This is a genomic window from Sphingobacterium sp. 1.A.5 (genome assembly GCF_002734235.1).
Classification (GTDB): Bacteria; Bacteroidota; Bacteroidia; order Sphingobacteriales; family Sphingobacteriaceae; genus Sphingobacterium; species Sphingobacterium daejeonense.
The window spans coordinates 1-57671 of sequence record NZ_PEBA01000004.1 but is presented as its reverse complement, the minus strand read 5'-3'; the positions used below and the strand labels follow the sequence as shown (position 1 = coordinate 57671).

The 57671-nt window shown below is 32.9% G+C and carries 64 protein-coding genes and 1 tRNA gene (1 of these 65 running past the window's edge); 43 read left to right on the top strand and 22 right to left on the bottom strand.

Features of this window, described 5'->3' with window-relative positions:
- Positions 1-96, top strand: partial view of a hypothetical protein gene (locus CRT24_RS03590; protein WP_144034499.1) — the 3' portion only. Its footprint begins 123 nt before the window's first position; the window shows 96 of its 219 coding nt (coding positions 124-219); its start codon lies off the left edge, out of view; the stop codon is at positions 94-96.
- A 65-nt stretch (positions 97-161) separates the two neighbouring features.
- On the opposite strand, the gene CRT24_RS03585 is transcribed toward CRT24_RS03590, so the two are convergent.
- Complete coding sequence (locus CRT24_RS03585) at positions 162-1619, bottom strand: P-loop NTPase fold protein (RefSeq protein ID WP_099369877.1); 1458 nt, start codon at positions 1617-1619, stop codon at positions 162-164.
- A 205-nt stretch (positions 1620-1824) separates the two neighbouring features.
- Between CRT24_RS03585 and CRT24_RS03580 the strand changes: the two genes are divergently transcribed.
- The 15 genes from CRT24_RS03580 to CRT24_RS03510 all read left to right on the top strand — a co-directional run bounded on the left by CRT24_RS03580 (position 1825) and on the right by CRT24_RS03510 (position 13844).
- Positions 1825-2004: a hypothetical protein gene (locus tag CRT24_RS03580; protein ID WP_099369876.1), complete on the top strand. Its 180-nt coding sequence runs from the start codon at positions 1825-1827 to the stop codon at positions 2002-2004.
- An 86-nt stretch (positions 2005-2090) separates the two neighbouring features.
- Entirely contained in the window at positions 2091-2609 is a 519-nt protein-coding gene (locus CRT24_RS03575; protein ID WP_099369875.1) for a hypothetical protein, read from the top strand.
- Positions 2610-2686: 77 nt separating this feature from the next.
- Entirely contained in the window at positions 2687-3262 is a 576-nt protein-coding gene (locus CRT24_RS03570; protein ID WP_099369874.1) for a hypothetical protein, read from the top strand.
- The gene (locus tag CRT24_RS03565) at positions 3262-3492 is read left to right on the top strand and encodes a hypothetical protein (RefSeq protein WP_099369873.1); all 231 of its coding nucleotides are present in this window, start codon (positions 3262-3264) and stop codon (positions 3490-3492) included. The genes CRT24_RS03570 and CRT24_RS03565 overlap by 1 nt, the downstream gene beginning before the upstream one ends.
- 98 nt (positions 3493-3590) lie before the next feature.
- Entirely contained in the window at positions 3591-6509 is a 2919-nt protein-coding gene (locus CRT24_RS03560; protein WP_099369872.1) for a hypothetical protein, read from the top strand.
- Positions 6510-6577: 68 nt separating this feature from the next.
- Entirely contained in the window at positions 6578-7255 is a 678-nt protein-coding gene (locus CRT24_RS03555) for an XkdF-like putative serine protease domain-containing protein (RefSeq protein WP_099369871.1), read from the top strand.
- 35 nt (positions 7256-7290) lie between these two features.
- Positions 7291-7887, top strand: coding sequence for a hypothetical protein (locus CRT24_RS03550; protein WP_099369870.1), 597 nt, complete (start codon positions 7291-7293; stop codon positions 7885-7887).
- A 21-nt stretch (positions 7888-7908) separates the two neighbouring features.
- Positions 7909-8799 carry a hypothetical protein gene (locus CRT24_RS03545; protein ID WP_099369869.1) on the top strand — a complete coding sequence of 297 codons (891 nt, stop codon included), beginning with the start codon at positions 7909-7911 and terminating at the stop codon, positions 8797-8799.
- Between the two features lie 92 nt (positions 8800-8891).
- Positions 8892-9437, top strand: a complete 546-nt coding sequence (locus tag CRT24_RS03540; protein WP_099369868.1) for a hypothetical protein — start codon at positions 8892-8894, stop codon at positions 9435-9437.
- Positions 9438-9543: 106 nt separating this feature from the next.
- Entirely contained in the window at positions 9544-9891 is a 348-nt protein-coding gene (locus CRT24_RS03535; RefSeq protein ID WP_099369867.1) for a hypothetical protein, read from the top strand.
- A gap of 8 nt (positions 9892-9899) precedes the next feature.
- Positions 9900-11771 carry a hypothetical protein gene (locus tag CRT24_RS03530; RefSeq protein ID WP_099369866.1) on the top strand — a complete coding sequence of 624 codons (1872 nt, stop codon included), beginning with the start codon at positions 9900-9902 and terminating at the stop codon, positions 11769-11771.
- A gap of 7 nt (positions 11772-11778) precedes the next feature.
- Positions 11779-12342, top strand: a complete 564-nt coding sequence (locus tag CRT24_RS03525; RefSeq protein ID WP_099369865.1) for a hypothetical protein — start codon at positions 11779-11781, stop codon at positions 12340-12342.
- Positions 12330-12815, top strand: a complete 486-nt coding sequence (locus tag CRT24_RS03520) for a hypothetical protein (protein WP_099369864.1) — start codon at positions 12330-12332, stop codon at positions 12813-12815. The genes CRT24_RS03525 and CRT24_RS03520 overlap by 13 nt, the downstream gene beginning before the upstream one ends.
- Before the next feature lie 135 nt (positions 12816-12950).
- The gene (locus CRT24_RS03515; RefSeq protein ID WP_099369863.1) at positions 12951-13391 is read left to right on the top strand and encodes a D-Ala-D-Ala carboxypeptidase family metallohydrolase; all 441 of its coding nucleotides are present in this window, start codon (positions 12951-12953) and stop codon (positions 13389-13391) included.
- Between the two features lie 3 nt (positions 13392-13394).
- Positions 13395-13844 (top strand): hypothetical protein, encoded by a 450-nt coding sequence (locus CRT24_RS03510; RefSeq protein ID WP_099369862.1) that lies wholly within the window; start codon positions 13395-13397, stop codon positions 13842-13844.
- Between the two features lie 334 nt (positions 13845-14178).
- Here the strand turns inward: CRT24_RS03510 and CRT24_RS03500 are convergent, their stop codons facing one another.
- The 4 genes from CRT24_RS03500 to CRT24_RS03485 form a co-directional block, all read right to left on the bottom strand.
- A complete protein-coding gene (locus tag CRT24_RS03500; protein ID WP_099369860.1) occupies positions 14179-14556 on the bottom strand; it encodes a hypothetical protein in 378 nt (125 codons plus the stop codon).
- Between the two features lie 4 nt (positions 14557-14560).
- Entirely contained in the window at positions 14561-15064 is a 504-nt protein-coding gene (locus CRT24_RS03495) for a hypothetical protein (RefSeq protein WP_099369859.1), read from the bottom strand.
- Between the two features lie 53 nt (positions 15065-15117).
- Positions 15118-15501: a hypothetical protein gene (locus tag CRT24_RS03490; RefSeq protein WP_099369858.1), complete on the bottom strand. Its 384-nt coding sequence runs from the start codon at positions 15499-15501 to the stop codon at positions 15118-15120.
- 802 nt (positions 15502-16303) lie between these two features.
- The gene (locus CRT24_RS03485; RefSeq protein ID WP_099369857.1) at positions 16304-16549 is read right to left on the bottom strand and encodes a hypothetical protein; all 246 of its coding nucleotides are present in this window, start codon (positions 16547-16549) and stop codon (positions 16304-16306) included.
- A gap of 478 nt (positions 16550-17027) precedes the next feature.
- On the opposite strand from CRT24_RS03485, the gene CRT24_RS03480 reads away from it, so the two are divergent.
- The 18 genes from CRT24_RS03480 to CRT24_RS03395 all read left to right on the top strand — a co-directional run bounded on the left by CRT24_RS03480 (position 17028) and on the right by CRT24_RS03395 (position 32803).
- Positions 17028-17945: a hypothetical protein gene (locus CRT24_RS03480; RefSeq protein ID WP_099369856.1), complete on the top strand. Its 918-nt coding sequence runs from the start codon at positions 17028-17030 to the stop codon at positions 17943-17945.
- On the top strand, positions 17945-18442 hold the full coding sequence (locus CRT24_RS03475; RefSeq protein ID WP_099369855.1) for a hypothetical protein: 498 nt from the start codon (positions 17945-17947) through the stop codon (positions 18440-18442). The genes CRT24_RS03480 and CRT24_RS03475 overlap by 1 nt, the downstream gene beginning before the upstream one ends.
- Positions 18442-18564 carry a hypothetical protein gene (locus CRT24_RS21190; protein WP_257213963.1) on the top strand — a complete coding sequence of 41 codons (123 nt, stop codon included), beginning with the start codon at positions 18442-18444 and terminating at the stop codon, positions 18562-18564. Before CRT24_RS03475 ends, CRT24_RS21190 begins: the two co-directional genes overlap by 1 nt.
- A 372-nt stretch (positions 18565-18936) precedes the next feature.
- Positions 18937-19380 carry a hypothetical protein gene (locus tag CRT24_RS03465; protein WP_099369853.1) on the top strand — a complete coding sequence of 148 codons (444 nt, stop codon included), beginning with the start codon at positions 18937-18939 and terminating at the stop codon, positions 19378-19380.
- 4 nt (positions 19381-19384) lie between these two features.
- Entirely contained in the window at positions 19385-19651 is a 267-nt protein-coding gene (locus tag CRT24_RS03460; protein ID WP_099369852.1) for a hypothetical protein, read from the top strand.
- A gap of 12 nt (positions 19652-19663) precedes the next feature.
- Complete coding sequence (locus tag CRT24_RS03455) at positions 19664-20296, top strand: hypothetical protein (protein WP_099369851.1); 633 nt, start codon at positions 19664-19666, stop codon at positions 20294-20296.
- Positions 20297-20366: 70 nt separating this feature from the next.
- Positions 20367-20921: a hypothetical protein gene (locus CRT24_RS03450; RefSeq protein WP_099369850.1), complete on the top strand. Its 555-nt coding sequence runs from the start codon at positions 20367-20369 to the stop codon at positions 20919-20921.
- Positions 20902-21363 carry a hypothetical protein gene (locus CRT24_RS03445; protein ID WP_099369849.1) on the top strand — a complete coding sequence of 154 codons (462 nt, stop codon included), beginning with the start codon at positions 20902-20904 and terminating at the stop codon, positions 21361-21363. The genes CRT24_RS03450 and CRT24_RS03445 overlap by 20 nt, the downstream gene beginning before the upstream one ends.
- Positions 21364-21365: 2 nt before the next feature.
- A complete protein-coding gene (locus CRT24_RS03440) occupies positions 21366-22571 on the top strand; it encodes a terminase large subunit domain-containing protein (protein ID WP_144034498.1) in 1206 nt (401 codons plus the stop codon).
- A gap of 14 nt (positions 22572-22585) precedes the next feature.
- Positions 22586-23101, top strand: coding sequence for a hypothetical protein (locus CRT24_RS03435; RefSeq protein ID WP_099369847.1), 516 nt, complete (start codon positions 22586-22588; stop codon positions 23099-23101).
- Positions 23077-23286 carry a hypothetical protein gene (locus CRT24_RS03430; RefSeq protein ID WP_099369846.1) on the top strand — a complete coding sequence of 70 codons (210 nt, stop codon included), beginning with the start codon at positions 23077-23079 and terminating at the stop codon, positions 23284-23286. Before CRT24_RS03435 ends, CRT24_RS03430 begins: the two co-directional genes overlap by 25 nt.
- Before the next feature lie 54 nt (positions 23287-23340).
- Positions 23341-23931 (top strand): hypothetical protein, encoded by a 591-nt coding sequence (locus tag CRT24_RS03425; protein WP_099369845.1) that lies wholly within the window; start codon positions 23341-23343, stop codon positions 23929-23931.
- Positions 23931-25127 (top strand): hypothetical protein, encoded by a 1197-nt coding sequence (locus tag CRT24_RS03420; RefSeq protein WP_099369844.1) that lies wholly within the window; start codon positions 23931-23933, stop codon positions 25125-25127. The genes CRT24_RS03425 and CRT24_RS03420 overlap by 1 nt, the downstream gene beginning before the upstream one ends.
- A 27-nt stretch (positions 25128-25154) precedes the next feature.
- Positions 25155-28190, top strand: coding sequence for a CotH kinase family protein (locus CRT24_RS03415; protein ID WP_099369843.1), 3036 nt, complete (start codon positions 25155-25157; stop codon positions 28188-28190).
- Positions 28191-28280: 90 nt separating this feature from the next.
- Positions 28281-30551 carry a hypothetical protein gene (locus CRT24_RS03410; protein ID WP_099369842.1) on the top strand — a complete coding sequence of 757 codons (2271 nt, stop codon included), beginning with the start codon at positions 28281-28283 and terminating at the stop codon, positions 30549-30551.
- A gap of 380 nt (positions 30552-30931) precedes the next feature.
- On the top strand, positions 30932-31171 hold the full coding sequence (locus CRT24_RS03405) for a hypothetical protein (RefSeq protein WP_099369841.1): 240 nt from the start codon (positions 30932-30934) through the stop codon (positions 31169-31171).
- Positions 31172-31340: 169 nt separating this feature from the next.
- On the top strand, positions 31341-32063 hold the full coding sequence (locus CRT24_RS03400; protein ID WP_099369840.1) for a hypothetical protein: 723 nt from the start codon (positions 31341-31343) through the stop codon (positions 32061-32063).
- Positions 32064-32158: 95 nt separating this feature from the next.
- The gene (locus tag CRT24_RS03395; RefSeq protein WP_099369839.1) at positions 32159-32803 is read left to right on the top strand and encodes a hypothetical protein; all 645 of its coding nucleotides are present in this window, start codon (positions 32159-32161) and stop codon (positions 32801-32803) included.
- Between the two features lie 537 nt (positions 32804-33340).
- Here the strand turns inward: CRT24_RS03395 and CRT24_RS03390 are convergent.
- A tRNA-Ser gene (locus tag CRT24_RS03390) sits at positions 33341-33428 on the bottom strand.
- A gap of 129 nt (positions 33429-33557) precedes the next feature.
- On the opposite strand from CRT24_RS03390, the gene CRT24_RS03385 reads away from it, so the two are divergent.
- The 3 genes from CRT24_RS03385 to coaA are packed head-to-tail and all read left to right on the top strand — an operon-like array spanning position 33558 to position 35344.
- Positions 33558-33935 (top strand): methylglyoxal synthase, encoded by a 378-nt coding sequence (locus CRT24_RS03385; RefSeq protein ID WP_099369838.1) that lies wholly within the window; start codon positions 33558-33560, stop codon positions 33933-33935.
- Between the two features lie 5 nt (positions 33936-33940).
- Positions 33941-34366: an OsmC family protein gene (locus CRT24_RS03380; protein ID WP_099369837.1), complete on the top strand. Its 426-nt coding sequence runs from the start codon at positions 33941-33943 to the stop codon at positions 34364-34366.
- A 33-nt stretch (positions 34367-34399) separates the two neighbouring features.
- Entirely contained in the window at positions 34400-35344 is a 945-nt protein-coding gene (gene coaA, locus CRT24_RS03375) for a type I pantothenate kinase (RefSeq protein WP_099369836.1), read from the top strand.
- Here coaA and CRT24_RS03370 read toward each other — a convergent pair.
- Positions 35331-36212 carry a mechanosensitive ion channel family protein gene (locus tag CRT24_RS03370; protein ID WP_099369956.1) on the bottom strand — a complete coding sequence of 294 codons (882 nt, stop codon included), beginning with the start codon at positions 36210-36212 and terminating at the stop codon, positions 35331-35333. The two genes, coaA and CRT24_RS03370, sit on opposite strands and share 14 nt — an antisense overlap.
- Before the next feature lie 190 nt (positions 36213-36402).
- Here CRT24_RS03370 and CRT24_RS03365 point away from each other — a divergent pair, with 190 nt between their 5' ends.
- Complete coding sequence (locus CRT24_RS03365) at positions 36403-37356, top strand: acetyl-CoA carboxylase carboxyltransferase subunit alpha (RefSeq protein ID WP_099369835.1); 954 nt, start codon at positions 36403-36405, stop codon at positions 37354-37356.
- 43 nt (positions 37357-37399) lie between these two features.
- On the opposite strand, the gene CRT24_RS03360 is transcribed toward CRT24_RS03365, so the two are convergent.
- From CRT24_RS03360 to CRT24_RS03325, 8 genes are all read right to left on the bottom strand, one after another.
- Entirely contained in the window at positions 37400-38740 is a 1341-nt protein-coding gene (locus CRT24_RS03360; RefSeq protein WP_180269054.1) for a PDZ domain-containing protein, read from the bottom strand.
- Between the two features lie 191 nt (positions 38741-38931).
- A complete protein-coding gene (locus CRT24_RS03355) occupies positions 38932-39789 on the bottom strand; it encodes a sugar phosphate isomerase/epimerase (RefSeq protein ID WP_099369833.1) in 858 nt (285 codons plus the stop codon).
- A 139-nt stretch (positions 39790-39928) separates the two neighbouring features.
- Complete coding sequence (locus CRT24_RS03350; protein WP_099369832.1) at positions 39929-42142, bottom strand: NADP-dependent isocitrate dehydrogenase; 2214 nt, start codon at positions 42140-42142, stop codon at positions 39929-39931.
- A gap of 188 nt (positions 42143-42330) precedes the next feature.
- Positions 42331-42987, bottom strand: coding sequence for an NAD(P)H-binding protein (locus tag CRT24_RS03345; protein WP_138091475.1), 657 nt, complete (start codon positions 42985-42987; stop codon positions 42331-42333).
- Positions 42988-43034: 47 nt separating this feature from the next.
- On the bottom strand, positions 43035-43316 hold the full coding sequence (locus CRT24_RS03340; RefSeq protein WP_099369831.1) for a GNAT family N-acetyltransferase: 282 nt from the start codon (positions 43314-43316) through the stop codon (positions 43035-43037).
- A gap of 8 nt (positions 43317-43324) precedes the next feature.
- A complete protein-coding gene (locus CRT24_RS03335; protein ID WP_099369830.1) occupies positions 43325-43819 on the bottom strand; it encodes a nuclear transport factor 2 family protein in 495 nt (164 codons plus the stop codon).
- A gap of 248 nt (positions 43820-44067) precedes the next feature.
- Positions 44068-45048 (bottom strand): cation diffusion facilitator family transporter, encoded by a 981-nt coding sequence (locus CRT24_RS03330; RefSeq protein ID WP_099369829.1) that lies wholly within the window; start codon positions 45046-45048, stop codon positions 44068-44070.
- Between the two features lie 66 nt (positions 45049-45114).
- Positions 45115-46086: a bile acid:sodium symporter family protein gene (locus tag CRT24_RS03325; RefSeq protein WP_099369828.1), complete on the bottom strand. Its 972-nt coding sequence runs from the start codon at positions 46084-46086 to the stop codon at positions 45115-45117.
- Between the two features lie 144 nt (positions 46087-46230).
- On the opposite strand from CRT24_RS03325, the gene CRT24_RS03320 reads away from it, so the two are divergent.
- The 4 genes from CRT24_RS03320 (at position 46231) to rplI (ending at position 49219) form a co-directional block, all read left to right on the top strand.
- Positions 46231-47436: a pyridoxal phosphate-dependent aminotransferase gene (locus CRT24_RS03320; protein WP_257213962.1), complete on the top strand. Its 1206-nt coding sequence runs from the start codon at positions 46231-46233 to the stop codon at positions 47434-47436.
- 694 nt (positions 47437-48130) lie between these two features.
- Entirely contained in the window at positions 48131-48499 is a 369-nt protein-coding gene (gene rpsF / locus CRT24_RS03315; RefSeq protein WP_099369827.1) for a 30S ribosomal protein S6, read from the top strand.
- A complete protein-coding gene (gene rpsR / locus CRT24_RS03310) occupies positions 48499-48762 on the top strand; it encodes a 30S ribosomal protein S18 (protein ID WP_099369826.1) in 264 nt (87 codons plus the stop codon). Before rpsF ends, rpsR begins: the two co-directional genes overlap by 1 nt.
- A 13-nt stretch (positions 48763-48775) precedes the next feature.
- Positions 48776-49219, top strand: coding sequence for a 50S ribosomal protein L9 (rplI, locus tag CRT24_RS03305; RefSeq protein WP_099369825.1), 444 nt, complete (start codon positions 48776-48778; stop codon positions 49217-49219).
- A gap of 330 nt (positions 49220-49549) precedes the next feature.
- Here rplI and CRT24_RS21185 read toward each other — a convergent pair whose 3' ends face one another.
- From CRT24_RS21185 to CRT24_RS03270, 7 genes are all read right to left on the bottom strand, one after another.
- Positions 49550-49783 (bottom strand): hypothetical protein, encoded by a 234-nt coding sequence (locus tag CRT24_RS21185; RefSeq protein ID WP_099369824.1) that lies wholly within the window; start codon positions 49781-49783, stop codon positions 49550-49552.
- A gap of 184 nt (positions 49784-49967) precedes the next feature.
- Entirely contained in the window at positions 49968-51278 is a 1311-nt protein-coding gene (locus CRT24_RS03295) for a hypothetical protein (protein WP_099369823.1), read from the bottom strand.
- A gap of 3 nt (positions 51279-51281) precedes the next feature.
- Positions 51282-53282 (bottom strand): hypothetical protein, encoded by a 2001-nt coding sequence (locus tag CRT24_RS03290; RefSeq protein ID WP_099369822.1) that lies wholly within the window; start codon positions 53280-53282, stop codon positions 51282-51284.
- A gap of 23 nt (positions 53283-53305) precedes the next feature.
- Positions 53306-53980: a hypothetical protein gene (locus tag CRT24_RS03285; protein WP_099369821.1), complete on the bottom strand. Its 675-nt coding sequence runs from the start codon at positions 53978-53980 to the stop codon at positions 53306-53308.
- Positions 53981-54347: 367 nt separating this feature from the next.
- Entirely contained in the window at positions 54348-54716 is a 369-nt protein-coding gene (panD, locus tag CRT24_RS03280) for an aspartate 1-decarboxylase (protein WP_099369820.1), read from the bottom strand.
- 16 nt (positions 54717-54732) lie between these two features.
- Complete coding sequence (locus CRT24_RS03275) at positions 54733-55779, bottom strand: DUF6695 family protein (RefSeq protein ID WP_099369819.1); 1047 nt, start codon at positions 55777-55779, stop codon at positions 54733-54735.
- Positions 55766-56788 (bottom strand): PLP-dependent cysteine synthase family protein, encoded by a 1023-nt coding sequence (locus CRT24_RS03270; protein WP_180269053.1) that lies wholly within the window; start codon positions 56786-56788, stop codon positions 55766-55768. The genes CRT24_RS03275 and CRT24_RS03270 overlap by 14 nt, the downstream gene beginning before the upstream one ends.
- 261 nt (positions 56789-57049) lie before the next feature.
- On the opposite strand from CRT24_RS03270, the gene CRT24_RS03265 reads away from it, so the two are divergent.
- Positions 57050-57352 carry a hypothetical protein gene (locus CRT24_RS03265; RefSeq protein WP_099369817.1) on the top strand — a complete coding sequence of 101 codons (303 nt, stop codon included), beginning with the start codon at positions 57050-57052 and terminating at the stop codon, positions 57350-57352.
- Positions 57353-57671 lie beyond the last annotated feature (319 nt).

The window sequence follows — 57671 nt, the reverse complement described above, 5'->3', positions numbered from 1 at the left end:
AACTATCTTATTGGTATCAGCGATGCATTGAATGGTAGATATTACCAATATGTATCAGATGAATTATTTGATATGATTGGAGAACTAAAGAAATAATCATTCATATTTTATTTTATCTTGGAAGGCTAGTCACTATCGGTTAGCCTTTTTTATTTCTACATCTAATTAATATTTTCATTCAAGTATTTAATTAAATCAAAAGACTCGTACCTTCCATTTTCATAACCTTGTAATTTAAAGGTATATTGATTGTTATATTCTTCAACAGTTACATAATATTCATCTTGAATTTTCCAAGAAGTATTTCCTTTGGCTATCATTTCTAAATCAAATTCAATATCATTACTTACAATAAATTTAATAATATTTATAAAAATCCCTTCAGCCTCTCTATTATCCAAACCCAAATTTATATAGTTAAATTTTAGACCTGATGAATTTAATGACTTTATAATTTCTCTAAAATTTCCTTTCCCACCGATTGCTTTATCTATAAATAATACTAATCGGTCTTTTTTACTTTTAATGGAATAAAACTCTTCTTGTTTAATAACCATATCTTCAATCTTCAAAATATCCCTTAAACTTATTCTTTCTAAATACAAAAGAATAGACAAAATGGAAGAAATTAAATTAAGGTGAGTAGATTGGTAACTTTCATTTAAAAGAAATTCATTATCTAAGTGTTGATTGTACTTAGCATTGTATAATACACTTCGAATGTTTTTTATTACCTGATTTTTACTGTCAAAATGGTAAACTCTTCTTGATATAAATTTACTAACGTAACCCCAAAAATCTACATCTCTTCCATACTTGTGTTGATATATTTTTCTTATATTATTTATATCACAAACAAAAATTATTTTATCGAACCCAAATTTATGGTTGTTCGTGGTATAATTTTTTTGCGCACTGAATACATTAAATAATCTGAATATATGCTCAGGGTCAATCCTATCTAAATCATCAATTATTAAAATATTTTTCTTGGGATTTTCTTCTTCATTATTTTTGAGTTTCATTAGAAATGACCTGATGAATTTTGTGAAATCATCATTTTCATAAATACCCTTTTTATTAGAAAAAGATTTAAAGAAATCTTCAATTATTGTTTCTTCAGTTTTGACTTGTGATTTGGTTTTAAATTTATTCCATTCCTTATTTAAGAAATTTGTTAGTTTCACAGAATGTTCTAATATTTCACTTTCATTATTGCTAAATAGATTATTAAGTTTCTCTAGTACTCCTGTTGAAAAATCAATTATATTGAACTTTTCACTTAAGAAAAATGAAAGTTTTAATGCTGAGGAAAAACCTAAAGAATCATCATTTTCAATTACATTAAAATGGTTTACTAGACATTCCTGAAGTAAATCATATTTTATTAATTCCATTATATCTTCATTAGAAGAAACTGAATAGTTTACTGGAAATAAATGAAAAACATTATAAATTTCTTTAGTATTTAAAAAAAAGTCATTCTTCAAAAAATATGTTTTTCCTGCCCCAAATGGAGCGGATAATATTATATCGACATTATCATTTGGAGAAATGAAACTCAAAAATTCTTGTAATATTTCTTTATTATCAATATTGGCTTCAAATGGATTACTCATAAAAAAAATCTATTAGGTTAATTAGTTTGTAAACCAAATATATATAAAATAAAAAAAGGTATAAGAATTCATCATAATCAATTTCTAACTTTTGATTAAATACAGTCTATTTAGGGGGTTGCATATCCTCTATCTTTTATTGGATTAATATCTAAAATTTATTATGTTTATTTAAAAATTATTAACAACTAAATATCAAGAAATTATGAGTACACATCCATTAGAACAACAGCTAGAAAATTTAAACTCAGAAGTAACAGAAATTTACAATTTGTTAGAAGAATTGGTGCAATTGTCTAGAAAACAATTAAAGATTTTAGAAGATATAAATAACAATTCAGGAAATATTGAATATAATACTTCTAGAATTGCTGACAATACTTAAAAAAACTTTAAAATTATTTAATTATAGAGGATAGCCAATAAAGCTATCCTTTTTTTATTTCCAACACTTTTTAATAAAAGATACTTATGTCACAATACCGAGCTGAACTAGCAGAACTTTATGAGTTTGCTGTCTATAACCAACCAATTAATCAAGAACTATTTGACTTGCTTGAATCCTTATACAATGAACAATCCGAACTGGATGACTATTCCTTATTGAAACAAATATATATCCTATTGTCAGATGAGGTAGATGACCCCGAATATTATGATTTGGGTTTAGATGAAGATAATGATGACCTGATTGAAATACTGCATCAATATTGTTCAACCTTCTTGGTTGATAAAACCAAACTATCAATTGAACTTGGTCGATATGTAACACAACCTGAAGAACGTCATTTTGAATCATATGATGATTTTCACCAAGCCTTAGCCAATGCTTTAAAACTATCCGTAATCATTGAAGAAAATGACAATGCATCATTCCTAGCTTGGTTGCTAAACGATATTATTGAATCTGATATCAAGCTTAAATCAGAAATGATTGAACGCAAAGAACCAAAAGAAAAGCCTTCTGAAAATTATTTTAAATTATTCTAGTTCAGTATCAATGTGTTAAGTATTCAGCCTTTACAACTTTCAGATTTTGCAGTATTTATAAGATATATAGATAAATTATGAGTAAAGAAAACAAATTAAAAGAAGGTTTTGAATTTCTTCAACCGATTTTAGATGCTAACATTGATTTCCCTTTTCAATGGAAAGAAGATTTAGAAGGGTATCTAAATTTAGATACTATGGAAGTGTTGATAAAAGATGGTATTTGGTATTGTCCTAACAAATTCAAAAGAGATTTAAGATTGAAACAGTACGAGCAAGGAGAAATTGAAAAGGATAATGATTATGAATGGTTGAAAAAATGGTATGATGAAGATGCTAAAATAACACAAGTTCCATCACATTATTCTTTTGATGTTGAGGAATTTATCAGATTGACATTAGCACCAAAAATTAGACCTGTGGATAGATGTAATATTATACCTGTTAGTTATGAAAAATTTGAAGATGGTGCAGAAATAATAGCAATTAAAGATGTTGGTTATTGGTATCAAAATACCATTACTGACTTAGCAAAAAAGAATAAACCATTATTCAATGGTGAATATAGATTTGTTGATTATGGAAATGACAACAGACTTGAAAAAGAAATACCATTTGAAGTTGTTGATGGTAAAATTAAATTAAATAAGTAATGTCCTCCGATAAATTAACCAATAGTCTTAACAAAGTATTTACTCCTGAAATTATGAACTACATTAGGGTAAAATCTGATTTCCTTGATATCATTATGAACAGGGATGAAACAGAAGAATATAGAAAGTACTTATACTTAACAGTAGTTTTGGAAGTACTTACAAGTAAAGAAGAATATGAACTTTGTCAGGTCGTAGACGAAATGATTAAAGATTACAATATAACCTAAACCAATTTAATATCTAATTTTTCCATAGGGATAGCTTTACAGTTATCCCTTTTTTAATGCCTTTCCCTTAACACTTTAATCTAAAGTGAAAACCTATTATGGAAGAAAACAAAAGGGAAATATTAATTAATGTCAAGGTCGATAATCAGAATGCAATTCAAAGTACTGAAGCATTAAAAAAGAAGTTTGGTGAATTAACCCAAGCTGTTGATAAGTACAAGGACATTGAACTAAACCAAATCAATGTAAATGAATTAGAAATTGCATTAAACCAAGCAAAGAACCTATTCAAACAACTATCTGCTTCGGGATTGGCTTCAGTCGGTGATTTAAAAAATGTTTCTGCTGAGATACAGACATTAAATCAAAAGATTGCTGAGGTCAAGAATATTGATATAAAAGTAAATGCTAATGTAGATGATATTAAAGGTAGACTTGATGACCTTAAGAATATCGATTTACCTAATGTTTCATTGGACAATCTCAACTATGAAATAGAAAAATCCCAAAGATTATTTCAGGATATATTTCAATTGAACGATAGTGATTCAGAACAGATGATGTCGGAATTGATGACCGTTATGGACAATATAAACGGTCAGATTCAAGGTATAACTGTGCCTGTAGACATCAATACATCTGAAGCCCTAGCTGATACTGATGCCTTAAAAAGACGTTTTCAGGATTTGTCAAATGTTGCTTTATCTTTTGATTCAATTGATTTTGACAATAGTTCTATTGGTGAATTACGTGACCATCTCAACCAAGCAAATAATGTTTTCAAACAGCTAAAAGCTTCAGGTTTAGCCACTGACCAACAACTTGATGATGTTGCTAAAACCATCACCAAACTAAAAGGAACGATATCAGGGATGAAGATTGAAAATGCCTTTAAAGGATTTGAGAGTTCAATTCACGGTGTTGTGGGCGTAGGACAAATCCTTGAGTCAACGATGGTTAGTTTAGGGATAGAATCAGAAACAGCTGAGAAATCAATCCAAAAGATGATGGCATTAATGACCCTTAAAGATGGTGTAGAATCATTGGGTAAGTATGTCGAAGGAATGAAGGCAATGGTTACTGGTACAAATGGTGCTACTTCTGCAACCAAGTTGTTAAAAATTTCACTAGCTTCAATAGGAATAGGTTTAGTTATTACTGCTGTCTCTTATTTAGTCGAAAATTGGGAATCATTATCTGCAACGGTTAAAGAATTTTTTCCTGCTATAGATGGTATCAGTTCTAAGTTTACCAATTTTTCTGCAATAGCTGAAGGAGTCGGAAAAGCCGTTGTTGGGTTCATAGTACGTCCTATTCAAGGTGCAATTAAAGCATTCAATATGTTCAAGGAGGGTGACTGGAAAGGTGCAGGAAAAGAAATATTAACTGCATTCAACCCAATTGAACGTGTTGGTAATGTTATAAAAGATTTCAAAAGCGGATACGGTCAGGGTATAATTAAAAAAGAAGCTACTGATAATATCAAAAAATTCAATGATGAATCTGAAAAAACAATAAAAATACTCGAAGCCACTGGTGGAAAAGAAAAGGAAATATTTGCCACCAAGAAAAAGATGTGGCAAAATGAAATTGACCAATTGAAATCTAAGAATAAAGTCCTTTCATCTGCTGACCAAAAAAGAGTGGATGAGCTTACTGATATGATGGAAATTGAAGGTATAAAACACAATAAATTTGTTAAAGACCAAGTTAAATCAACTGCATCTGCTGTTGATAATGGATTGAAAGAAATAAAAGATGCAGTTGCTGAAGCAAGTAAATACATTTCTGATTTAGCTAAAACTGAAAGACAGAAAGAAGTTGATGATATCGATGCTCACTATTCAACACTAATAGCCAAAGCAAAAAAATATGGTCAAGATGTAGCCACATTGGAAAAAGCTAAAGAATCTAAAATAGCTGAAATCAATAAAAAATATGACTTGGAAGACAATGAGAAAAAACTAACTGAAATTGAAACCAAAGGACAAACTGACTTATTGAATGCTAAAACAGGCAACGAAGGTAAAACAGTTGAAGACCTTAATAAAGTTGCAAATGTTGAACTTAAAAATGCTAAGGATAGTTATGAGCAAAAGAAAATATTGGCTAAAGATAATGCTGTTGACTTGGCTAAGATTGAAGCTGAATATGCGAATGAAGTATATAATATCAACAAAGGTTTAACAGATAGCATTAAAGCATTAAAGGATAAGGAACTTCAGGACACGGTTGATAAGGTAACCACTATTCAAGAAACTAATGTTCTCAATGTTCAGAATGAAATTAATGAATCTGAAAAAGGTTTACCATCCAACGAAGCTAAACCATTAACTGATGAAGAAATTCAACTAGTATTGGATAATGTAGACAAACTGCACAACGCTAAAATTGAACAGCTTCGTTTGAACTATGAGCAGGAAAGGTTACTGTATATCGAAAATGCTGAAAAACTTGCACAGATAGATGCAAAATTTAAAAATGATTTGGTTCAAGCAGAAAAAGATGCTAGTGACAAGAAAATTGAAATCAATCAGAACCAAACGCAAAAGAAAATGGATAGCGAAAATCTATATTTTGACGCATCCAATCAATTGCTTGAAGCTAGTAAAGTAATAAGTGAAGAAAACACACTTTGGCAAAAATCATTAGCTGTAGCACAGGCTACAATGAATGCTTATTTAGCAGGTTCACAAGTTTTAAAAGACCCATTCTTTGTGGGTAGACCTTGGGAGAGGGTAATTGCAATGAGCGGAATTATTGCAACAGGTTTAGCAAATGTTTATAAAATTGTTAACACCAAGGTAAACAATAAAACAGGCAGTACAGGTGGGAATAACATTTCTGCACCTCAAATAAATGTTACTCAACTTCAACCTAAACAAACACAGGATGTAAGGGTAATAGAGAATCAAAGTCAAACCAAACAAGAACCTGTGAAGGCTTATATTGTAAACAAAGACCTAGAGACACAAAAAGAAAAGGATGCATTCGCTGAATCCTACAGTAAGATTTAATTGAATAATTCAGGGGGTGACTATAACGGTTGCCCCTTTTTGTTTCACACTTTATCCTAAAGTAAATTATGAATAAAAACCTACCAATATATGACCTAGACATCAATGAAGCAGAAAATAAAATAGTTGATATGATTAGTCTTGTTGCATCCCCTGCTACAGGTGCTAATTGGTTTGCATTCAGTGAGCAGGTTGAAACCAAGAAACTAGCTTTCAGTGAAGATAAAAAACAATTGTATGGAATAGCTATGATTCCTGATTTACCTATTTATAGAAAAGTTGGTAACCAAGAATTATACGTAAAAGCCACCAAGGAAAAGATTGAAAAAATCGTACACACCTTTATGCGAAAAGGATTAACAACCAAATTAAATGTTGACCATAAAGCAATAGATGCTAATAGCTATGTTTTCCAAAATATTATAGTTGACAATGAGAAGGGATTCAAAGCACCTGCTCAATTGGGTGATGTGGTCGATGGTAGTTGGGTTATAGCTGTCCAAGTTTGTGATGACCAATTATGGCAGGATATAAAGGATGGTAAGAAAAATGGATTTTCAGTTGAAGGTCTTTTTGAACTCTTCGAAACCAATTACCAAGTTGTTGATAACCCTCATAATGAAGTTGCTGATGTAGTTATATCAATTGAAACTGTTGAAGAAGATACTACTGATGAAGAATTGAATGAAATCTTTTCCTTGGTAGAGAACTATTACAAGTACCTGTACAACTCCAATAATGGGTAATCACACTTTATGCTAAAGAAAACATAAACCTAATTATGAATAAAAAAGAAAATAAAAATGTATTGCAAAATGCACTTAATGACCTTAAGAAAATGGTTTTTGGTAAAGAATCTAAATCTATTACTTCTAAAGTTAGATACAAATTCGAGATTACCGAAACTAGTGAAGGTCAATCAATTTCTTACCCTGTGTTAGAAGTAGGTGCACCTGTTACCATTGGTAATGGTGAAGGCGGTGATGTAGCTCCTGATGGTTGGTATGCGATTGATGAAGCAACTGAAATCCGTGTAGAAGCAGGTGTTATTGCTGAAATCAAACAACCTGAAGTAGTTGAAGAATCTGCTGAAGATTTTGAAGATGAAAATGCTGATGCCCCTGCTGAAGATTCAAAAGTTGCTGAAAAAGTAATTGAAGTAGTAGAGCAGGCACAAGAACAGATTGAAGCATTATCTGCTGAAATTGAAACATTGAAAGCTGAATTCGCAAAGGTTTTGAAAACCAATGATGATGTAAAAGCTTTAACAGACGCTGTTGCAAAATTCAGCAAAGAACCTGTTGCTGTATCAGTAACAAAAGAGAATAACAAGGACAATAAGCTAAACCAATTAGCAGGTATCCTTGGTAAAAAATAAACCTAAAACCAATTATTAAATATGGCATTAAATTTATCAGCCCTGACAGACTATGTTAGGCAAAATTCCACTGAATTTGTGGTAAAATCTATAATGGATGCTTCTACTGTTGCATTCTTAAAATCGGAAGGTTCATTGATGGTAGGTATCAAGGGAACTGAATCAATCCCTTTGTTGGATGCAGACGTAAACCTACAAGTAAACGACAACTGTGGACGTTCACCTTTGGGTTCAACAACTATAACTGATGCAAAAATCACTGTAGTTCCATTGAAAGACGAACAAGATTATTGTCCAAAAGCTTATGAAAAGAAATGGACTGTAGAATACCTTACTCAAGGTCAGACTTATTCTGAATTGTTATTTGCTCAGGACTTTATGAAATTACGTGCTTCTAAAATTGCTGAAGCAAATGAAAAATTAATTTGGCAAGGTGATACTGCATCTGCTAATGCAAACTTGAATAAATTCGATGGTTTTAACAAATTAGCTCCTACAGCTGTTACTTTACCTGCTGGTGCAACTTTATTAGAGCGTTTGCAAAAAGCATTGTTAACGATTGACCAAGCTGTAAAAAATGCTCCTGACTTTGTTATTTTCTTATCCCAAGAGGATTACGAAGCAGTTAACATTGAATTGGCGAACAAAAACATTTACAAAGAAACTTCTGATGCTAAATTATTTGGTACGTCTGCAAGATTACAACCAACTTCAGGCTTAAACGGTACTGATAGATTCCACTTTGGACGTAGCCGTTCTTATGTTATCGGAACTGACCTTATGGGTGAAGAAGAATCTGCTGAGATGGTGTATTCAACTGAAACGAAGAAAATTTATATGGATTTTGCTTATGCGTTGGGTGTACAATTGGTATTAGCTAGTGAAGTTAAAGTATTCAAAAAATCAGCATAATCTAGTTAGCTAGATTTTTAAAAAGAGAGAATAAAAAGGTGGTGCAAATTCACCACCTTTTTTTATAAAAAATATAAACATTAATAAAAAATATGGCTTGTTTAAAAAGTTTAACATCCTATTCAAAAGGTTGTAAAAAAGTTAGTGGTGGTGTATCCAAATTATGGATGATTGCCTATTCTGATTTACAATACTTGACTGGTACAGTATCTAATTTCAAAGTTGATGCTACTGGTAATATGGTAAGTGAAATTGGTCTTAAGACTGGTAAAAAATTCGTAGAAGTCGGATTAATCAAAAATACATTCGGAGTTGTAGAAAACTATGCTTCAACCCCTGAAGCTAATTCATTTGAATTGACAACTGAAATTACTTTAGTTGTTAGTGATATCTCAATTGATTCAAGAACATTCGTAAATAACTTACTTGAAGCTTCTGAAGTAGCTTGTATCATCCAATTACGTAGCGGTAAATATATTGCTGTTGGTTTGTCAGGATATAATGAAGTATCTGCTATTGCAGGTGGTACAGGTGTTGCAGGTGCAGACTTGAACGGTTACACAATTACAATTAGTGGTTTGGATAACGAATTAATTCGTTTAGTTGACCCTACAATCTTAACTACTGTATTAGGATAATCAACCCCCGATTATTAACCTAAAACCAATTCAAAAAGGCTGTTACATCTCCTGTAACGGTCTTTTTTTATGCCGTAACACTTTAAAATAAAGAGAAAAACAGAGAATGACCAAGCTAATTAATAAGGATGAAGAAAGCATAAAACTATGGTTTACACTTGACAGAAAATTGTCGGGATTGGTATTGTTCAATATTATTTCTGATTACGATTTATCAACTAATACTATCCAATTACCACCTGCAAGACAAGAAAATGAAAGGTTTGTCTTGTTTGAAATTACTGATGAATTAGCGGAACTAAATGATGGATTATATACCTATCAGCTTGAAGATTCTAACGGTGAATTGGAATCGGGTAATATGAAAATCCAATCATCAAACCTTGGTCAAAACACTGAGACAAACGAATTCAATTTTGACGGTGACGATGAGTTTGCCGTATACGAAGATTAACCTTAATTATGAGTAATAACCGAAAACCAAAAGTAAATAATAACAAAAACCCATTTACATCTAGTCAACCTAGTCAACCAAAAAAGTTTACAGGGGATATAATGAATTTGATGTTCAATCAAAACGTAGTTCCATTACCTGTAGAGAAAGCAAAAGGTAATAGAAAAGGAAATGATGTGATGTGGTTTTATGGTGATAATAACCTTTACCCTAACCACCTTTTAAAATTATATAATAATAACCCTATTCACCGTGGAATTATTGAAGGTAAGATTAACCATATTATGGGTAACGGATTGAAGTTTGCTAATTCTGATGAAAAGGCTGATTTCAATGTTAATGAAGATGATTCTATAACTGATTTACTTCGCAAAGTAGTAGAAGATTATTTAATATTCAGTTATTACGCTATTGAGGTAATTTTTAATGGTGTTGGTGAACCTGTCCAATGGAATTACATTCCTGCATCTACAATTAGAACTAATAAAAGTAGAGATAAATTTTTCTATTGTGACGATTGGGAATTGAACAGCAATCAAGTTATTGAATTTGGTAAATGGAATAGAAATAATAATGGTGATTACACTAGTAAAATTTATTTCTACGGTGGTCATAGTCCAAGCAATAAAGTCTATCCTGAACCTGAATATTCAGGTGCTTTGAAATCCTTACAAACTTATATTGATATTATAGATTTCCATTCTCATAACATCAACAATAACTTTTCTCCATCATCAATTATAACATTTCACAACGGTGAACCTACACCTGAAATGAAAGAAACTATTGAAAGGTCAATTACCAATTCCTATACTGGTAGTCAAGGTAAAAAGATAATTATAAACTTTGCAAATGAAGATTCTAAACCTGCTGAAGTAACTAATATTAGTCCTTCAGAATGGAATGAAGCTTATTTATCTCTAAATGAGCAAACATTGCAGAATATTATATCTGCACATTCACTTACTTCACCCTTACTTTGTGGTGTTTCAGTTGCAGGGCAATTGGGTGCAAATAGCGAGTATAAAAACTCTTATAAATCATTCAGGAAAGACTACGTATTTAATCGTAGACGTGAAATAGTAGATTCTTTGAATAAGCTTTTCAAAGGCGTTTTCAACCCTATTGAGATTGAAGATTATGATATTTTCGGTGATGAAATTGACCCTGCTGTTTCTGCTGTGATGACAATAGATGAAATTAGAGCAAAATCAGGGTTGCCCCCATTACCCAACGGACAAGGTAATAGATTGAGCAAGGAAGTTGGTACACCTACACCTGCTACACCTACTCCACCTGCTAATTTTCATAAATTCTCAAAAGAGGAAATTGAAGAAGATGAATTGAAATTTAATTCAATTGCACATTTTGGAAGTGAAGCAGGTGAATATATGGTATTGCGCAGATATGCATTTAATGAAGAATTGAAATTTGAATCCGACACCAAACTAACTGATTACTTAATCAAGTCTGCACCATTCGCAGGACAATCATTATCATCAATTCAATCTAAACTTGATGATGAATTCACTTTGCAAGAAATACGTGAAGAAATGGCAAAATTGGTCAATGCAAGGTTAATTCCAATGAGCCAATTAATCAATTCTGATGATTTGAGAAAAGCAATTAAGAACAGTGGAGTTAATAATAACAACACATCAAATCTTAACAGGATTGAAATTAGATACAGCTATGAAGGTCATCCAATAGATGAAAAGACACGTCCATTCTGCAAAAAAATCCAACAGGCTAACCGACTTTATTCAAGGGAGGACATAGAAAAGATGAGTGAAGTCCTTGGATTCAACATATTCAGTGAACGGGGTGGACTTAATTGCAGACACCACTGGGTAAAGCAATCTGTGGTTAGAATTAAATAATATAAAAATGGCAAAATTTACACTATTTATAAGTGAACGTACAATTAAGGATAATTCAATTATCGAGGAAAATATTGAATCTAAATTATTAAGAATCGTTACCAAAGAAATACAGCAATTGGAACTCTTACCTATCCTTGGTCAAGACCTTTATACTGAGGTTGAAAATGAAGTATTGGCTAAGATTGAAGATAAGGATTATATAATTAAGGATGATATCAATATTCTTTTAAAAACATATATCCAAGACTTTTTGATTTATGGTGTATTGTTGAATATTACTACAAGTCTTAATTATAAATACACCAATAAAGGAACTTTGAATATAACTGATGCTAATGCAGACAATATTGTCCTTGGTGAGATTGAATCTATCAAAAAATACTACAGAAGCAAATATGATTCCTACCGTATGCGTTTGGTGGAATATGTCAATAAATCCTGCTCAACAACAGGTGATATTGTTGCTCCATTTTCAACAGGTTGGTATATCAAAGATGAACCTAATTATGTTAAAATATACGAAGATAGAGCCAATAAAACAGGAAATTGGAAAGGATGGAAACTGTAATGATGAACTTAAACCAAATCAAAAAATACCTCAAGGATTGGTTTAGTAAATCGCCTTTTGTTAATACCGTTATTGTTAGTAATAAGGATGATTTTGCATCAATTAGAGATGTTAATTACCCTGTTTGTCATATAGAATATCTGAATAATTCAATCAATTCTAATTATAACAATTACAATTTCATTATCTCCATAGCTGACATTCAGAACAACAAATTGGATAACAGAAATGTAGATGATATTCATAATGATACAATGTTAATTGCTCAAGATTTCATTGATTTTCATTATGATGAAATTGAGAAATTTGAAATGGATGAAAATATCCACATAAATCCATTCGATGATGAAAATCCTGACAGGACAGCAGGAATAACATTTGCAATTAGGCTATCTGTTTTTCGTGAAAAGGACAAATGTATATTACCCAAAATAAAGCCTTCTGACGCATTTGACATTGTTTTGGAACAATGATATTAAAAGAAAAAGATAATTGATTCTAGACGAGATATGAAGGTCAAATTTAGACCTAAATAGCAATTATTTGTTAATCTGCAAATAAATCCGTTAAAGTTAATAATTATAAGCAAAAATTAACCAAACCAATTAATGACGCTAAAAGAATTAAAAGATTTATGTCTTAAGAACAATATTAAAGTAGATGGTGACCACATTGAGTTCAATGCATCCACACCAAATTTTCAATTGACCAAGAATTTCAGACTTCAGGAATTCCTAACCAAAAACAAGAAAGACACCACTACAAAAATCAACTTGAAAATTATTTTGGAACTTCAAAATTTGAGAACATTATTCGGTTCACCGATTGGAATTAGTTCATCATATAGGTCACCAAGCTATAACAGGTCAGTAAATGGAGCAACGAATTCACAACATCTGTACGGTAATGCCTTGGACACTTATCCAATTAATGGAGATATTAAAGGTTGGTTATCTACTGTTGTGAAAAATAAAAAAGAGGGCGGTTGTGGTCAATATAAGACTTTTGTGCACATTGACTGTGGTGCAACTCGATTTTGGAGGGGTTAAAAAATGGATGTTATTAAAGAACTATTCAACAACTTTGTGACATCTAGTATTGTAACCAAGCTACTATTATTTATTTCCGCATTTTTTGCCCCTGTATGGGAGCTTTATATTTTACTTATTTTCCTTGTCACGGTAGATTATATAATGGATTTGGCTGTTTGGTTTTTTGGAAAATGTAAAGAATGTAAACATTGGGATATTACCCAACCATTCATTATTAAATTGATAATGTACTCAATATTGGTAATTGTTGTGAATGCGGTTCAGTTGCATTTGATTAAAGAAGCATTCGAGATTTTTAAATTGATTATGGCTATACCAATCGGTGCTGAATTACTTGGCATTCTAAGTACTATTGAAAAGCATACAGGCGTTGCTATAGTGGATAAGGTCAGGCAATACTTAGGGAATTGGGTAAGTTCTAAAGAACCCAAAAATGATGATGGAGAATAAAACAATAATTTTTTAAAATTGTTTATAAAATTAAAAATTTTAAAAAATAGTGTGATTTAAATGGATAATTTGACAATTTTAAACATCGGAAAATGTGCGTTGAAACAATTATTAAGTTTTAGTGAAAATAAAAAAATGCCTGTGCAAAAGTTTGGGAATTTTTCTTTTTTTATTGAAGGAGAAAATTATAATTATTCGTATGAATATCTTTATGGCAACATTTATCACATAGATAGTTATGATTTTTCAACAGCTATACAAAAAAAGTATCGGTAATTTTAAATAGAAAAAGCCCCCAACATGGGGGCTTTTCTTGTTTATTATATTAATTTTTTTACACTTCTATTCTAAATATTAAATCATCCAAGGACATACAGTTGCAATCAACTGAACTTTGGATATCTTCAGCTATAATTTCATAATCTAATTCGGTTAATTCATCCTTTGTTTTACCTTCTGATTCAGAATATAAATCAATTTCAGTTTCAATAAAACTTGATGAGAATCCGTGGATTTGATTGAACCAATCACTGGTGTCAAACCATTTATATTCTTCATCCTTTTCAATTTCTGTCTGCAATAGCTCAAGCGATTGAGTTGTAGCAATATCCGAAATCTTGATTAACAATGCACTTAGTTGAGGATATACATTTAACAAATTTTTGTATTCTGCTTGGTCAAGTTGCTGACACTTTTCTTTTAAATTTTCCATTTTATTAATTGTTAATATATATTACTTCAAATTCTTTTCTCTCATTGTTAAAGGTGATTACATCCTTTTTATTTATGGTTCTCTCAACTACTATTTTTTGACTATCCACAGTTGAAAAATTCCTACCATATGTATTAGCAAAAAATTCAGCTACTTCTTTTTTCAAACTCCAACTAACCCCATATTCCCCACCTTCAAATTCTTCAACTGTCATACCTCTATATATTGTTATTTGGTCAGGTAGTTGATTGAAATATTCAGCATCATCATTGTTTAGGAAATTTCCTGTCTGACCTTGGAAACGACTGAATATATCTTTGATTTCATCCCTGTATTCATACAGGTTATCACTTGAAACGTATGCATTCATTAATGCATAGAATCTGTTATCTTCAAGGTCTGTATAAATATCTAAAAATCTATCAAATCTGTTATAGCTGTCACATCCTGCACCAAATAGAACATCATCTATTTCTTTTTTGGTTAATCCGTTGTATTCTTCTTTCATCTTGTTAATATTTATTTATAATGAATCCCCCATGTAGGGGGATTCTCACAATGTTATGCGCTTATTTTGCTTTCAAACGCTTTAACCACGGATTCAACCCATTCTTGCCACACTGTTATCTTTTCTTCTTTATCCTGAAGATTTGATTTTTGGAAATACTCTAAACTAGATTTATTGAAAGTTTCAATAATTGTTTTAGTATCACTATTATCTAAATCTAAGTCGTTGTAAAGATAAGCTTGATAAGTGTCTTTAATAAGTTCGCTTGTTTTCTTAGGTAAAAAGAAATCAAAACCATCTGCTAGGGTTAATGTGTAATAGTAGAAAACGTCTTTGTTAGTTACTACACCTGTATAGTATTCTTCACTACTTTCATTTTGTTTGAATTGGTCATAAACTTTATCAACTATATTCTGCACTTTTTTCTTAATTTTCATCTTGTTTATTTTTTATTTTTTTTCTCTCTACATCTTATTTATATATAAATAGCATCGACCTAAAAAAAAACATCAAAAAAGATTAAAGTTTTTTTGCATAAATATGTTAAGTACCTGAAAATAAGCGACATTATTTTTCAAGCCGATACTAATCCACGAAGGTTCTATTTTATAAATGTTGAATGTGCATAGGTGGTTAACCTAGCTAATCTCAATCCTGAACGAATCGATAGTACAAATATACGAATAATTTCCTAAAATCCAAACTTTAATGAAAATATTTTTTGTACCGGAAAATTATATAATTTATAAGGTAAACTTTTTTTAATTTATTTTTCCTTGGTTATATTTTATATAAAACTATTACCTTAGAACCTTTGACCTAAAATAAGGCGATTTAAGACACTTTCATTCGTTTTGATGACATACACCACTTTGATATAATAATTGATTATAGCTAACCCGCTGACCTAATACAGCCATCTTTGACCCTAACCTCGCAGGCTGGCGAGCGGAACCTTTGCTATGTTGACGTTACTCAAAATACTATTCCTGTAACCTTATCCGTGAGGATATTGAGATAGTTGGAATATTGTAATTATTGGTAACCTTGTTTTACTACCTTAATCCTGTTGAAGAATTATATATTTTATAAGTTGAGATAAATAATATTACAATACTAATCTACATACCGTAGGGAAACATACTTTTATAAAGTTGAGATTTAATCTTTCTCAATTGTATTTCTTAATTACTTTATAAAATATATAAACATACCGTAGGGTAACATAATGTTTAAATCCTATTGAGAAGATATTACTTTAACATTGTATATCCAATTATTGTATCTATTTGTTTTATCCAATCCAAATACTAACCTTATTCTGTTGTTTACCTCAATAGTTAATTCTGTTGAGAATTCAATATTTTTTATTTTTTTATAAATTTTACTCATACAGTTGAGAATCTCAACCTCAACTACATTGTTAATTCTCAATTGTTGTTTTATATTTTTTATAATGTTGTAATCAATACTTAGTTTTTCCATACTGACTAATATATCTCAACAATCAATTTTCTGTTAGTTTCTTCAACATAATAACATTCCTGTCTTCTTTCACGTCATATAACGAAGTCTCTTAACCTTTTTCTGAATCTGAAACTTAAACTATTATGACGTGAAACTTCACAGGAAACAAGACTGGAAAGAAGACGTGAAACAAGACTGGAAAGAAGACGTGAAACTTATAAAATATATAATTTCTAAAAAAAAGTTAGGTTCTCAACTTGACTTCAGATAGGTCTTACATTATATTCGTTATATGTGAGTTGTAAACATCTCAATAAAAAATAAATTGTCTCAATATCAATTGGTTAAAAAATAATTAAGGGTAAAACCTATCAAGTTTGAAACATTGTGATAGTTATATATAAACAAGTAAATATCAATTATCCACTAGTTGCTATTTCAATAATACATTTTAATTAAGGTGGGAGTAGCTACCCACCTATACTTTTTAAAATGTATGGATATAGTGGAAAAGTATAAACAATTAAAAATGTCATTAAATGAAGTAACACGTAAAATGGTGGTTAGAGATTTGTCCATCCAAGTAAATCAAAAAATCGAAGAAATTTTCAAGGGTTATTCCAACATATTCAAGGAAAAAGCAAAATTCCTTGTTTGGATAATTAACAGAGAAAAAAGTTACCAATTACATTTTGATAACCATAAACATTTTTTTGGCTTATCAGGTAAGAAGGGTTATAGTTTGACAGATATGCTAAATAAGCTTATCCAAAATAATATTATCAAACAAGTGAATGAAGCTGTTATTGGTGCTACATCGAATGAATATAGCACTACTGACCAATATAAATGGAAAAAGAAAACTGGTGAAGAAAAAGAATACTATAATGATACAAGGACTTTACCCAAGTTCATAAAAAGATTTATGGTTGATTGGTATGTTGTAAAGAAAAAAGAATTGAGTGAATATGATGATGATTTGAATTTTGTGATTGAACTAGACAGTGAAAGTAAACCTGATATTTCAATTGATGATTATCAAAAAACAATTGATGAATTAAAGTCTCAATTAAACATACAAAAGCAAATAAATGAGAAACTTCAGAATAAAATAAATGAATTGGAAAATACAAATTCTAGTGCTGAAAGCCCAATTGAAGTAACCCAATCAATTATAGAAGAACCTTTCCCAATGGATGAAGAATTGGACTTTAGTGAACGGTCTACTGCCTATGATTCTGAAATTGAAAACTATATCAGCAAAAACAATGTAGATGCAAATGACATCTACCAAAAAATAAAAACAAAGAAAATAGATAAAGTACCAATGCCTATTGCAATAAAGGAAACACAGTATAAAGCCTTATGGTTAGCAATACAGTTCAAAATTAAATGTAGAAATAAAGTAGCATAATGAAAGAATTAACAAATAAAGAAAAATACCTGATAGTTAAAAACTATATACTTGAAGGTAGAATTAAAGAAAATGATTTTTTAATATCTTTTTTAAATAAAGTAGCAGGTCAAATAGCTAAAGGTTTTAGGTTATCCGATAAACAAATAACTATACTGGATAAATATATAGATGATATTCGTCACATTGAAGATGGTACTGAATCATTGAGGGTACAAATTTTAAATGAAGAAGCCAAAAATACTGATGTTAAAAATCTTTTAGGTTTTGAACCTTTCTGCTTCAGTGACATTAAAGATGTTGCATATTATTATACCCAATTTATTAGGGAAAACAGAAAATTGAAATCAGATGATTTTTTAAATATTGAGCTTACAATCTATGAAAAGGCATTTGAAAAAGTTATTGAAAATAAAAAGGTAGACAAAACCAAACTTATGTTGGAAGTTAAAAACTACCTTCAACAGATTTATTTAAAATTAAAAAAGACAGCATAATGGAAACTAGACAACTAAGCATTGGTGAGCAATTATATATTTTTTACAGCGAAATTGCAGAGCAGGAAGCATACGAGCTAACCAAAATTAGGTATGAAGAATATGAAAATTATTTTTCTTAAAAAAAATAGATACTTTTTCAAAATACATACTATTTATAGATATATGGAAAAGTTCAAAACAAATTTAAAATTTACATTGAAGGCATTACTTATTTGCCTAGCAATTGCAGTAGCAGTTCGTTGCTACAACGAAATAAAAACAAACCTGAATACCGTGGTGCAAACGCAAACAGTGAAATAGGATAAACGGTATTCTCCATTTTATTTTTTAATCTTCAATCAATTATCAGGGGTGACAATACGGTCATCCCTTTTTTTTATACCCTTTAAAAAAATCCATTCATACACTATTTTCTTAAAAGAAAAATAAATATTGGTAAAAACAGTCACTTTTCATTTTGCCTAATATTTATAATTAAACAAGATAATAATATGGATTTTACAGATTATGAGAATTTAGGGCGTAGAAGACTTTCAATGGTTTATCCTACCATTAATTGGTCATTTACAGAAGACCCCAATTGTAGTTTTGATGCTTATGCACAACATAATAATAGATTGATACTAGCAGAAGTAAAGAATAGAAACTTCAGTTCAAAGATTTATAAGACCTGCTTTTTGGAAGTTAATAAAGCTGTCAGCAACCTAAGTTATCCTGAAGTTGACACGGTACTTTATGTGGTTCATTACAGCGATAATATTACCTGCACGTGGAATTTAACAAAGATGGATTTAGGTGAAGATTTGCAGATAGTTGAAGAAGTTATGAATGAAAAAACCGTACATCAAAACGGTAAAGTTAAAAAAGAAATTTACCATCTCAATTTATCTGATGCAGACCAAAGAGTAACCTCAACAGGTTTAAAAATTAAATAAAAATATGATTGAAATAATATTATTAGCAATTGGTATAGCTATGACCGCTGTATTCTTTGCGAATTATAATGACCCCTACTTATGGGTTATCGACAAATTGAAAATGAAACCTAAACCTTGGCAATGCTCAAAATGCCTTGGATGGTGGTTGGGATTTGCTTGTACAATTTTTATGTACTCGCATTTAGCGATGCTATTGCTTGCACCTATGTCAGCATTATTGGCAATTGCAATTGAGAAGCTGATGGTGATGCTATCAGCATATTTATAATTAAAGGATTAAGTGAGTAGAAAATTAAAATTAATAGACTTTGACAAAGCAAAAAATGAAATAGTAAGAGAAATAGCGGAAACACAAGAATTTAAGAATATAATTAAATACGTGTGTTGGAAAAATGGTTATTCCAATCGTTCACAAATATTGGATGATGTCCGTAATGAGGTCATTGAAAAGATGCTGAAAAAAGATAGTGAAGAAGTCTACAATTGGTATGTAGATGACCCAAGAAGACCCGTTAAAGTTATGTTTGGAATTGCTAAAAAACAGTTCTTGAAACATCCAAAATTGATAGGATATAACAAACATTCTTTTGGTGAATATATAAGTTTCACATCCAACTTGAAATTTTTTGATGATGACGAAATGTACGGGATTGAAGAAAAAGATTTCTACATCCCTGAATGGCAAGAATCAGGTGATTCAGAACATCTAAGCGAAGAAAATGAAGGAGAACAGCACGTATTATATTATTTGATGTCCTTCCTACCTGAAGCTGATAAGAACATATTATTGTTCGAGTTAGACAAGAATGAAAAGAAGGGAAAATATACCAAACAGCACAAAGAAGAAAAAGAAAGAATATTCCAACAATTAAGGGATATAGCCAAGGAAAAAAACATAAAAATCATCTTTTAGATAGCACAGGGTAACTTAATCGGTTACCCTTTTCTTATTCGTCACACTTTAAAATAAAAAGAAAAATATTATGGAAAAATCCAAAATAATGGAAGCAATTGAGAGTATCCAAGAATACATTGACAGCTACATCAGCACAGGTAGTATAAAATTTAAAAACCCTGAAAAGGATTATGACACAATCGAAGAAATATATAACGCTATCACTGATAGAAGGTATGTAAAATTCTGCAAGTCTTGCGGAGGTGTAATTAAGGAAGCATTAACCATCATCAACAATTGGAAAAATAGAGAAGTTGAAGCGATAACTGAATTAAATAACCAATTGGTTATTGATGTTAAGAATGCTACTGAGGAAACAGTAGATGGAGTAATCGAGCAATACAATGCAGACTTAGAACATATTACTAATCCTTTCAATCCTGAAGGGTATGATAACGACCAAATAGAAAACCCGAATGTGGTTTGGAATCAGGATGGTAAAACAGGATTATTCAAGGCTACAGTTATTGAAGATGATAGTGATATAATTAAAGCTTATATTATGCAGGATGATTTAACTAAAGAAGTAGAAGAACCAAAACCAATCCAAAAAGTTAAAACCAATGGCAGAAAACGCAAATAATGACAGTGGTCGTGGCCGCGGCCGCCCAAAGGGTTCAGAAAATAAAACACTTAGCTACAAAAAATTAACTAGGTCTAGTCGTGACATAATTAACAAAGAAACAGGTAAAAAGATTGGCTTATTCGTACACCACAATATGTCAAAAATGCAGGCTATTTTCGACCAATTAAGCCCAAACCAACAGGCTCGTTTTCTTATTGAAATGGCAAAATTTACAACTTCGACCTATGCACAAGAAGTTCAACTAAAAAAAGGTTTGAAAGAGGAAAAGAAACAGATTTCGAAGATTGAAATTAGTTATGAAAAGCCTGTTGAATTATCAAAGATTGACCAACCAATTGACATAACACCACATCAAGAAATTGATGAATTAGACAGCAATGATGATGCTGATGACTTCGACATTATAAATGATGAAGAAGACGAGAATGAACCTTTCTAGAATTGAAACAAAGATTAATATTACCTAACCCACATAAAGGACAACTTAAATTTTTAAAAAGTAAAGCTAAAAGAAAAGTCTTAATGTGTGGCAGACGTTGGGGCAAAAGCCTAATCTGCAAATCATTAGCGATACAGGGGGCATTGGATAAAAAACTAATTGCATTTGTCACTCCAACATTTGCATTGGGTAAAGTATTTTATAAAGAATTACTTGATACTATTGGAAGTGAATTAATTGAAGAAAGTAATCAAACCGACCTTTACATTAAATTAATAACAGGCGGTTCAATTCGCTTTTTTACAGGTGAAGCACCTGACAATTTTAGGGGGCATAAATTTCACCTTGCCATACTCGACGAGTGCGCTTACATAAAATCGCTCAAAAATTTCTTTTTCGAATGTGTTAACCCCTGTTTAACTGATTTTAATGGGGATGCAATATTTTTAAGTACACCGAGAGGACAAGGGGAGTTTTTTCAATTTTATAACTATGGGTTAAGTAGTGAACTAAAGTATAAAAATTGGGAATCATTTCACTATAGCACATATGACAACCCACATTTAGATAGGTCTGTGATAGAAGAAGCTAAAGCTGAATTACCTGAAATGGTATTTGCGCAGGAATATTTAGCAATTCCACAAGCCAATGCATCAAACCCTTTTGGTAATCATATCGCAAAAAATATCATTCCAACATTATCAAGGAAAAAAGACAAAGCTATAGGTATTGACCTTGCATCTACGGTCGATTGGTCAGTAGTTATTGGTTTAACTGATGAAAATGGCGTTGCAACAATGTGTAGACTTCAACGTTGGCAATCGGATTGGAACGACACCAAAATGAAACTAAAAGACCTACCTAGAAGTGTTGATAAAATAGTTGATAGTACTGGCGTTGGTATGCCAATTTTTGATGAATTACGACTTGATATACCTAATTTATATGGCTTCAAATTTACAAAAGCTTCAAAACCTCAGCTTATTAAAGAATTGATACTTGCAGTAGAGCAGGGAAAAATTCGTTACTGCGAAGAAGTAAGTAATGAAATGCTAAATTTTGAGTATATCTATTCAAGTGAATCTAATACAATAAAATATCAGGCAATATCGGGACACGATGACCAAGTTATAGCTTTGGCGTTATCGTGGCATATGTACAATAAACGAACAAGAAAATCAAATTCTTGGTGCATTGGCACTGCATAATTTTTAAAAAAAAAATGAAAAACATATACGCAAGTTGGAGTGAAGTTCCAACACATAAATTTACTGAAATTGCAAACTATAAATTTGCAAAAGACGAGTTGACTAAAGAAATTCAGACCTTATCTATTCTATCAGATTATACAATTGAAGAAATTGAAAAGATGAAGCCTGCACAATTCAAATCTGCAATAAACAAGATTTCATTTTTTGAATCTGAAATTGACCATACCCAATCAAAATTTAAATGGAATTTGAAAAAACTTGAAGATATCACTATGGATGACTTTATTTCTTATGAAAAATTAAGGGGTGAAAAAGAAAACATTGCTGAAATCCTATCTTTTATGTCTGTTCTGTCAGTTGAAGAAATAAAGAATATGTCCATTGTAGATACATTGAATGGTTTTTTTTTGCTCAAGAAACATTTAAAGAGATTTATACAATCTTCGCTGATATCCTCAATGGCGAAAACAATGAAACTAATTCTAAAGGAGAAACTTCAATTTTGGAAGAAGAAAAAATTGAAATAAAAAAAGTCTTTTATCTGAATTGGGGATTTCACAGATTGGTTAAAGATGTTGCAAACTACACCAATGAATCCTTTTTTAAACTTATGGAAACACCTGCACTAGCAGTATTTAATATTGCACAAATGATGATAGATGAATCCGAACTAAATACAATACAGAGCAATAGCAACACAAGGGGTATTTAATATATCCCTTTTTTAATGTCCATTCTTTAACACTTTAATTTAAAGAAAATAACAATGGCAAAACAATCTTCAGCGAGACAGCAAAGTTTAGATTTTCTTGATAATCTAGGTGCTGATAAAGCTGATTTCAGGGAATTAAAAGGTGGGTTAGAATCCGTATGTGGTGACTTCATTTCTAGGGTAATAGATAACATCAACCAATTTGATTTAATTGACACAGGTGGAATGAGTGACCTGTCAATGCAGGTAGTAAGTAATACAGAAATCAACATTTTAGGGCGTTCATATATTAATTATGTTGACCTTGGAGTTAACGGGGTGAACGCAACCCCTGCTCCGTATTCACCTTATACCTACCGTGATAAAATGCCAAATCCAGAGATTTTCAAATCTTGGATTTTAAGAAAAAATATCAAGGTAAGAAATACTAAATATTACTTAGGTAAAGGTGAAGACGTTGTATTTGAAGGTGATGACAAAGCTATTGATAGAATGGCTTATGCTATGGCACGTGACCGTTATCTAAATGGTCAAGAAGCTAAACCAATTTTCCAAAAAGAGATTCCTCAGTTAATTGATGATGCTCAACAAGTAGTGGGTAACATCACCATTGACAATATATTTTCAAATCTAAAACTATTCTAATGATAACAATATCTAAACACCCATATAAGTATTCAGCTAATGAATCACCTATCATATTTGAATTTACTTCAGATTTACCTACAACACTATATTTTGAAGTTTTGATTAAAAAAGCCGTAAGCAATGAAATTATCCAAAAGCTAAAGGTATTCATACCACCGACTTCAAATAAGAACTTTATCGATATCAGCAGATTCTTGAATAATTATACCTTTACTCCAATAGTCAATAATAATCAAACCATAACTAATCTTGATGGTACGATTGGTTATTATTTACAAGTAAAAGGTTTAAATGCTGTTGGACTTGAAACAGACCCAACAGTTACATCATCTGTATTTTATTCATTTAAAGGTATCACCAATAAATACATTTCAGACAACGCATCTAAATATTTAGTGCAGAGTGGTCAGTTAGCATCGTTCTTAAGTGATATACCAACCGCATCAAAAATTCACCACAATATAGATACATACCTTTATTTCCTTGCGGACAGTAGCAGTCAATTGGCAAACTTTGTTATTACTACTACCTTAACCACAGGTGAAGTTATTACCAAGAATGTACCATTTACAAATCTGACCAACAAACAGCTTCATTGTTTTCGCTTATCAATTTCAAAAATTGCTGAAGAAAACGATGTCTTTACCAATATGATAAGGTCGGTTAAAATTGCAGGATTCAATCAATTGAGTGAGCAGGTAATTGATGACTATACATTCTATGTCATAGCTTATAAATGTTCTGATGATATTATCAATATCCACTGGTTAAATGAACTTGGTGGTATCGATTCCCATCCTTTTGGAAATGTCAAAAAATCAATAAGTGTTGTCAAAAACACTATGCAGAGCAATCAAATTTTATCTGTTATTAATGGTGTATACACAGAACTCACCAAAGCAATTGGAGTTGATAAGACTGTTACCTATACGGCAATATCTGCTCCCTTAGGTGATATGGAATACGATATTATAAGTAAAATAATAGCATCCAAAAAAGTATTTGTCGAAACATTGAATGGCTTTGTACCTGTAATGATTTCCAATAGTTCAATGGAAGTCCTACAGAAAAGAGCAACCAAAAGGTTTAATAGGATAAATATTTCATTCACAGTTACCAATGACATTAATATTAGTACCTATACGGATATATCAGCTAGTGGTTTTGACTATGTCCTTGACTTCGGTTTATAACACTTTAGAATAAAGTATAAACCTAATATGAAGTCAATTAATTACAATAACAAAATTGCTAACAATGGTGCAACACCTAATGGAATATTTACAGCAAAAGATGCGAATGAAATAAAACAGGTCGTTAACGACAACGCTCAGGAAGTAGAAAACGACTACGCAAAGAAAGCTGATTTAAGTAAAGTTCAAGCTGAACATATCAATGTAACAGGTACAGTTTTACCTACTCCAACAACTAGCGGATGGGCAATTTTAGCACCTAATACATATACCCAAGCAGGTAAACCCAATGTGGTCGTTCCTTTGAATAATTTAGGACTAGCAGACTATAACCATACAACCCAATTGTGGACTTTAACAGCTTTGGTAAACTTACCAAATAACAGTGCTAAAATATCTGATTGGTCAGCAGGAGCATTTCCAAAAGATTCGGTTGCAACTGTAAATAAAAAGATATATAGAGCCAATAAGGCTACTTCACAGACCCCTACTGATACCGCATCTGATTGGGATTTGATAGGTGGTGGTACTATGGATGTTGCAGGTGGTGCATTGTCTTATAATATGGCATTGAACGGTGCGGTTACTTCAGTAATTGCTACACCAAATACAGGTACATTTTGGCGTAAGGATGGTACTACAGGTAATTTTGGTTATTATACTCGTTCAGCAATCTTTGAACTCGCTAAAGGTGAAACAGTAAGATTGCGTTCAGCAACTGAAAATCTTGATACACCTGCAATAGTTATTTTTGATATGAGCAACAATGTCATTCCTGAAGAAGGAATGTCATATAATGCACTCAATACACCTCAGACTTTTACATATACCGCAACTCAACCAAGGAAAATTGCAATTAACTACAGGGATGGTGTTAATGCAGGTGACTTCAAAGAAGTTGTAAAATTCCTTTTCCTTAAACCTTCTGATGTAGATAGCACAACTAGTGTTAATGCTGTTGCATCAAAACGTTCGGTTGATGAATTAAAAGGTAATAAGGGATTAAGGGCAATCGACAACTTAACATTTGGTAATGTTGGTCAACTATTAGGTGATGGAACGTTAAAAAATGATGAAAGAATGGTAAGGTTCACCGAACCAATTGCCGTTAAACAAGGTGATGACGTAACCCTTAGAACTAGATTCGGTGATACGGTCAGTGCAGGTACTGTAATGGGGTGGTTCTTGGACACCAATTACAATTACGTATCCAACATTGGTACTCAAAGAAGGATACAACCTACAGACCCAATGATTAAGTATGAGAGTGAATATTCACCTTCAGCTGATGGTTATGTTGTAATTATGTCTTCTGTTGGTGCAAGTTGGGAGAATCCGCAATGTTGGGGTGAGGTAATTGTTGAGCAACCTATATTTTTATCACCGTCTAATATAGGTGAAAAAAGTGCTGTAGGTGTGGTAAGCCAAATTGAATTTGACCAACTAAAAAATAATGGTGGAACTAATGTTTTACCTTTTGGTATATTTTCCAACATAGGAATAATGAGACCTTTGGAAGGGGCGCACGGAGGTGTTTTTTCAATGCGTTACACCAATCCAATACCATTGGCTAGTGGTCAAACCATACACGCATTGGTTGCTCCTGAATATTACACCGAAACATTTTTACAGGCTTTGGCAATTGTTTATGCAGGCGATATGACAACTGAAATAGCTGTCATTAGAGCAAGCAAAGAAGGATTAAATTCAATAAATTATGAAGCAAAAGAGAATTGCTTTATTGTCTTCAATCACAATGTTAGCGGTTATCTTTTTGATTCTAAAGTAGAAATAGTACTACCTAAACTTTTTGCACCTTATGGTGAAGGCGGTGGTGGAGGTGGAACAGGCAAGAACATACCTGATGTTACACGATATAACCCTGTAGAGTTAATCAAGGTTGAATTGACTACTACTGACCCAATTCCATCTGCTAAAGGTACATTTATGCGTGGTAATAGTATTATCACCATTGATGGTCGTGTACATAATTTCTACACAAGATATGAAGTACAAGGAAGTTCTTCAGCAGGATATCCTGAAAAGAACTGGACAATAGAATTGTTCACAGATGCTACAATGGCTACAAGCAAGGAATTAAGATTAGCAAACCTTTTACCACATAGTGAATATGTATTTAAGGTAAATTACATCGAGCCTATGCACGTTTGTAATATCACGGCAAATAGGGTTTGGGAACAAATGATACAGACACGTGATGGATTTCCTAAAAGAGAGACTGACCAACGTTTACTTGGTGCAAATGGTTCTCTATCGATGGAAACAGGTGCATTAGGTCACGTAGATGGTTATCCTGCTGTACTATATATCAATGGTGTTTTCTATGGTATAGGGAATTTCAATATTGGAAAAAAATATCAAAACTATGACCTTACAAAAGATTTACCTGCACATACTCAATTTGAATTGGGAAATGCAGTTGACTACACTACTTTAGGTGGAATTGAATTAAGAAATCCAAAAACTAAAACACCTGAAGTACAGACTGTACTGGACACTTTTACCACATTATGTGCTACACCATTGGCATCTGCTAATACAGCATTCAGGAATGGATTCGTAACCAACAACATTGTTGATACATATTTATTCTTGGACTACTTTAAATTAGTTGACTGTATTAGTAGGAACTTCCATATTATGACATATAATAGTGGTGGTAAATGGCAATGGACACCTTATGATTTAGATACTTGGTTCAAGTCTTGGAACGGTGGTGAGATTGCAGGCACAAGTGGTCGTGTATGGGATGAATCATTGAACGTACCTGCCAATACTACTGAATTTTGGAAGGTAAAAGTATGGGGTGTATATGAGACTGAAATAAGGTCAAGATATAAACAGCTTCGTTCAATGGGTGTATTCAGTGCAGACAACATTTATAATGTTGCAAGGGATATTTCAATCAAATTTGAACGAAAATTATACGAGCAGGACAAAGCCAAATGGACAGATAAATCTGATTGGTCTATGGGATTGCTTAAGCTTGCAGAATGGATGCGAGCAAGAACAAATTATCTAGATGGTATTTATGGATACTAATACTGTTATCCATTAAAATTATTAGGCTACTGTAAAAGGTAGCCTTTTTTATTGGCTATTGCTGTAACACTTTAAACTAAAGAATAAATAATGAACAGCACATATAGCTTATACATATTAGGAGAAAATGAATATCAAATATTAGATACGGAAGAAGTACAACTTCAGACAATTTTCAGTGTTGAGAACATAAGAGACATATCAAGTCGTAAGGATAATTTTACCAAGGATTTTGTTTTAAAGGGAACAGAAAGAAACAACATTGCACTTGGTAACTTATATGATATATCCACTTATTCGAGTGATGAATATTCAACTCAACTACAGCATAACTTTGTTCGTAACAGAACCGTAAGAGCAATACTTTTAGAGAACAATATTCAGATTCTTGAAGGTTCTTTGATGGTCAAGACAACTGAAATCAAGGACAATACTATCCAATATAATTGTGTAATAATAGGTGCGTTGGTACAGTTCTTTTCTGACCTAGCAGAAAGGGAATTGTCGGATTTGGATTCCATTAATGATGTTATTCCTTACACCATTTCCAATGTAATGACAACTTGGAATGCGGATATGGTACATCAATATATATTTCCACAGATTGACTATGGTCAGGATGACCGACCTAATACAAATGATGACCAAGGAAACCCTACCATTGAACCTAACCATTGGGATTCAGCATATGACCTTCGTAATCTAAGACCTTCTGTCTTTTTAAAAAGATATATTGACAGTATTTTCAAGGGATTTAGATATGACACCATCAATGAAAAGTTTACACAATGGAATGAAGATAATACGCTATTGAATAAATTCACCTATCAATCGGATTTTATCAATTCTTCTTCTTTCAAAAAACTTTATGTACCATACACCGAGGAACAATTAACAAAAAATGTCAGTGGTGTATGGTCAGCTATTTGGTATGGTATAGGCACTATAGGCAGTGGAGACCAACTCTTTGCAAAATCAAGTTATGCATTTCCCAATAATATAATTTTGGATGATACAGACAATTTTGTCACTGGCACTAGGTCAGTAGGATTCAACGATATACAGACCAACATACCTTGGCTTGAAGCAAAGGACAAGACATTGAAGACCTCAATGACCATTAGTTATAATTTAATTATTAGGGGTAATCTTACAGGAACTTTCTTGACTGGATTGGCTGACTTAAGAGCCGAGAAATCAATCAATTCTAATAACCTTAAATATTATAAGAGAATAGAAAAGAACAATACAGGAGATGTGACATTTCCTATTGAGATTAGAGTAGATGAAGCATTGATGGATGGACAATATGTATTTGGCATTTATAAAGAGAATGGAACCTTTGATGCCAATTGCAGGATAGAAATGATTACGATGGGATTCGGTAAAGAAAACACAGTAAGTAAAATCCCTATACAACTTAATGACAATATCAACCTTTTCGATGCAATTCCCAAAGGTGTAAAGCTTCAGGAATTCCTTAAATCGGTTATGACCCTATTCAACCTGTATATGGTGCAAGACCCCAAAAATAAGAACAATTGGATTATAGAACCCTACCATACATTCTATAAAGATGTAATTAACCTAAATAGAAATAAAGCTATTGATTGGACGGATAAGATTGATTTCAAGAATTACAGCTTAATTTCAAATTCAAACCTACCAAAATCATATACTTATAAATTTGCTGAAGATAATGATATGCTGAATGACTACTACAAGAATGGTAGAACAAATGGATATGGTAACCTAAAGGTAAATGACAGTAAAGGTATTTCAGGCAATAAGGACATTGAAGTCATATTCAGTCCTACGATAAATTACAACCATTCACAGGACGCTAAGATGTTGCCCTGCATATTCAAATCGGATGGATTCCTTACAGGAAAAAAGAAACCGTTCAAGTCAAAATTGAGATTGATGTACAGTAACGGAATGAAATATTTAGCAGATAAATACCCTATACACTATAGAGGTGAAACGGTCATAGAACCTTACCATTACAATTATACTTCAATGTTTGATATACATTTAATATCAGAGGAAAATTGGCTTAGGGGTTCAATACTGTTCGACCTACCTGAAGAATACTATACTACAGAATATATAGTAAATGATGATTCGGTAACCCTATATAACAGATACCATCAACAACAACTTAAGGAACTTATCAATGACAACTTACTGATAATGGAAGCTGAAGCATATTTGACAGAATCAGATATAACCAATCTAGATATGAGCAGACCAATCTTCTTGCAGACCAAATACGGTAACAGCTATTTTAAGCTATTGGAAGTAACCTACACTAACAACAATACCAAAAGTCAAATAAAATTACAGAAGATAGTTATATAATATAGATATACATTAAACAATAACATAACAAGAAGTTAACCAATCTTTAACGAAAAACACATATATTTGACAGCGGTAATAAAATTAAATAAAACCCCATAGACGTTGTTTAAGACCACCATATCCAAAGGTGGTCTTTTTTTGTTTATCGATAAATTTAGTTATATTTGATTTAGGCATATTAAATACAAGGTGACTTGGGAAGCTGTATTTTTTTATACAGCTTTTTTAATATAAACATTTCATTATATTTGAATACTCCATTCAATAATTGTTAGAACATTATGCGAATCAAGACCACAGCTCAAATGTGGTCTTTTTTTATTCACAACTTACCAACAATACTTTGCTAATATTTTTAGTATCCCTATCTTGGTCATATGAAAAAGATAAAACAGATTTTGGAAGAATACCATCCCCTTTTCAGGAAAAAAGACTACAGCAATGACTATGTGAGGATATCTGTTTGGAGAAGGTCTATGAAGCTTATAGAATACCATATGTACAAAGATGCAATAGCAATTCTTAAAGAATATATGGACAACTATTACGACCAAGAGACATCTAACAGGGAGATAGAAAAGTTACAGGAATACATAAGGTCAGTACACGTAAAATAAGACGTTTTAAGACACTTTGCATTGTTTTGGACTACTTATATTAAAACAAAAAGATAATTGATTCTAGGTGTGTTTCTGATGGTCAGATTTGTTATATATTATATAAGTCAGTAAAAATAAATTAAAAACTATAGATTTGTATAATATACAAATCCAAACCAAAAATAGTATGAAAAAAATTATTGAGTTCGCAATTCCTGTTATCGCTTTTTTCCTAATCGCTTTGGTAATACTATCACCATTATGGGGTATTAGTATATATGAGTATTGGACAGGGTTTATCGATACAAACAACCGTTTTGAAGCAATAGGTACTGTTATAGCGTATGTAGGGGGTGTAATCAACATAGTAACAATAGCATTTCTATACATCAATTTTCACCAACAGAAAGAAGATAATTTCAAGAAAGACCAAGAATTAGAATACAACAGAGCATTGGACATAGTATATAGACAATTGGAATTTACTAATAAAAGATTTAAACCTATTAATCAGAAAGTAAATTATAACAGGTATACTAATTATATCAATTCTCCTGTAAGGGAAGAAAGAAATAACAACCTTAAGGAATCATATAATATATTCTTGTTGAATAGCCACGAGATTTTATATTTCTTTCAGTTCTTGAATAAAGAATTTTCAGCGTATAAAAAACTTTTGAATGTTAGAGGTTTGTCACACGACCACAAACTGAAATTAGTCTATATTATTTTATGGAATATAGACGTAAAATTAGAATCTAATATTGAAAGGTTTTACACATTATATGTGGATTGGAGCAGTAAATTTGACCTATCAGACAAAAGTGACAATGTCAATAATATTATCCTTGATGTAATAAAAGAGGCAAAAAAATCCCTAGCATTTTTCAAGGCAGACTTTAATGAATAATATTCAATTCTACCATTTCACCTAATCTCAAATAATCAAGTAACCTCAATAATTTCAATTTAAAGAATCTACAAAAAAACATACCAATTAAAAAGATGTCAAACAGAGAAATAAAAACCGTACTAATCGGATTTTCAATAATCCTGTTCTTTAGTCTATACTATAACATAAGTAATTCAACAAAAGAATCGACCACAGCAGACAATATACAAGCTGTAGTAAGCATAATAACCTTAATAGTATCTATAATAACAATATACTTCGTTTATAAGGCTTACCAATCGCAGAAGGAACAGATTAACATACAACAAGCAGAAATAGAAGATAATCGGAAAGATGTTGAATTTAATAGAGCATTGGACATTGTATATAGACAACTTGAAATAAGTTTACCATTAATAAAAGATAACGACTACAAAGTATTTAAAGATATTGTAATTGATGTTGAAACCCGAAATGAAGATATTATTAGAACATTGGAAGAACTTGAATTTGAATTATATGATTCATTGAGAAACATAGAAATACATATAAGTATGTTTAATATGACATTGAATAATAGCAAAGTCGGAATAAATGATAAAGAATTTCTGAGAATATTAATCTGTACAAACCTCAATTCAGATTTTTTTAATTTCCTTCATACATTAAGAGGCTTTTCTTCTGAAATCTTTAATGGAAAAAACACTTATGAATCCATAATAAATAGGATTTTATTAATTAACAAAAAAATTGAATAATATTCGGTTATATATTTTATAACCATTGAGTATAATAGATAGATAATATAGTTTGAAGGTGATTATATGCTGTTTTCAGTTGTATATGTGATGGAAAAATTATATGTTTGATATCCATAATTATTTGTTTTACAGGTATTTTAAGTTGAGTTTATGAAAGGGGATGTAAATGCCCCTTTCTTTTCTCCAACATCTATTACCTTTATCTCACCTCAACCTCAATCCCATTTTAAGTTCCCAATAAAACTTCACCTCAAACTATTCCCCTACCATCCAGTTCTTTTTATAAAATATATAAGACCTCAATCAGTGCGCTGTTAGGGGTATATACTTTCTAAATTAAAAAAGTGTGGCGAAAGTGTGGCGAGATTTATGTGAATTCACAAATAATCCTTATAAAATATATAACAAAAATGTGCGCTGTAATGGTATGAATTTTGTATCTTTATATGCGTTTAAAGCACAAAGAAAAGGGATTTAAGTGTTTTATTACCTAAATCCCTGATGCGGTTCTTACAACATATAGAATGCTAATTGCGGAGAGAGAGGGATTCGAACCCTCGATACAGTCATCCCGTATACAGACTTTCCAGGTCTGCTCATTCGACCACTCTGACATCTCTCCTGAATGTGGGTGCAAATATATAGAAATTTCTCACATATTTGACATTTTCTTAGTGTTTAAATAACCTTCCCCAATTATTTTTGTTATCTTATCCAAGCGATATCAACAACACGCAAACATTCAATTCAAATGGCAAAAACAATAGCTTTAATTGCACATGATGGGAAGAAAGCCGAAATGGTTGCCTTCGTCAAAGATCATCAAGAAGAATTAGCAAAAGCCCATATCGTGGCAACAGGAACTACAGGTTCTTATATACAACAAACAGGTTTACCAGTCGAATTAAAGCTCTCTGGACCAAAAGGCGGAGATGCACAGATTGCTGCAATGGCAGCTGAAGGAAAAATCCAAGGGATTATATTCTTTAGAGACCCATTAGGTAAGCATGCGCATGAACCTGATATTCAAATGTTGATGCGTATATGTGACCTATGGAATGTACCATTGGCAACAAACGTAGCAACAGGAACATTGATTATAAAAGGATTATTAGAGGAGGATAATTAATAAATATGGCAGAGGTATTGGTCAGTATTGGTGAAGAAAGTTATACCACTACAATTTCATACGACGATTTAGAAATATTAGCAGACGAACCCATCGAGCTCGGAGGTCAAAATAAAGGCCTTGCACCCTCACAATTATTGCTATCATCTGTTGGAGCCTGTAAGGCAATTACAATGAGAATGTATGCCAACAGAAAAAAATGGAAAGTCGACAAAATCGATATCAAAGTTTCCAGTGAGGTTCAAAAAAGCGAACAACAGCAAACAACCTTTATTAAATGCAATATATTTATCGAAGGAGACCTTGATGAGGAACAAAAAAGAAGAATCTACGCAATAGGTGAAAAATGTCCGGTACATAAGATGTTAATGAACCCTATTGTCATTGAAAGTAATCTAATTGATACAATGCAAGTAAAAAACAATTCTTGATTGTATATTTGCGACTTGAAAAAATAAATTACCATGCCATCTATAAGTGAACATACTTTTACAAGTCCGTTCCAGAATTTTACTCGCGAACAATGGAAAAGATTGAACGGTCAATTGTCCCATTCCATTCAAGAGGAAGATTTAGATCAACTGCACGCCCTCAACGAGCCGTTGACCATGGATGAAATTGAGGATATTTATATTCCTTTAGCACACTTGTTGGAAGTTCATATTCACAATTTTCAAGAATTGCATTCTAAAAGCAATGTATTTTTCAAGCGCAATGATAGAAAGTTACCCTTTATTATAGGTATCGCCGGGTCGGTGGCTGTAGGTAAAAGTACAACAGCAAGGGTATTGACTAAAGTCCTGTCCCTCCTTCCCAACAAACCTAAAGTAGAACTGGTAACTACTGATGGTTTCCTTTATCCCAATAAAGAATTAATCAAGCGCAATATCCTAAATAGAAAAGGTTTCCCAGAAAGTTATGACACGAAAAAACTCCTTCAGTTTCTTGCTGACATAAAATCTGGCAAATCTCAAGTTACTGTCCCCTTATATTCCCACTTGGAGTATGATGTATTGAGCAATGAAAAGTTGCTGATTTCTCAGCCTGACGTTCTGATCGTTGAAGGAATCAATGTCCTACAGGTAAATTCAAGAAAGAATGGGGTCTTCGTTTCAGATTTCTTTGATTTTTCAATCTACGTAGATGCAGATGAGAAAAACATCGTTTCATGGTATATTGACAGGTTTGAATCCTTAAGAGCAACAGCCTTTCAGAATTCAGCTTCATATTTCCATAAATACGCCAATCTAACTGAAGAAGAAAGTTATGCAATGGCTCGACAGATTTGGAATGAAATCAACAGGCCTAACTTACATGAAAACATCCTTCCAACAAGATACAGAGCTGATCTGATCCTGAAAAAAGGTTCTGAGCACTTTATTAAAAGAGTAAAGGTTAGGAAGATTTAAGGATTTTCCTTTCGAACTTAATAATCTCTCTTAGAATTTCGTTTTCAATATCTCGATGCATACGATTACTGTTGGTTACTGCATGTAAGTCCAATTTATAACGCACCATATCCTTTCCTATTTCCATGACCTTAATCTTAAATTCATCATCTTTTATTTTAAGGTTAGGATGAGTTACTAAACTTAACTTCAAATGCTCTTCTAGTTCTTCAAAATGAAGAGAAACTTCCAATGGTAATTCAAATCGAACAGTAAACAAACTAGATTGATGTGCCGAAAGGTTCATAAATGTCGAAGTAAATACCATATTGTTGGGCACCATCACTATATCATCTTCTTCATCCTGCAAAACTAGGTTAGCAAAAGTAATGTCGATAATCCTACCTTTATGTTCACCAACTTTTATCCGGTCACCAACTGAAAGCTGCTCTGAAAACATCACGATCAATCCGGATATCATATTGGTGATATAATCTCTGAATATAACAGCAATGGCCATGGCAACAATGGTCATACTGGTAATAAACTCTTTAGGATTGATACCAAATGCAGTCATAATGGCGATAACAAAGAATATTGTATTTAAAACTGCTGTCAGCCTATTTATGCCCAAAACAAAATTACCGCGTTCTCTCTTTTTGGAATTTCGTGCATTATAAAGCATGATCACCAAGAATCTGAACATAGAAAGGACGATACTCGGTATCAAAAATGAATATAGACCTCTCAAGAACTGAGCGAGCAGTTTTCTTTCCTCTATATCTTTTTCAAAATAGATATGGCTATAGATAATAATTATCACAAGCAATACTTTTCCTATAAAAGCCCAAGGAATTTTCGGTTTGTTTTCTTGTGTGGCTGCATTCATGGGCATCAATATATTATTTTTTTAAGTACAACACAAAACAAGTGTTGCTGCCGTTTTGTTATTATGCTTATTATCAGCTATAAAATAGTTTTTTATTGGAAATAAATTGATGTTAAGGCTAAATAACATTTTATAATTCTTAAAAAACAAGTAACTTAGCTTCCGCTTAAATGACACCAAACAGGTAAATATGGAGACGACATTTGATTTTGAAAAGCCGATTGCTGATTTACAGATGCAGATTGAAAAGGTTAAACAAGTAGAAGAAAAAACCAAAGTAGATATGAGTGCTACTGTTCGCGAATTGGAGGAGAAACTGGAGGAAACAAAAGTTGAGGTGTATAGCAACATGACTGGCTGGCAAAAAGTTCAGATGTCAAGACATCCCGATAGACCACAAACATTCGACTATATTGATTTGATTTGCGATGATTTCATCGAATTGCATGGAGATAGAAATATCAAAGATGACAAAGCAATTGTTGGTGGATTTGCTACTATCGGTGGACAATCTGTAATGGTTATTGGTCATCAAAAAGGTAAAAACACTAAAGAACGTCAATTCCGCAATTTCGGGATGGCAAATCCTGAAGGATATAGAAAAGCTCTACGCCTGATGAAAATGGCAGAGAAATTCAACAAACCAGTTGTAACACTAATCGATACCATGGGTGCTTATCCTGGTTTAGAAGCTGAAGAACGTGGACAAGGAGAAGCTATTGCTAGAAACCTTCGTGAAATGGCAGTTTTAAAAGTTCCAATTATTTGTATCGTGATTGGTGAAGGAGCATCTGGTGGAGCATTAGGAATAGGTATTGGTGATAGAGTTTACATGTTGCAGAACACATGGTATTCTGTTATTTCACCAGAATCTTGTTCTTCTATCTTATGGAGAAGCTGGGATCAAAAAGAAAGAGCTGCTGAAGCATTGAAATTAACTGCTGAAGATATGCTTGGAAATGGTTTGATCGACGGAATTATCGAAGAACCAGTTGGAGGGGCTCACCAAGATCCTGAAGCAACTGCACTTAATGTAAAAAACAGAATCTTATCAGATCTGACAATTCTAAAAGCTAAAGATACATCAACCCTAGTTACTGAAAGAATAGACAAATTCAGTAATATGGGAGTTGTAAACGAATAAAATAAAAGCCTCGATAATCTCGAGGCTTTTTTTATCCCTTTTTTTATATATCCTTTTTATAAGGTATCGGGTCAATCAATTTAAACTCAGCCTTTACCTCTTCTACTCCTCTTTTCAAAACCAATCGAATTATATCTCCTTCTTTATGCAGAAATTTACCAATAATCTGCTTCAATTTCATGTTTTGTGCAGATGAACCATTAATCTTCAATATTTCATCATCAACTTGAACCCCTGCTAAATCTGCCGGTGAACCCTCCCTAACATTCCCGACTTTATAAATTGGCCTCAATGAAAACTCATACTTGAATTCTTCTTGACTATAGACACTAATGCCACCTGATGCGCCATCCTGTCTTTTACCAATATTTGTCGGGATCCTTCGTTGTGTCCATTCCAGTCCATCATGTTTAATATCCAGCCCAGCCATATTGATTTCAAACTTTTTATTGAAATTCCGGTTTTTCTTCAAATAGATTTCATTCTGAGGATAATTAAAAATCACATGGAAATGCTGTAATACTTGGTTACCAATAGATCCTACCCTATTGACAGCTAATTTTGCAGCATGCACAGCATTAGAGTCTGGATAAGAAACGATCGGTTGATTGATATAAAAATCAGTCCAAGTAAACCCTTCGATTCTGTTTCTGAAACCGAATTTCAAACCATTGAATCCCCTTCCGATAAAATCATAAATCCTTGGCTCATGGACTTGAAATGAATCCAAAAGAAATGGAAATACTAACAGACCGTCTGAATTCCCCATATCAACCAGCATTTTTGCCTGTGTTAATTGACGATCTCCAAGATCTAGATCAATTTTAACATAGGGTCTGCTTCTTTCTAGCTCAATCGGTACTCTAGTAAAATTTTTGGTGAGTTTTTCAGGATATTCATAGGAGTCATAAATGTAAATCCTATTTTTCAAGTAATCTACCTTGATCAGGTAGTCCTCAAAAAACCGACTTCCCAATATTCCATTGATGGGTACACCAATATGACTCGAAAGATCCAATTCCTCACCATCAATCACAAAAATATTATGGGTACTATCCAATAGTGTTTCGCCAACCAAAATTTCATTTCCAACAGCCATCACTCCCTCAACACCATCTTCAATGCCAATCCCAGAAAACTTAACTTTAGATACATTTTCTAAAGGCACAGAATCCTGTGGACTAGCAAATAAAATAGTTTCCTTTACTCCGGTGTCTAATAAGAATGACAACTCTACGCCATTCACCTTCACTGGAACAATTATTAAATTTCCATTAATCTCAAATTTGAAAGAATTAATTTTGGGATTCATTAAAGTAAAACTCCTTTGTGCATAGCTATGTATGAACAGCAAGTTCAGTAGGAAAAATAAAGCTATCTTCATACACAAAGGTTTATCCATATAAATTTACTTAATTTTTAGATTCAATTAAATTAACATCCGCTTAATACAGAACATTTAATAGAAAATTAAGTTTCAGATTAAAACCTTAATAAAATGATAAGCTATAACCTAAAATCAAAAAAAGGAATGACCAAAATGTCCATTCCTTTAAAACAAAATATTTTTAATTTTTAAACTGCGCTCAATACCCCTCGGAAAAAACCTACAGATTCAGCGATTCCAGCTAATGGATCTTTCATATCTTTTTCAAATTCAATACTGCATACGCCAGGATATTTTATTTTCAATAATTCTTTTACAAATGCAGGGATATCGATCACTCCTCTTCCTAATTCGCATGTTGATCCTTTCGCATCTGCTGCCGTTACATTTTTCAAGTGGATATCAAATATTCTAGATTTATATCTTCCCAAATCTTTTATTGGATCTTGACCATCCCGCATATTATGCCCCATGTCAAAGCACATACCCAAATTTTTATCCAAATCTTTTATTTGATTCCAGATTACCGTAGCATTTGGATAAATTTTATCCTCAGGACCATGATTATGGATTCCGTATTTAATATTATATTCTTTAGCTTTTTGAGCAACATATGGTAAATCTTTGATTTCGGGTATTCCAATCATCAGATCTACACCTACTCTTTTGCAATAATCAAAAGCTCTGTCAATCTCAGCCTTAGTCTTCATATACAATGGACCTACAGCATATCCTTTAACATTAGAATCCGCCAATTTCTGATGAAATGCTGCAATTTGTTCCGCAGTACTATCTAATGGTAAATGAAAATCCTTGATGCATAAGTATCTTACATCCATTCTTTTCATCATGGCTAAAGACTGCTCCAAATTAAAATTTACAAAGCTATAACCAGCAATTCCCAATTTAATGGCATTTTGATCCGCCATCTTTTCAACTGATTCGGAAGCGCTCGAAGTCATCCAACTTGGGCTTGTCAAAACTGCTGCAGCACCCAAAGCACTACGTTGTAAAAAACTCCTTCTACTGTTTTTAGTATTACTCATTGAAATAGGTTTATGTTGTATATAATATTAAAAATAAGGAATTTCAATCTAAAAGGCAATAGAGAGTAAGATGCGAAATGTAAAAAAAAGAACCCCTGATTAAATTTAATCAGGGGTTCTTTTTTTATGGTATAGAATACTATAAAGCGTCAATTGCAGCATTTAATGTTGCTGAAGGGCGCATAGCTTTGCTAGCCAATTCATCATTAGGGAAATAATATCCACCGATTTCTTGTGCTTTACCTTGAGCAGCGATTAATTCTTCATTGATCTTAGCTTCTTGTTCTGTCAATGCTTTTGCAAGGTCAGCAAATTTAGCCGCCAATTCTGCATCCTTTGTTTGATTTGCCAACGCTTCAGCCCAGTAAGTTGCTAGGTAGAAATGAGAACCACGGTTGTCAATTTGTCCAACTTTACGAGCTGGAGATTTATCATTTGCCAAGAATTTAGCATTTGCCTCATCTAAAGCATCAGCTAATACTTGAGCTTTCTCGTTGTTTTGAGTTTGTGCTAAATGTTCCAAAGAAGCTTGCAATGCCAAGAATTCACCTAAAGAATCCCAACGCAAATAACCTTCTTCCAAAAATTGCTCAACGTGCTTAGGAGCTGAACCTCCAGCACCAGTCTCAAATAAACCACCGCCATTCATCAATGGAACAATAGACAACATCTTTGCAGATGTACCTAATTCCAAGATCGGGAACAAGTCAGTTAAATAGTCACGCAAAACGTTTCCAGTTACCGAAATCGTATCTTCACCTTTACGGATTCTATCGATCGAGAATTTTGTTGCTTCTATTGGAGAAAGGATACGGATATCTAAACCTGTTGTATCGTGGTCAGCTAAATATTTGTTTACTTTTTTGATGATTTCTCTATCATGAGCACGGTTTTCATCTAACCAGAAAACTGCAGGAGTAGAAGATAAACGAGCACGATTAACAGCTAATTTAACCCAATCCTGAATTGGAGCATCCTTAGTTTGACACATACGGAAGATATCACCTTCTTCAACTTTCTGTTCCATCAATGTTTTTCCATTGTTATCAACCACACGGATTACACCGTTTTCTGTCGCTTGGAAAGTTTTATCATGCGAACCGTATTCTTCAGCTTTCTGAGCCATTAAACCAACATTTGGAACTGAACCCATGGTTTTAGGATCATAAGCACCATTTACTTTACAGTCTTCAATTACTGCTTCGTAAATTCCAGCATATGATCTATCAGGAATAATTGCTAAAGTATCTTGTTCAGCACCGTTTTTGTCCCACATTTTTCCACCAATACGAATCATTGCTGGCATAGATGCATCAACGATAACATCTGAAGGAACATGTAGGTTTGTGATTCCTTTATCAGAATTCACCATTGCCAAATCTGGACCATTCGCAATTGCAGCGTCGATTGCTGCTTTTACTTCAGCTTCTTGTGGAGTTCCGGCAATCTTAGCATACACCTCACCTAAACCATTGTTTTTATTGATGCCCAATTCTTTGAATAATTCGCCATATTTAGCGAATACATCTTTAAAATAAACCTCAACGATAGCTCCGAAGATAATTGGGTCAGAAACTTTCATCATAGTCGCTTTCAAGTGAGCTGATAATAATACACCAGCTTCTTTAGCTTCTTGAATTGCTTGAGCAACAAATTCTTTCAATTTAGCAACGTGCATAACTGAAGAATCGATTACTTCACCCGCTTTAAGGTTTCCTAATCCTTTTAATTCTTTTGTTTCACCACTTGATCCAACAAACTCAATTTTAAATTGGCTGTCTTGGTCAAGAGTTAATGATTGTTCAGAACCGTAGAAGTCACCTTCTTTCATTGAAGTAACTTTTGTTTTGCTGTCATTAGCCCAAGTTCCCATTCTATGAGGATTTGCTTTCGCATAATTTTTCACAGCTTTTGGGGCACGGCGGTCAGAGTTACCTTCGCGTAAAACTGGGTTTACAGCAGATCCTAAAACTTTAGCATACGCAGCTTTAATTTTCTCTTCTTCTGCATTTGCAGGTGAATCTGGATAATTAGGAATATTATATCCTGCTTTTTGCAATTCAGCAATAGCAGCTTTTAATTGTGGGATAGAAGCAGAAATGTTAGGCAATTTAATAATATTAGCATCTGGAGTAGTTGCCAATTGACCTAATTCTGCTAAAGTATCAGCAGTTTTTTGTTCTGCTGATAAATATTCGTTTAGATTAGCTAGGATACGTCCTGCTAAAGAAATATCTCTTAATTCTACTTCAATATTAGCAGTTTTTGCAAATGATTGAACGATAGGTAGAAATGAATACGTTGCCAATAAAGGCGCTTCATCTGTTTTTGTGTAAATGATTTTAGATGACATAATTTTCTATTGAAATGATATTATTTTGCAATTATTAGTGAAAATTAAAAAGCGTAATGAGCTCTTTTTTTAAATTCGCCTAAAGATAATAAAATCAATTTTAAATAGCCATAAAAGCCAAAATAATGATGGAATATCAAAAATCTTTGACTTTTCTCAATAGAATAACCTGAAAATTTAGACAATCATTAACCTTCGTCACCCTCCTCACCCCAAATTTCTTTAGGGTTATAAACGTCTACCAAACCTTCTTTATCTTCAAATGAAGATTCCTTGATCGCTTTTGCCAATTCCATTGTACTGATAGGTTTATAGGTTTTAAATAATCCATAGGAATTCAAGAATTTAAGTGCTTTTACAGCAATTCTTTCACCACGCCTATCCGTATTAGGTCGGTCAATCGGTCCTGGGCGGACGATAACTAATTTTGGAAAATTTAAGGCTTTAACCGCTTCTTCGAGCAATCCTTTCATTTTGGTGTAATGAAAGCGTGAGGTCACGCTTGCTTGAGCTGAAGACAATAAAACAAAAGTTGAAATCCTGTTTAATTTACAAAGGGCAGCAAATTTCAATTGATAATCGTAATCTACTACCCATTGTGCTTCTTTACTTCCAGCAGCTTTTAAAGTAGTACCCAAAGTCGAGAATGCTGTATCGCCATCGATAAACACTCGATAATCTTCCAAGCGATCAAAATCAACGACCACTTCCTTAAGTTTCGGTTCTGATGGAAAAAACGGCCTTCTTACCAAGACTGTTACTGATTCCACTCGACGATCCTCTAATAATTGAAGGACTAATTCTCTTCCTGTTGCTCCGGTACCCCCTATAACTACTGCTTTCATATTGTTTTTTGATGTTTTTGTTTTAATAAATAAATCTTCCTTTACTATTAAAAAAGAACATCGCGAATATTGACATCACGATCAAATTGTGCTTTTGCAAATGGGCATAAAGATAATATCTTCAGATTATTATCCCTAGCAAACTCAACTGCCTTTTCAAGTAGAACAGAACCAATCCCTTTCCCTTTTTCTTCAGGATCAACCTCCGTATGATCGATTATAATCTTACCAGGACCAGCCTTTGAATATGTCATTTCGCCAATTCTCTTTCCATCTTCTTCAGCAAAAAATGCTCCCTTATTGTCTGATTGTTCGTGTTTCACTAACATAATTATCCTTATTTTAATTTATATTCTTCTATTATTTTGTCTTCTATATCTGACTTCAGTGGCACAACTTGATCTACCAAATCATTTGGAATGGTCATCGACAAAACATAATGTTTGATCAACCATTTACCATTTTCCTTAACCAATACCCCTGAACCCCTACAGATTTTCATCTGTGTATTTAACAACTCATCTATCCATGCTGTTTTGCCATCTTCAGAAAAATCTACATTTCTTTCCAAACTTGTAAAATTCCACGCCTTTCCTTTATCGAAATGTGGCTTCGCATAGTCCATAAATTCTTGCTTATTCCAACGCTCGGTAGCATCTGTACCAATGAAAATCGAGGATTCACCCATTAAATCGAAGTATTCCTTGAAATTCGCCTCCCCAGCGGCCTTATGCCATTGATCCATAACCTGGTTTACAGCATCTCTATCTGCCTGACCAAATGCAACTTGAATAAATAGCACACTGAAAAATATAATATTTAATAGTTTCATAATTGTGGATTTTAGGTTTAAAGATAGTGAAAATAGATGTGAGATGTGAGATATTACGACTGAGATATGAGATGTGGGATATTACGGTTTAGATATGAGATGTGGGATATTACGATTGAGATATGAGATGTGAGATATTACGGGTGAGATTTGAAATGTAAAATCAGATCTTAAATAATAATTTATTCATTCTTTCAACCCTTCTTTCCAATATCTCAATTCTCACATCTCATATCTCATATCTAATCCTACCTATCCCTAAAATGCTTCATATTCTTAGTAACATTGACGGTTGTCCATTCAATGTGTTTTGAATAAGGCTCGGAGCGGATAGGGCAATTTTCGACAGTGCAGTAGTGGCAACACTCAGGCATGCATGGGTCTGCATGGATAAAGAATTCTGTTTTGGAATGAAGATTTTCGTTCAATACTTGGTCAAAATCAGAAATGCAGTCGTGGACTTTATTAAGGTCGTAATAGTTTGGTAAGGTTAGGTGGCAGTCGATATGTAACTCTTGTCCATATCGTTGAACTCTTAGATTATGGACATCAATCCAAACTGGTTTTCTATTAGCATTTAGAATAGTTACCACTTCTTCGATAACCTCAGTATCAGACTCGTCCATTAACCCCGAAATGGATTTACGGAGTAATTTATAGCCATTAAAAAGAATAAATGTTCCTAAAACAAACGATAAGGCCAAGTCGATCCAAGCTAATCCTGTCAATTTCATGATCAAGAGACCTGCAATCAAACCAATTGAACTATATGCATCTACTTGTAAATGCTTGCCATCAGCCTCAATAGTTAAGGACCTTAGAGCTTTACCTCTCTTCATTAAATAAAATCCAACAGCGAAATTGATGAAAGAGGTCGCAAGTATGAGATACATACCCTCTTCAACATTCGTGATAGGCTGAGGAGAAAATACACTGTAAATAGATTTGATAAGGATAATACTACCTGCAATAAATATCATTCCGCCTTCTACGAATACGGAGAAAAACTCTACTTTTCCATGTCCATACGGGTGATTTTCATCTTTTGGCTGTGCAGCTAGGTAGATACTATAATATGCAAATCCTGATGCCACAATATTAACAATACTTTCTGCAGCATCCGAAAAGATAGCATTGGACTCCGTAATAAAATAGGCAATAAACTTGATTAGCATCAAAACGATACCTGTAATCAAGGATAATAAAACCAATCTCATTTGCCTATTCATAGCACTTGTTTTTTTGAATCGCAAAAATAATTAATTCAAGTATAGGATGTATTACTTTTTTGTTAATCAATTCTCATCTTTTTGCTTACCCAATCTTTGCGCAATAATGGTAACCACAAAAATCTGAAAAGCATGATAAATCATCAATGGCAATATAAATAACCCCATTTTTGGATTGTTGGCAAAAAGGAATTTTGAAAATACACTGCCATGTGTCAATGATTTTTTAGAACCGCAGAATAACGCTGAAATCCGATCTTCTCGATTGAATTTTAATACATAACGAACTAGTATTAAAATTATTAGATAAACCGTAAAAAACAGAGCAATCACCCCCACGAACAAGCTCAATAAATAAGTAGTTCCGATGGTATTGAATATATCATTCATAAATGATTCTGAAAAACTACCATATACAATCAATAACACCACTCCTTTGTCAAAGTTTGAAAGAGCTTTTGAGTATTTATGAGCCCATTTGCCCCAATACGGTTGAATTATCAATCCAAAAATAACTGGGAGTATTACTTCAAATAAAAGTCCTAAATACAACTCAGCAAACACATTAACTTCTTCAACTTCGAGAAAGAAATGCATCAATAAAGGCGTTACCGCTACTCCTATCAATCCAGAAATCGAAGCATTAAAGATAGCCGCAGGGACATTTCCTTTAGCTATCGATACCATGACCACTGAGGAAGTAACTGTTGAAGGCAAGGCAGCCAGAAAATAAAAGGAGAGCCAAAATTGCTCTTGTGTTTCAGTATGTACAAATGGCCTGAACAATAAAACTAACAATGGAAATAGGGCAAAAGTAAAAAGTTGAACTGACAAATGAAGTTTCCAGTTCTTCATACCATGTTTAATCTCATTAAAACTCAGCTTGAGCCCATAGAAGAAAAATACTAAAGCAACGCCTACACTTGTAATGATTTCTAAAAACCGACCATCCATATATGCTGCAATATCTGGGAAGATATAGGCTAGGATGATCATAAAGATTAGAGCAATTATAAAACCATCAAATTTTAACTTCATTTATTAACCGATTTTCATACAAAGCTATCATAAATTTAACAAACCGCTATTTAGAGCGATATATTTAGAAAGTATCATTCTAAGAGATATTTTGTTACATTTTTCTCATCAATAATAAATAGTATATAATATATTTGTAATATCATGAGTCAAACATCCATACTATCCGATAGAATCAATAATCTATCCGAATCAGCAACTTTAAAAATGACCAAATTAGGTCGTGAACTTGCGGCCAAAGGCATTAATGTTATTAGTTTAAGTGTAGGAGAACCCGATTTCAATACGCCTGAGCATGTAAAAGATGCTGCTAAGAAGGCTTTGGATGAAAACTGGACACGCTACTCTCCTGTTTCTGGTTATCCTGAACTTCGCCAAGCAATCGTAAATAAATTAAAGAATGAAAATGGCTTAGATTACGACATCTCAAATATTGTCGTTTCAACAGGTGCCAAACAATCTCTTTCAAATGTATTGTTAACCTTGGTGAATCCAGGCGATGAAGTAATCATCCCTACGCCATATTGGGTTTCTTATTCAGAAATGGTCGTCCTAGCAGAAGGAAAGTCTGTATTTATTGACACCACTATCGAATCTGATTTCAAAATCACTCCTGAACAATTGGAAGCTGCTATCACACCGAAGTCTAAGGTTTTCATGTTCTCTTCACCTTGTAACCCTACAGGTTCTGTTTATTCAAAGGAGGAATTAGAAGGTCTTGTTAAAGTTTTCGAAAAGCACCCTGAAATCTATATTATCTCAGATGAGATTTATGAACATATTAACTTCGTTGATAAACACGAATCGATAGCGCAGTTCCCTTCTATTAAGGACCGCGTTATTATCATCAACGGTTTTTCAAAAGCATTTGCAATGACTGGCTGGCGTTTAGGATATATCGCTGCTAATAAAGAAATCGCTGCTGCAAATGAAAAAATGCAAGGACAGACTACTTCAGGTACTTGTTCTATTTCACAAAGAGCAGGTATTGCAGCCTATGAACAAGGTTTAGAAAGTGTTTTGGAGATGAAAGAAGCATTTGAACGCCGTCGCCAATTGGTTTATGATCTTTTGAACGATATCCCCGGAGTAAAAACTAACCTTCCTGATGGAGCTTTCTATTTCTTCCCAGAAATCAGTTCATTCTTCGGCAAAAAAGATCCAGAAGGTAATGTAATCAATAACTCTGCTGATCTTGCACTATACTTATTAAACTACGGACACGTAGCAACAGTAGGTGGAGATTCTTTCGGAAACAACAATTATATCCGTCTTTCATACGCTGCTTCCGACGAAAACTTAAAAGAAGCCCTAAGAAGAATCAAAGAAGCATTAGGGAAGTTGGCGTAAGGTGGATATGAGATGTGAGATATGGGATTTGAGATATTAAACTTGAAATCATTTCATAATCAAGGTAGATATCAGATTTGAGATTTGAGATATGGGACATTCAACTTGAAAATAATCCTTATAATTAAGGCAGATATGAAATGTGAGATGTGGGATTTGAGATATTAAACTTAACAATCCTGCTTAAATTTGAGATATTTAATCAGATCATTATCCATTTAAATAAAATAACAAAGGCCAATAAAAGATTTTTTGGCCTTTGTTATTTTATTTATTCTTTCAATTATTCTTTCTAATATCTCACATCTCAAATCTAATATCACATATCTAGTTTAAAGCCCCAACAACCAAAAATAAATCAAGTTTGAAACTAAATATCCTATTACCAACCCTATGGTCACGGAGACCATAATCCTAGCCCAAAGAGGCATCCTACCAATGAAATTCAATATTAATTTTATTAATTCTAGTGAGCGGCAAAGATGGGGATTTATATATATTTAGGCTAATAAAGAGATGTATAGCGCAGGTTTTGTAGTTTTACAGCTACATTGATTTTTACAATTGCTTGATTACCAAAAATCGAGATAAAAAATAATAGTGTATTTATAGTAAAATTCGGGAGAAAATTCTATCTTTGCAATCCGTTAACATACTTACGGCAAAAAATTAATAAACATAATTTATTTACACAATGCAACAGTACGAATCTGTAATCATTCTTACCCCGTTGCTTTCAGAAGATGCTGCGAAAGAAACAATCGCAAAATTCAAAGACATCTTGACAGAAGGCGGAGCCGAAATTATCGCAGAAGATAATTGGGGTTTGAGAAAATTAGCGTATCCGATCCAGAAAAAAACAACTGGGTTCTATCACTTAACTGAATTCAAGGCTCCAGGTGAATTAATCAAAAAATTAGAGGTTGAATACAAACGTGATGAGCGCGTGATGCGTTTCTTAACAATCTCTCTTGACAAGCACGCAGTTGCTTACAACGAGAAAAAACGTAGCGGTGCATTCAACAAAAAGGCAGAAACTAAAACTGAGGAGGTAGCAAACTAATGGCAAACGAAAACATCCAATACGTGACTGCTCCTAAAGTAGAGGACAACCGTAAAAAATACTGTCGCTTCAAAAAGAACGGTATTAAGTACATCGACTACAAAGACGCTAACTTCTTATTGAAGTTTGTAAATGATCAAGGTAAAATCTTACCTCGTCGATTAACTGGAACATCATTGAAATTTCAACGTAAAGTTGCTCAAGCCGTGAAACGTTCTCGTATCATCGGATTAATGCCTTACGTAACTGATTCATTAAAATAAGGAGGATACGATAATGGAAGTTATATTAAAACAAGATGTTAAACACCTTGGTGAGAAAGACGATATCGTAGTAGTAAAACCAGGTTTCGGCCGTAACTACTTAATTCCTCAAGGATTTGCAATTATGGCTACGCCATCTGCAAAGAAAGTATTGGCTGAGAATATCAAACAAGCTCAGTTCAAACAAGACAAAATCAAGAAAGATGCTACTGAATTAGCAGCTAAATTAGAATCAGTAAAATTATCTATTGGTGCTAAAGCTGGTGAATCTGGCAAGATCTTCGGAAAAGTTAACAGCATTCAAATCGCTGAAGCTCTTAAAGCTCAAGGTTATGATGTTGACCGCCGTCGTATCACTTTCGAAACTGAACCTAAGCAATTAGGTGAGTACGTAGCTAACTTGAACTTACACAAGGAAGTTAAAGTACAAATCCCTTTCGAAGTTGTTGCTGAATAAGCAGTCTACGATAAAATTAAAAAAGGCCGGATTCATATTGAATCTGGCCTTTTTTAATTTTATCGGGATTTGAGATGTGAGATATAAGATTTGCGATATTAAACACCCCTAACTGCCCCGAATGAACTATAATAGTTTCATCCCGATGGAATTGTGCCATTATCTAAAATAATATTTACGCCATGCCGCCCCATTCGGGTAGAACTATAATAGGAATGAATGTATCATGTCTTTCAACCAATTTAAATCTGAAAAACGGTTCTTTCACCCTTTCTATCTCAAATCTCACATCCCATATCTCATATCTCACATCCCATATCTCATATCTCCCTACGGATATACAACGTCATATCTATGTCCGGGATGATTATGTCTTCCTTTAGCTTTATTTCCTTTGTATTTTTTCTTTTGTTGGCCAGGTGCATAGTGCTTTGCGGATTTGCCACCATATCTTTTCTTTGCTTGTCCTGGAGGCATTCCATGTGGATGATGTCTATGGCTGTAACATGATGCTACACTAAACGCCATGATAGCTATTAATATTAATCCAAATAATCGTTTCATAAGTAATATTTAATTGTTCTACCTCTTTGACCAAATACTAAGCCAAACGTTTAAAAAAACGATTACAAATTAAATTAAATGTTAAAACGCATATAAGACACAAGATGAAGAGAGAGGATAATTGAGATTCGAGAAATTTAAGACACAAGAAATGGTCTTGTGTCTTATGTCTAATGTCTAATGTCTATTTAACCAGCATCTGATAAAAACTATTCAAATCTGGATTCTCCAATACAAACTCCCCTTTCAACCCCATTTCATTATCACTGATTGCTTTGCCATAAATAGTCCCAAGGACTACCCTATCATAATTCGGTAACCACCCAAGATATTTGGCAGCTGAAGAATTTTTACTGTATACCAATGACAAAACATTTTGTGATGGGATCAAGTTAAATGTTTCAATGGAAGTATTATTTGTTGTTAAATAAATCCTTCCATCGGAATAGTTTTTAGAGAATTTATAAAACATTTTCTCTGGCAGATATCCCAATAGATGTGGCGATGCCATCACATTGAAAGTTAGATCGGGAACCTCAATCTGCTGAATTTCCTTTTTCTCTATCATTTCAAAATTATCATCATAATCATAAGTGATGACTGTATCAGATTCCATTACTTGGTTATCCTTTAATTGAATGGAGGCAAAATTCCCTACATATTTGTATACACTATCGATTGGTAATTTTAATTTTTCTAATTCCTGTTCTTTATCTTTTAATATCAAGGATAGATCAGAGTTAAATGCTAGACTTAGAACATTGTTATCAGAATGATCCAAACCCTTTGGATTCGAAGGGAATTTGAACAAGGCTGATTTATAATATCCATTAAGAGCAAACTTTCCATTCATAAAATCCAATTTTGCCCAGTTCTTTTTATTGTCTACATAACTTATCCTTGCATTATTTATCTGGGCTATTCCATTTCCAAAGCTGTTGGCAAGCTGCCAATCCTTCTGGTCTGATTTCAAAAGCGAAGTCATTTCATCCAAATTAGCTTTGGGACCAACCGAGAGAATCATACTATTTCCTCCCAACAATACTTTGAAATGTCTCTTGGAATACAGCCCTGCATTGCCAGATTCAATAGCAGAAGAATCAGCAACCAATTCTAAATCGTTGGTTAAAAACTTCTGAACTTTATCTTTATTATTTACCCCAATAACTGCATAAAATGTACTTGAAGTATCACTTAAACTAAAAAGATATAACTTAGCTGGTATTTCTGCACCTATATTCCAAATTTTTGTTCTTTTAAGGGTATCAGTACTATCTTTTTTTGTGGTATAATATTCCGAATAATTGGAGAGTGAATTCTTAAAAATATCAGTGATCAATCCATCAACATCTATTTTAATAACTGAATAAACATCTTTGGGAATATGAATTTTATCTGCTTTTGATGCTCTAAAATATTTAAAAGCAAAAAGACTTATAGCCAATACAGCTATAAGTCCTATTATAAATATGAATATTTTTTTAATCCAACCCATAGGTTAATCCTTTAATGACTTACTAATATTATCAAAGGTATTAATTAAATAATCAACGGCATTCTTTCCATCATTAGGAAATTCAACACCGGCCTCCCAAAGAAACTTATCCCCTTTCATACCATTACTGATCATGTAAAGATCACCATATTGGCTCAAATTCTTTATCTCAGCATCCATAGAGCGGTGAACCGGCAGATCTAGGTCATCTATCATATCTGGTATTTTCTTGGTATTGAATACCATGGCAAATTTATTCTTCTTCAAAATGGAAGCATATTTACTTTTTGTGGATTTATCTGAATTAGATTTTATCTGTTTTAATTGTTCCATATTATTTCCCAAGAATACAATGCCCTTATCAATCATGATGTATGGAGCGATTTCATCAATTTTTGCTGATTTTACTTCATAAATACCATCATGTTCCATTATATTATCTTCAGTAATCAAAATAGCTAGAATCTTTTCGAATACCCTAGTGTCATCCGATGAGAACATCCATAAGTAATCTGGAATCTTCTCCATCTTTGTTTTTTCAATTTCTGTATAGTTGTAATCCTCATCATATTCATAGTCGATGTATTTGACCTCTTTTTGAGAAACTCCATTTAAGACAAAAAGGTTATCTCCTTTGAATACTTTGGCAACAGCTTTCTCATCTACAACTATATCAAATGCAGTGGTAAATAAGTCAATAATTTGACCTACTTTTCCGTCCATTCCACCATAAACTCTTTTTACGATAGCAGGCATATGTTTGATATATGCTTCAGAATTTACATTGAAAGATAAAAAGCCCAGAGCATCATCGTTTACAAAGCTCAAAAATTTTGGATTAATCTTCTTTTGGTATATCTCTTTATAGTATTTAGCCATCTCCTTGTCAAAGGTGACATCTCCCAACCATTTCATTTTATTTCCATCAACCAACAAGGTGCTATTGATATGTTCGTAACCATAGTCAAATGAAGGCCTTCCCATATATCCATATAAGATATCAGTAGGATAATAATATTCAAACAAATTAGATAATTTCCCCATTTCAAAATGCATGAGTTCATTTTCCTTCATTGTTGCCATTTTCTTGGACTTATAAGAGCCTAATTCTCCAGCCAAGAGCCTAGCCATTTCAGCATCAAGTTGTTGATGGACAAACAAATCCTGAATAGAATCATTATGAGCCGTTACTCTACTATACTCGGTATAATAATCATCCTGATATTCATCTCTTGCCAAAACAGAATCTACCGATTCAAAATCATCAGGTAAAGCTGGCGGAGGCGGAATTGTGACAATTTCTGCTTCTTCAATTGCAGCTTCAGCTGCTTTCTCTACCGCTGTTTCAATTTCCTCAACAGATTCATTCCCTGGATCTGCCAATACGATAGTATCTACTGTATTTTCCTCATCAAAGTCATAGGCTTCCCAATCTAATGTATCCGGAACGGCAGCAGCATCCTCAGCATAATCGTATTCTGGTTTCTCAAGCATTCCATATTTCTGTCTTATATCTTCTCGAGAGAAATAATTTTCCATGGCTACTCCACCCAGGATATACAGAGTTTGTTGATCCCAAGAAATCCTAAGCGTTCTATCATCTGTTTCGATCGAGCTTAACCCATTTATCACTTTAATTTCAGATTCCTCAGGTAAAATAGATTCAAACTGCGCCTTATCTTTCAATGGAATAAGTGCACCGAAAAATTGCAAACTATCATTTACATTAAAATGAATGTAAGATTTGGCATTCAGGTCGATTCCAAACTCTTCAATATTCTCAGATTGAAATGATCCATTATCATCCATTATCTTTTCAAAAACTCCAGCTCTTTTGAATATTCCATTGAGCTGTTCCATATTTGCATGTTTGAAAAATCCTTTCCCATTCAAAGCAATTACAAATTTCGACTCTTCAGGAACTTTATGAAGTAAATCCTGAGAAAATAGATTCCCACTTATACTAACTGCCAGTACAGTGATGGCAAGTTTCAAGTTATTCATATATGATAGATTAATTTTATATATTATTTAATAACAATGGTATTAGCTAAGTTAGCTTTACCGTTAATTAATGTCGGTATAGGAACTTTTATCATGACGGCCTGTTTATTTGTAGATACTTTCCCCGATGCATTTGATTGCTTTAAAACAGCTTGTTGAAATCGATAAATGCTGGTATAAAATGCTTGGTCAAATGACTTCTGATTTTCAGGTTTAAGTTTATCAAATTCTTTTTTAGCTTCCGGATTGTGCTTATAACTACGCACAAAAGTCTTGTTACTTGAATTATAACTATAACTAGAATAGGTATTCAAGTTGGATTTAAAATGTTTAGCTAAAGTCGCAGTGTAAGCATTCAAAGCATTAACATCTTGGAAATCACAGGAAATACTGGCTATATAATTTGTAAAATCCAGTTTGTATTTAACATTACTTATTCCCTTTGTATTTTTCAGTAATTGAACGAGCGTAGTTACCTGCTTTCTGATCTCAGCTTGGTTAGGGATTTTAAAACCATCAATCTTATCCAATTTCATCAACGATGAAACTTTAGTACGGCTTTTACTCATGTTCAATGTCCCGACTATTGCCCCACTACCATCACTCTTCATATTGATCTCTTCCACAATGTCAAAACATGAACTAAGGAACACTGAAATAAATATTCCGATAAATAATAAATATACTTTTTTAATCATTTTCAATATGTTAACATGATCTGTAAAGGCTCAATTTCAGTTGATGAAGTTAAGCACAAAATTCAATTCAAACCTCACTGTTTTCAGTGATTTTTAAACATAAGCAAATATCTATTCAAAAATCAAAATAGATATGCCAAAATTATATAATATAACAAGCAAAACCACCATTCCAACCCTCAAATGAATCTTATTTGCCCCTATCAACAAAAAAGGTCCGCAATCCTGCGAACCAATTTTCTAAAACTTTAAAACAATTACAAAGTCTTATGTCTTATGTCTTATGTCTTATGTCTTATGTCAAATGTTACCCGTCTATGCTCCCTTTCCCCTATCTCACATCTCACATCTCATATCTCATATCCGACTAGTAATCATACTTCTCAACCGACTTAATCTGGTTGTTTCCTTCAGTAAATACCAAAGTAGGTTGGTATGTTTCAGCTTCTTCAGGAGTTAAGTTTACAAAAGAAAGGATGTGAACGGTATCTCCTACTTTTGCGTGCAATGCAGCTCCACCATTCATACACACTTCACCACTTCCACGTTTTCCTGGCAATACATAAGTCATGATACGACTTCCGCTAACCGCATTATTAATATAAACCTGTTCATATTTCACAATACCTGCAGCATCCAACAAATCAGCGTCAATAGTAATTGACCCATTGTATTCTACATTCGCTTCTGTCACTTTAACCGTATGAATCTTGGCTTTTAAAATTTTTAATTCCATTTTGTATTTTATTTTTTTAGATAGATTGTTTTAAATTTAAATTATTTATTTCTAGAGTTTTAAATATTATTTCTTGATCATTTTGTTTAACAACATGTCTTTTGTGGTGGATGTGGTAACTAAATTTAGCATTGGAATAATTGCTGATTTTATCTTCCGTATTTGCCAATACAGTGTAGTCCACTTCCCCCTTATGGTTAAATCGCGTAATTTCAACTTCGTTTGCTAAATTACCAAGATAGAACCAACAGCCCTCTCCCAATCCACCTAACCATTGCGCCTCATTAGGCAGGTGTACCGGGCGTTCAGGCTCTTCCATAAATCCTAAAACCAAATCATCTGGAAGATCCAATGATTTTGATCGAATAAAGTTGGGATGTAAGAGTTCTATTTGAAATTTCAGAGAATCCCAGCGTCCCATATTCCAGGTTTCCAACTTAGAATCTTTAAAACAATATAACTCATCATGCTCAATTGCATTGACCACATTACTTGTTGGGCTAGCCTTTAAACATTCAGGATATAGAATTTTATTGATCCTTGGATCTTTTTTATCTAGAGAATTGACCAAAATCTGGGCCACATATCTTGAACAGCTATTATTATTGGGAGCTAAGGCTCCATACAAAATGGGACCTTTATCCACCAGGCTTTCAGCAAAAGCCACTCCTTTTTGGAATGAAATATCTTTAGAGATGGAGCACAATAACCTTCCGCCACCATGCGTAGCAGATTCTTTAGCTTCTAATTCCAATAAAATCTCTTCGAAATTCATCAATTCTCCAGAATCTGAGAATTCAGCGACTGTAGTCAATTCTAAACGCGGATCAAACTGACTTGATCGAGCTCTGCCAAATCCACGAGGAGTTATGTACCTTCCAAAGTCAAAGTATCTTAAATGTCCAGTTTTTCGTTCAATAAGGACAATTGCAGCATGACCAACCTTAAAATTAAGGTTTTTTACCACTCCTAATTTCTTTAATGCGGCCATCCATAGTTCATCTCCTCTTGCTGTCTGATCGGGCCAAGCAATGGGAATCGCTAAATCATTATATTGATGCATTATAGTCCTCACTTATCTCTTCTATCGATACTAAATCCTTATATAACTTATGAATATATCGATCACCATGGTCAGGAAAAAACAAAACCACCTGATCGTTTTCGGTTAAATCCATCTTTTCAATGTGTTTATCCAGAGCCGCTAGTACTGCTGCACTGGAATAACCAACCAAATTGCCGCTTATTTCCCTATATTTTTTAGAAATAGCAACTGTAGCATTTTTATCAATCTGAAAAATTTCATCCACGGCATTTTTGTCAAATGCTCCCGGGATAAAAGTTCTTCCTATACCTTCAATCGAATCAAACTTTGCCTCTTCATCAGGAATGGGAATATTTTGCATGTATAAACTATATACTGAATCTTTCGGTTCAATACCAAAAATCTTCACCTTCGGATTCTGTTCTTTCAAATAGCGACCTATTCCTGAAATCGAACCACCAGTACCTACTCCAACCAAAACATGGGTAACCTCACCGTTAGTTTGTGTCCAGATTTCCGGACCTGTAGTTTTATAATGTGCCTTGATGTTGTTAGAGTTGTAATATTGATTTGTAAAGTAAGTATTTTCTGTATTTGAGCTATAATTTTGTGCTAGGTACTGTGTAGAATTAAATACATGTAAACCATTGGAATTATCGCATTGTTGAATTTCTGCGCCATATGACTTTAAAAGATCAATTTTTTCGTCAGAACAACTTGCCGAAACAAAAATCTTAGCCTTATAACCGAGTTTTTTGGCAATTAATGCGATACTAATACCTGTATTTCCACTACTAGCTTCTACAAAAGTACCACCTTGTGCAATCTTATTATTTTTAATTGCATCCTCCACCATGAACCAAGCTGCCCTATCCTTGGAGGACTTGCCCGGATTATGAAACTCCTCTTTGATTAAAATATTAGTGTTATATCGCATGGACAAATATTCATCCCTGCGCAATGGTGTATTACCAATAAAATCTCTTACCAATTCTTCCCTTTTGTTTTTCTTTAGTTTACAAATCAAACGTCTAAATAGAGGTATTATTCTATATTAAAAACGTTCATAGCACCATTTAGTTTCCAAATTATCCTTATTTTTCATAGGATAAAATATCAAAATATAGGTAAATCAATATTATTTAGCATATATTGTTCCAATTATTAAATTATAGGAAATAATTTAAAACTTTACTAAATAATAAAATTGTTACTAAATATATTAAGGAAGAGGACTGGAAATTGAAATCCTCCCATAATTTTATAGTTTTGTCTAAAATATTGTATTATGAAACCAAAAACCATTATTATTGCCGTTGTATTAGCCTTTATAGCGATTGTACTTTTCAACAATAAAGAAGAAGCATCATTTTGGCTATTTGGTGAGATAAGAACTTCTAAACTAATAATCCTGGGAATATTTTTTGTTATTGGAGTCATTGTAGGCGGTATATTGTTCAGAAGAAAATCAAAACATCCCAAAGAATATGGCATCACGAATACTATTCAACCTTCGGATGAGGACAATGAATATTTAGGTAACAATGATGGGATGACTGATGAAGATAGAGAATATATTAGAAGAGATTAAAAAAGGATCAGCCTTTATCGGAGGGCACTGAAAAAGTCTCAACTTTTTAATGAGATTTAAAGAAATGACTGAGTACAGGATTTATCTTACTCGGTCATTTTTGTTCTAAGGATTTCTGAAAATTTGTTTTTTAATGGTTTTATTGAAGGTTTAATCGACCATGAGTGGCTATTTAGACTTTCAGAATCTCAAATCCATTGATTTTGAGGTAATATTCCTCCTTTTTAGATCAATTTCAGGATTCTTTTCAAGTTTACCGTGAAGATGGCCATTGCACCCTGCATTTCCATATTTTGGATGCCATAGGAATCTGCTCTTC

Bases quoted from the DNA above. Each gene is read 5' to 3' on its own strand.
- CRT24_RS03585 (WP_099369877.1), bottom strand. From the start codon at position 1,619: ATGAGTAATCCATTTGAAGCCAATATTGATAATAAAGAAATATTACAA.
- CRT24_RS03580 (WP_099369876.1), top strand. From the start codon at position 1,825: ATGAGTACACATCCATTAGAACAACAGCTAGAAAATTTAAACTCAGAA.
- CRT24_RS03575 (WP_099369875.1), top strand. From the start codon at position 2,091: ATGTCACAATACCGAGCTGAACTAGCAGAACTTTATGAGTTTGCTGTC.
- CRT24_RS03570 (WP_099369874.1), top strand. From the start codon at position 2,687: ATGAGTAAAGAAAACAAATTAAAAGAAGGTTTTGAATTTCTTCAACCG.
- CRT24_RS03565 (WP_099369873.1), top strand. From the start codon at position 3,262: ATGTCCTCCGATAAATTAACCAATAGTCTTAACAAAGTATTTACTCCT.
- CRT24_RS03560 (WP_099369872.1), top strand. From the start codon at position 3,591: ATGGAAGAAAACAAAAGGGAAATATTAATTAATGTCAAGGTCGATAAT.
- CRT24_RS03555 (WP_099369871.1), top strand. From the start codon at position 6,578: ATGAATAAAAACCTACCAATATATGACCTAGACATCAATGAAGCAGAA.
- CRT24_RS03550 (WP_099369870.1), top strand. From the start codon at position 7,291: ATGAATAAAAAAGAAAATAAAAATGTATTGCAAAATGCACTTAATGAC.
- CRT24_RS03545 (WP_099369869.1), top strand. From the start codon at position 7,909: ATGGCATTAAATTTATCAGCCCTGACAGACTATGTTAGGCAAAATTCC.
- CRT24_RS03540 (WP_099369868.1), top strand. From the start codon at position 8,892: ATGGCTTGTTTAAAAAGTTTAACATCCTATTCAAAAGGTTGTAAAAAA.
- CRT24_RS03535 (WP_099369867.1), top strand. From the start codon at position 9,544: ATGACCAAGCTAATTAATAAGGATGAAGAAAGCATAAAACTATGGTTT.
- CRT24_RS03530 (WP_099369866.1), top strand. From the start codon at position 9,900: ATGAGTAATAACCGAAAACCAAAAGTAAATAATAACAAAAACCCATTT.
- CRT24_RS03525 (WP_099369865.1), top strand. From the start codon at position 11,779: ATGGCAAAATTTACACTATTTATAAGTGAACGTACAATTAAGGATAAT.
- CRT24_RS03520 (WP_099369864.1), top strand. From the start codon at position 12,330: ATGGAAACTGTAATGATGAACTTAAACCAAATCAAAAAATACCTCAAG.
- CRT24_RS03515 (WP_099369863.1), top strand. From the start codon at position 12,951: ATGACGCTAAAAGAATTAAAAGATTTATGTCTTAAGAACAATATTAAA.
- CRT24_RS03510 (WP_099369862.1), top strand. From the start codon at position 13,395: ATGGATGTTATTAAAGAACTATTCAACAACTTTGTGACATCTAGTATT.
- CRT24_RS03500 (WP_099369860.1), bottom strand. From the start codon at position 14,556: ATGGAAAATTTAAAAGAAAAGTGTCAGCAACTTGACCAAGCAGAATAC.
- CRT24_RS03495 (WP_099369859.1), bottom strand. From the start codon at position 15,064: ATGAAAGAAGAATACAACGGATTAACCAAAAAAGAAATAGATGATGTT.
- CRT24_RS03490 (WP_099369858.1), bottom strand. From the start codon at position 15,501: ATGAAAATTAAGAAAAAAGTGCAGAATATAGTTGATAAAGTTTATGAC.
- CRT24_RS03485 (WP_099369857.1), bottom strand. From the start codon at position 16,549: ATGGAAAAACTAAGTATTGATTACAACATTATAAAAAATATAAAACAA.
- CRT24_RS03480 (WP_099369856.1), top strand. From the start codon at position 17,028: ATGGATATAGTGGAAAAGTATAAACAATTAAAAATGTCATTAAATGAA.
- CRT24_RS03475 (WP_099369855.1), top strand. From the start codon at position 17,945: ATGAAAGAATTAACAAATAAAGAAAAATACCTGATAGTTAAAAACTAT.
- CRT24_RS21190 (WP_257213963.1), top strand. From the start codon at position 18,442: ATGGAAACTAGACAACTAAGCATTGGTGAGCAATTATATATTTTTTAC.
- CRT24_RS03465 (WP_099369853.1), top strand. From the start codon at position 18,937: ATGGATTTTACAGATTATGAGAATTTAGGGCGTAGAAGACTTTCAATG.
- CRT24_RS03460 (WP_099369852.1), top strand. From the start codon at position 19,385: ATGATTGAAATAATATTATTAGCAATTGGTATAGCTATGACCGCTGTA.
- CRT24_RS03450 (WP_099369850.1), top strand. From the start codon at position 20,367: ATGGAAAAATCCAAAATAATGGAAGCAATTGAGAGTATCCAAGAATAC.
- CRT24_RS03445 (WP_099369849.1), top strand. From the start codon at position 20,902: ATGGCAGAAAACGCAAATAATGACAGTGGTCGTGGCCGCGGCCGCCCA.
- CRT24_RS03435 (WP_099369847.1), top strand. From the start codon at position 22,586: ATGAAAAACATATACGCAAGTTGGAGTGAAGTTCCAACACATAAATTT.
- CRT24_RS03425 (WP_099369845.1), top strand. From the start codon at position 23,341: ATGGCAAAACAATCTTCAGCGAGACAGCAAAGTTTAGATTTTCTTGAT.
- CRT24_RS03420 (WP_099369844.1), top strand. From the start codon at position 23,931: ATGATAACAATATCTAAACACCCATATAAGTATTCAGCTAATGAATCA.
- CRT24_RS03415 (WP_099369843.1), top strand. From the start codon at position 25,155: ATGAAGTCAATTAATTACAATAACAAAATTGCTAACAATGGTGCAACA.
- CRT24_RS03410 (WP_099369842.1), top strand. From the start codon at position 28,281: ATGAACAGCACATATAGCTTATACATATTAGGAGAAAATGAATATCAA.
- CRT24_RS03405 (WP_099369841.1), top strand. From the start codon at position 30,932: ATGAAAAAGATAAAACAGATTTTGGAAGAATACCATCCCCTTTTCAGG.
- CRT24_RS03400 (WP_099369840.1), top strand. From the start codon at position 31,341: ATGAAAAAAATTATTGAGTTCGCAATTCCTGTTATCGCTTTTTTCCTA.
- CRT24_RS03395 (WP_099369839.1), top strand. From the start codon at position 32,159: ATGTCAAACAGAGAAATAAAAACCGTACTAATCGGATTTTCAATAATC.
- CRT24_RS03385 (WP_099369838.1), top strand. From the start codon at position 33,558: ATGGCAAAAACAATAGCTTTAATTGCACATGATGGGAAGAAAGCCGAA.
- CRT24_RS03380 (WP_099369837.1), top strand. From the start codon at position 33,941: ATGGCAGAGGTATTGGTCAGTATTGGTGAAGAAAGTTATACCACTACA.
- coaA (WP_099369836.1), top strand. From the start codon at position 34,400: ATGCCATCTATAAGTGAACATACTTTTACAAGTCCGTTCCAGAATTTT.
- CRT24_RS03370 (WP_099369956.1), bottom strand. From the start codon at position 36,212: ATGAATGCAGCCACACAAGAAAACAAACCGAAAATTCCTTGGGCTTTT.
- CRT24_RS03365 (WP_099369835.1), top strand. From the start codon at position 36,403: ATGGAGACGACATTTGATTTTGAAAAGCCGATTGCTGATTTACAGATG.
- CRT24_RS03360 (WP_180269054.1), bottom strand. From the start codon at position 38,740: ATGAAGATAGCTTTATTTTTCCTACTGAACTTGCTGTTCATACATAGC.
- CRT24_RS03355 (WP_099369833.1), bottom strand. From the start codon at position 39,789: ATGAGTAATACTAAAAACAGTAGAAGGAGTTTTTTACAACGTAGTGCT.
- CRT24_RS03350 (WP_099369832.1), bottom strand. From the start codon at position 42,142: ATGTCATCTAAAATCATTTACACAAAAACAGATGAAGCGCCTTTATTG.
- CRT24_RS03345 (WP_138091475.1), bottom strand. From the start codon at position 42,987: ATGAAAGCAGTAGTTATAGGGGGTACCGGAGCAACAGGAAGAGAATTA.
- CRT24_RS03340 (WP_099369831.1), bottom strand. From the start codon at position 43,316: ATGTTAGTGAAACACGAACAATCAGACAATAAGGGAGCATTTTTTGCT.
- CRT24_RS03335 (WP_099369830.1), bottom strand. From the start codon at position 43,819: ATGAAACTATTAAATATTATATTTTTCAGTGTGCTATTTATTCAAGTT.
- CRT24_RS03330 (WP_099369829.1), bottom strand. From the start codon at position 45,048: ATGAATAGGCAAATGAGATTGGTTTTATTATCCTTGATTACAGGTATC.
- CRT24_RS03325 (WP_099369828.1), bottom strand. From the start codon at position 46,086: ATGAAGTTAAAATTTGATGGTTTTATAATTGCTCTAATCTTTATGATC.
- CRT24_RS03320 (WP_257213962.1), top strand. From the start codon at position 46,231: ATGAGTCAAACATCCATACTATCCGATAGAATCAATAATCTATCCGAA.
- rpsF (WP_099369827.1), top strand. From the start codon at position 48,131: ATGCAACAGTACGAATCTGTAATCATTCTTACCCCGTTGCTTTCAGAA.
- rpsR (WP_099369826.1), top strand. From the start codon at position 48,499: ATGGCAAACGAAAACATCCAATACGTGACTGCTCCTAAAGTAGAGGAC.
- rplI (WP_099369825.1), top strand. From the start codon at position 48,776: ATGGAAGTTATATTAAAACAAGATGTTAAACACCTTGGTGAGAAAGAC.
- CRT24_RS21185 (WP_099369824.1), bottom strand. From the start codon at position 49,783: ATGAAACGATTATTTGGATTAATATTAATAGCTATCATGGCGTTTAGT.
- CRT24_RS03295 (WP_099369823.1), bottom strand. From the start codon at position 51,278: ATGGGTTGGATTAAAAAAATATTCATATTTATAATAGGACTTATAGCT.
- CRT24_RS03290 (WP_099369822.1), bottom strand. From the start codon at position 53,282: ATGAATAACTTGAAACTTGCCATCACTGTACTGGCAGTTAGTATAAGT.
- CRT24_RS03285 (WP_099369821.1), bottom strand. From the start codon at position 53,980: ATGATTAAAAAAGTATATTTATTATTTATCGGAATATTTATTTCAGTG.
- panD (WP_099369820.1), bottom strand. From the start codon at position 54,716: ATGGAATTAAAAATTTTAAAAGCCAAGATTCATACGGTTAAAGTGACA.
- CRT24_RS03275 (WP_099369819.1), bottom strand. From the start codon at position 55,779: ATGCATCAATATAATGATTTAGCGATTCCCATTGCTTGGCCCGATCAG.
- CRT24_RS03265 (WP_099369817.1), top strand. From the start codon at position 57,050: ATGAAACCAAAAACCATTATTATTGCCGTTGTATTAGCCTTTATAGCG.